The organism is Kytococcus schroeteri (assembly GCF_002847825.1).
Taxonomy (GTDB): domain Bacteria; phylum Actinomycetota; class Actinomycetes; order Actinomycetales; family Dermatophilaceae; genus Kytococcus; species Kytococcus schroeteri.
Window position 1 is genome coordinate 187,158 of sequence record NZ_PKIZ01000001.1, and the last position, 50,653, is coordinate 237,810.

Annotated in this window: 43 protein-coding genes and 1 pseudogene; 18 read left to right on the forward strand and 26 right to left on the reverse strand. The window is 72.3% G+C overall.

Going from position 1 to position 50,653, the window contains the following annotated elements; genetic code table 11:
• From CYJ76_RS00925 to fabG, 3 genes are all read right to left on the reverse strand, one after another.
• Positions 1-842, reverse strand: an 842-nt coding sequence (locus CYJ76_RS00925) for a Mur ligase family protein (protein ID WP_269148596.1), incomplete at its 3' end; no start/stop codon positions are given.
• Positions 843-940: 98 nt separating this feature from the next.
• Positions 941-1,723: an enoyl-ACP reductase FabI gene (fabI, locus tag CYJ76_RS00930; protein WP_070705503.1), complete on the reverse strand. Its 783-nt coding sequence runs from the start codon at positions 1,721-1,723 to the stop codon at positions 941-943.
• 89 nt (positions 1,724-1,812) lie between these two features.
• Complete coding sequence (fabG, locus tag CYJ76_RS00935) at positions 1,813-2,526, reverse strand: 3-oxoacyl-ACP reductase FabG (protein WP_101848966.1); 714 nt, start codon at positions 2,524-2,526, stop codon at positions 1,813-1,815.
• 154 nt (positions 2,527-2,680) lie between these two features.
• Between fabG and CYJ76_RS00940 the strand changes: the two genes are divergently transcribed.
• The 3 genes from CYJ76_RS00940 to CYJ76_RS00950 are packed head-to-tail and all read left to right on the forward strand — an operon-like array spanning position 2,681 to position 4,117.
• On the forward strand, positions 2,681-3,073 hold the full coding sequence (locus tag CYJ76_RS00940) for a DUF3099 domain-containing protein (RefSeq protein WP_070705501.1): 393 nt from the start codon (positions 2,681-2,683) through the stop codon (positions 3,071-3,073).
• On the forward strand, positions 3,066-3,299 hold the full coding sequence (locus CYJ76_RS00945; RefSeq protein ID WP_070705500.1) for a hypothetical protein: 234 nt from the start codon (positions 3,066-3,068) through the stop codon (positions 3,297-3,299). The genes CYJ76_RS00940 and CYJ76_RS00945 overlap by 8 nt, the downstream gene beginning before the upstream one ends.
• The gene (locus tag CYJ76_RS00950; protein WP_070705499.1) at positions 3,299-4,117 is read left to right on the forward strand and encodes an SURF1 family cytochrome oxidase biogenesis protein; all 819 of its coding nucleotides are present in this window, start codon (positions 3,299-3,301) and stop codon (positions 4,115-4,117) included. Before CYJ76_RS00945 ends, CYJ76_RS00950 begins: the two co-directional genes overlap by 1 nt.
• A gap of 46 nt (positions 4,118-4,163) precedes the next feature.
• On the opposite strand, the gene CYJ76_RS00955 is transcribed toward CYJ76_RS00950, so the two are convergent.
• Positions 4,164-5,762 (reverse strand): ABC-F family ATP-binding cassette domain-containing protein, encoded by a 1,599-nt coding sequence (locus CYJ76_RS00955; RefSeq protein WP_101848967.1) that lies wholly within the window; start codon positions 5,760-5,762, stop codon positions 4,164-4,166.
• Between the two features lie 327 nt (positions 5,763-6,089).
• Here CYJ76_RS00955 and CYJ76_RS00960 point away from each other — a divergent pair, with 327 nt between their 5' ends.
• Positions 6,090-6,665 carry a toprim domain-containing protein gene (locus CYJ76_RS00960; protein WP_070705497.1) on the forward strand — a complete coding sequence of 192 codons (576 nt, stop codon included), beginning with the start codon at positions 6,090-6,092 and terminating at the stop codon, positions 6,663-6,665.
• Between the two features lie 58 nt (positions 6,666-6,723).
• On the opposite strand, the gene CYJ76_RS00965 is transcribed toward CYJ76_RS00960, so the two are convergent.
• Positions 6,724-8,259, reverse strand: coding sequence for an OFA family MFS transporter (locus CYJ76_RS00965; protein WP_180802163.1), 1,536 nt, complete (start codon positions 8,257-8,259; stop codon positions 6,724-6,726).
• Positions 8,260-8,422: 163 nt separating this feature from the next.
• Between CYJ76_RS00965 and ypfJ the strand changes: the two genes are divergently transcribed.
• Positions 8,423-9,388, forward strand: a complete 966-nt coding sequence (ypfJ, locus tag CYJ76_RS00970; RefSeq protein ID WP_070705806.1) for a KPN_02809 family neutral zinc metallopeptidase — start codon at positions 8,423-8,425, stop codon at positions 9,386-9,388.
• A 299-nt stretch (positions 9,389-9,687) separates the two neighbouring features.
• On the forward strand, positions 9,688-11,115 hold the full coding sequence (locus CYJ76_RS00975; protein WP_101848969.1) for a dicarboxylate/amino acid:cation symporter: 1,428 nt from the start codon (positions 9,688-9,690) through the stop codon (positions 11,113-11,115).
• Between the two features lie 791 nt (positions 11,116-11,906).
• Here CYJ76_RS00975 and CYJ76_RS00980 read toward each other — a convergent pair.
• The 8 genes from CYJ76_RS00980 to CYJ76_RS01015 form a co-directional block, all read right to left on the reverse strand.
• Complete coding sequence (locus tag CYJ76_RS00980) at positions 11,907-12,236, reverse strand: metal-sulfur cluster assembly factor (RefSeq protein ID WP_070705811.1); 330 nt, start codon at positions 12,234-12,236, stop codon at positions 11,907-11,909.
• Positions 12,233-12,721 carry a Fe-S cluster assembly sulfur transfer protein SufU gene (sufU, locus tag CYJ76_RS00985; protein ID WP_101848970.1) on the reverse strand — a complete coding sequence of 163 codons (489 nt, stop codon included), beginning with the start codon at positions 12,719-12,721 and terminating at the stop codon, positions 12,233-12,235. Before sufU ends, CYJ76_RS00980 begins: the two co-directional genes overlap by 4 nt.
• Positions 12,721-14,097 carry a SufS family cysteine desulfurase gene (locus tag CYJ76_RS00990; RefSeq protein ID WP_414467268.1) on the reverse strand — a complete coding sequence of 459 codons (1,377 nt, stop codon included), beginning with the start codon at positions 14,095-14,097 and terminating at the stop codon, positions 12,721-12,723. Before CYJ76_RS00990 ends, sufU begins: the two co-directional genes overlap by 1 nt.
• Entirely contained in the window at positions 14,094-14,855 is a 762-nt protein-coding gene (sufC, locus tag CYJ76_RS00995; protein WP_101848972.1) for a Fe-S cluster assembly ATPase SufC, read from the reverse strand. The genes CYJ76_RS00990 and sufC overlap by 4 nt, the downstream gene beginning before the upstream one ends.
• A 68-nt stretch (positions 14,856-14,923) precedes the next feature.
• Positions 14,924-15,289: a non-heme iron oxygenase ferredoxin subunit gene (locus CYJ76_RS01000; RefSeq protein ID WP_101848973.1), complete on the reverse strand. Its 366-nt coding sequence runs from the start codon at positions 15,287-15,289 to the stop codon at positions 14,924-14,926.
• Complete coding sequence (gene sufD / locus CYJ76_RS01005) at positions 15,289-16,554, reverse strand: Fe-S cluster assembly protein SufD (protein WP_101848974.1); 1,266 nt, start codon at positions 16,552-16,554, stop codon at positions 15,289-15,291. Before sufD ends, CYJ76_RS01000 begins: the two co-directional genes overlap by 1 nt.
• Complete coding sequence (sufB, locus tag CYJ76_RS01010) at positions 16,554-18,005, reverse strand: Fe-S cluster assembly protein SufB (protein ID WP_070705817.1); 1,452 nt, start codon at positions 18,003-18,005, stop codon at positions 16,554-16,556. The genes sufD and sufB overlap by 1 nt, the downstream gene beginning before the upstream one ends.
• Positions 18,002-18,718: a helix-turn-helix transcriptional regulator gene (locus tag CYJ76_RS01015; protein WP_070705818.1), complete on the reverse strand. Its 717-nt coding sequence runs from the start codon at positions 18,716-18,718 to the stop codon at positions 18,002-18,004. Before CYJ76_RS01015 ends, sufB begins: the two co-directional genes overlap by 4 nt.
• A 96-nt stretch (positions 18,719-18,814) precedes the next feature.
• Between CYJ76_RS01015 and CYJ76_RS01020 the strand changes: the two genes are divergently transcribed.
• The 3 genes from CYJ76_RS01020 to CYJ76_RS01030 all read left to right on the forward strand — a co-directional run bounded on the left by CYJ76_RS01020 (position 18,815) and on the right by CYJ76_RS01030 (position 21,395).
• Positions 18,815-19,546, forward strand: a complete 732-nt coding sequence (locus tag CYJ76_RS01020) for an ABC transporter ATP-binding protein (RefSeq protein WP_101848975.1) — start codon at positions 18,815-18,817, stop codon at positions 19,544-19,546.
• Positions 19,543-20,340, forward strand: coding sequence for an ABC-2 transporter permease (locus CYJ76_RS01025; RefSeq protein ID WP_238138101.1), 798 nt, complete (start codon positions 19,543-19,545; stop codon positions 20,338-20,340). Before CYJ76_RS01020 ends, CYJ76_RS01025 begins: the two co-directional genes overlap by 4 nt.
• An 86-nt stretch (positions 20,341-20,426) precedes the next feature.
• The gene (locus CYJ76_RS01030) at positions 20,427-21,395 is read left to right on the forward strand and encodes a COX15/CtaA family protein (RefSeq protein ID WP_237769854.1); all 969 of its coding nucleotides are present in this window, start codon (positions 20,427-20,429) and stop codon (positions 21,393-21,395) included.
• Positions 21,396-21,983: 588 nt separating this feature from the next.
• Here CYJ76_RS01030 and CYJ76_RS01035 read toward each other — a convergent pair.
• Positions 21,984-22,922, reverse strand: a complete 939-nt coding sequence (locus tag CYJ76_RS01035; protein ID WP_070706217.1) for a heme o synthase — start codon at positions 22,920-22,922, stop codon at positions 21,984-21,986.
• A 266-nt stretch (positions 22,923-23,188) separates the two neighbouring features.
• Here CYJ76_RS01035 and tkt point away from each other — a divergent pair, with 266 nt between their 5' ends.
• From tkt to pgl, 6 genes are read left to right on the forward strand one after another with little or no spacing between them, the layout of a single operon-like run.
• On the forward strand, positions 23,189-25,321 hold the full coding sequence (gene tkt / locus CYJ76_RS01040; RefSeq protein ID WP_101848976.1) for a transketolase: 2,133 nt from the start codon (positions 23,189-23,191) through the stop codon (positions 25,319-25,321).
• A 2-nt stretch (positions 25,322-25,323) separates the two neighbouring features.
• Positions 25,324-26,487, forward strand: a complete 1,164-nt coding sequence (gene tal / locus CYJ76_RS01045; protein ID WP_101848977.1) for a transaldolase — start codon at positions 25,324-25,326, stop codon at positions 26,485-26,487.
• Positions 26,488-26,525: 38 nt separating this feature from the next.
• Positions 26,526-28,250: a glucose-6-phosphate isomerase gene (locus tag CYJ76_RS01050; protein ID WP_101848978.1), complete on the forward strand. Its 1,725-nt coding sequence runs from the start codon at positions 26,526-26,528 to the stop codon at positions 28,248-28,250.
• Complete coding sequence (gene zwf, locus CYJ76_RS01055; RefSeq protein WP_101848979.1) at positions 28,247-29,794, forward strand: glucose-6-phosphate dehydrogenase; 1,548 nt, start codon at positions 28,247-28,249, stop codon at positions 29,792-29,794. The genes CYJ76_RS01050 and zwf overlap by 4 nt, the downstream gene beginning before the upstream one ends.
• Positions 29,791-30,810, forward strand: a complete 1,020-nt coding sequence (locus CYJ76_RS01060) for a glucose-6-phosphate dehydrogenase assembly protein OpcA (protein WP_101848980.1) — start codon at positions 29,791-29,793, stop codon at positions 30,808-30,810. The genes zwf and CYJ76_RS01060 overlap by 4 nt, the downstream gene beginning before the upstream one ends.
• On the forward strand, positions 30,807-31,583 hold the full coding sequence (pgl, locus tag CYJ76_RS01065; RefSeq protein ID WP_070706212.1) for a 6-phosphogluconolactonase: 777 nt from the start codon (positions 30,807-30,809) through the stop codon (positions 31,581-31,583). The genes CYJ76_RS01060 and pgl overlap by 4 nt, the downstream gene beginning before the upstream one ends.
• A gap of 17 nt (positions 31,584-31,600) precedes the next feature.
• On the opposite strand, the gene CYJ76_RS01070 is transcribed toward pgl, so the two are convergent.
• The 9 genes from CYJ76_RS01070 to uvrA all read right to left on the reverse strand — a co-directional run bounded on the left by CYJ76_RS01070 (position 31,601) and on the right by uvrA (position 42,356).
• The gene (locus CYJ76_RS01070) at positions 31,601-31,954 is read right to left on the reverse strand and encodes an RNA polymerase-binding protein RbpA (protein ID WP_101848981.1); all 354 of its coding nucleotides are present in this window, start codon (positions 31,952-31,954) and stop codon (positions 31,601-31,603) included.
• A 52-nt stretch (positions 31,955-32,006) separates the two neighbouring features.
• Positions 32,007-32,240: a preprotein translocase subunit SecG gene (secG, locus tag CYJ76_RS01075; RefSeq protein ID WP_070706210.1), complete on the reverse strand. Its 234-nt coding sequence runs from the start codon at positions 32,238-32,240 to the stop codon at positions 32,007-32,009.
• A gap of 26 nt (positions 32,241-32,266) precedes the next feature.
• Complete coding sequence (gene tpiA, locus CYJ76_RS01080) at positions 32,267-33,058, reverse strand: triose-phosphate isomerase (RefSeq protein WP_070706209.1); 792 nt, start codon at positions 33,056-33,058, stop codon at positions 32,267-32,269.
• On the reverse strand, positions 33,055-34,251 hold the full coding sequence (locus CYJ76_RS01085) for a phosphoglycerate kinase (protein WP_070706208.1): 1,197 nt from the start codon (positions 34,249-34,251) through the stop codon (positions 33,055-33,057). Before CYJ76_RS01085 ends, tpiA begins: the two co-directional genes overlap by 4 nt.
• Before the next feature lie 70 nt (positions 34,252-34,321).
• A complete protein-coding gene (gene whiA, locus CYJ76_RS01090) occupies positions 34,322-35,365 on the reverse strand; it encodes a DNA-binding protein WhiA (RefSeq protein WP_101849000.1) in 1,044 nt (347 codons plus the stop codon).
• Positions 35,366-35,414: 49 nt separating this feature from the next.
• The gene (locus CYJ76_RS01095) at positions 35,415-36,455 is read right to left on the reverse strand and encodes a gluconeogenesis factor YvcK family protein (RefSeq protein WP_101848982.1); all 1,041 of its coding nucleotides are present in this window, start codon (positions 36,453-36,455) and stop codon (positions 35,415-35,417) included.
• A gap of 48 nt (positions 36,456-36,503) precedes the next feature.
• Positions 36,504-37,475, reverse strand: a complete 972-nt coding sequence (gene rapZ / locus CYJ76_RS01100) for an RNase adapter RapZ (RefSeq protein ID WP_083323746.1) — start codon at positions 37,473-37,475, stop codon at positions 36,504-36,506.
• A 19-nt stretch (positions 37,476-37,494) separates the two neighbouring features.
• A complete protein-coding gene (uvrC, locus tag CYJ76_RS01105) occupies positions 37,495-39,453 on the reverse strand; it encodes an excinuclease ABC subunit UvrC (protein WP_070706206.1) in 1,959 nt (652 codons plus the stop codon).
• Positions 39,453-42,356, reverse strand: a complete 2,904-nt coding sequence (uvrA, locus tag CYJ76_RS01110; RefSeq protein WP_070706205.1) for an excinuclease ABC subunit UvrA — start codon at positions 42,354-42,356, stop codon at positions 39,453-39,455. The genes uvrC and uvrA overlap by 1 nt, the downstream gene beginning before the upstream one ends.
• Before the next feature lie 166 nt (positions 42,357-42,522).
• Between uvrA and CYJ76_RS01115 the strand changes: the two genes are divergently transcribed.
• Positions 42,523-43,431, forward strand: coding sequence for an EamA family transporter (locus CYJ76_RS01115; RefSeq protein ID WP_070706204.1), 909 nt, complete (start codon positions 42,523-42,525; stop codon positions 43,429-43,431).
• Between the two features lie 13 nt (positions 43,432-43,444).
• On the opposite strand, the gene CYJ76_RS01120 is transcribed toward CYJ76_RS01115, so the two are convergent.
• Together CYJ76_RS01120 and uvrB are read right to left on the reverse strand one after the other, a co-directional pair.
• Positions 43,445-44,497 (reverse strand): TerC family protein, encoded by a 1,053-nt coding sequence (locus tag CYJ76_RS01120; protein ID WP_083323745.1) that lies wholly within the window; start codon positions 44,495-44,497, stop codon positions 43,445-43,447.
• Positions 44,498-44,707: 210 nt separating this feature from the next.
• Positions 44,708-46,819: an excinuclease ABC subunit UvrB gene (gene uvrB, locus CYJ76_RS01125; protein WP_070706203.1), complete on the reverse strand. Its 2,112-nt coding sequence runs from the start codon at positions 46,817-46,819 to the stop codon at positions 44,708-44,710.
• 206 nt (positions 46,820-47,025) lie between these two features.
• On the opposite strand from uvrB, the gene CYJ76_RS01130 reads away from it, so the two are divergent.
• On the forward strand, positions 47,026-48,840 hold the full coding sequence (locus CYJ76_RS01130) for a BCCT family transporter (RefSeq protein WP_101848983.1): 1,815 nt from the start codon (positions 47,026-47,028) through the stop codon (positions 48,838-48,840).
• A gap of 102 nt (positions 48,841-48,942) precedes the next feature.
• Here CYJ76_RS01130 and coaE read toward each other — a convergent pair whose 3' ends face one another.
• Positions 48,943-49,548 (reverse strand): dephospho-CoA kinase, encoded by a 606-nt coding sequence (gene coaE / locus CYJ76_RS01135; protein WP_101849001.1) that lies wholly within the window; start codon positions 49,546-49,548, stop codon positions 48,943-48,945.
• A gap of 185 nt (positions 49,549-49,733) precedes the next feature.
• Between coaE and CYJ76_RS01140 the strand changes: the two are divergent.
• Positions 49,734-50,653: pseudogene (locus CYJ76_RS01140) on the forward strand (hypothetical protein); the annotation flags it as partial.

Consider the following 50,653-nt stretch of genomic DNA (forward strand, 5'->3'; position numbering starts at 1 on the left):
TGCGTGATGATCCCCTTGACCTCCGCCAGCTGGTCGAGGGTGTCGATGCCGTGCGTGCCCAGGTGGTCGGCTGAGACGTTGGTGACCACCGAGACGTCGTTGAAGGGCACCCCCATCCCCTTCTGCAGCAGGCCGCCGCGGGCGGTCTCCAGGATGCCGATCTCCACCCCGCCGGACTGCAGCGCGGTCCGGGCGCCCGAGGGGCCCGAGTAGTCGCCCTTGACCAGCCACTCGCCCTGGCGCAGCACGCCGTCGGTGGACGACCACGCCGTCACCTTGCCGGCCGTCATCGCGATGTGGGCCAGGATCCGCGTGGTGGTGGTCTTGCCGTTGGTGCCGGTGATCGAGGCGACCGGCACGGTCGGGCGCACGGTCTCCGGGCGGCGGCCCGGGTCGGCCTCGCGGACGGTGGTGGCGGCCTCCTCGAAGAGGCGGTCCCGCTCGCCCGGCTCCTCCCACAGGGCCTCCAGCAGAGGGCCCAGGGCCTCCCCCATCGCCCGGCCGGTCCCGGCGCGCCCCCAGCGGAAGGCGACCGTCACGTCGCCCCACTCCTTGCCGTCGCGCCCCCGCGCGGTGATGGCCCCCAGCCCTGCCCGCTGGCCCAGGGTGCGCAGCACGTGGCGCACCAGGCGGATGAGGAAGCGCTGGCGCTGCTCGCCGTGCGGCTGCCCCGGCGCGGTGCGCGTCATGCCCAGCGCGGCAGCCACCTCGAGGCACTGCTCGCGCGGCGCCTCGCTGATCACCGGCGCGGACAGCATCACCTTCACGGCAGCCCGCGTGTAGTACAGGTTGGGACCCTCGAGGAGCCGCACCTCGGACACCCGGACGTGGGGGGAAGTCATTGCGCCAGCCTACGGCCCGCCGCAGCCGCCGGCGACGGCACGAGAGGGCCCGGGCCGCGTGGGTTTCCTCACGCGACCCGGGCCCGGGTGTCAGCGGCTCACTGGCCGGTGGCGTGCACGCCACCGTCGACGTGGACGATCTCGCCGGTGGTGGCCGGGAACCAGTCGGAGAACAGGGCCACGCACGCGCGGGCGGCGGGCTCGGAGAGCTGGATGGACCAGCCGAGCGGGGCGCGGCCGTCCCAGCTCTCCTCGAACTGCGAGAAGCCGGGGATGGACTTGGCGGCCGTGGTGCGGATGGGGCCGGCCGAGACGAGGTTGCAGCGGATGCCGTCCGGGCCCAGGTCGCGGGCCAGGTAGCGGTTGACGGACTCGAAGGCGGCCTTGGCCACGCCCATCCAGTCGTAGACCGGCCAGGCGTAGCGGCCGTCGAAGGTCAGGCCCACCACGGCCGAGCCCTCCACCATGAGCGGCTTCGCGGCCAGCGCCAGGGACTTCAGCGAGTAGGAGGAGACGTGCACCGCGGTGGAGACGTCCTCCCAGGTGGCCTCGAGGAAGTTGAAGGCGCCCTCGGGGGCGAAGCCGATGGAGTGCAGCACGCCGTGCAGCTCCGAGGTGTGCTCCTTGAGGCGCTCGGCCAGGGAGTCCAGCTGCTCGGGGTCGGTCACGTCGAGCTCCACCACGGGGGCCTCGGCCGGCAGGCGGCGCGACATGGCCTGGGTGAGCTTCAGCCCGCGGCCGAAGCCGGTGAGGATCACGGTGGCGCCCTGCTCCTGGGCCAGGCGGGCCACGTGGAAGGCGATGGAGGACTCCATCAGCACGCCGGTGACCAGCAGCGTCTTGCCCGCCAGCAGGCCGGTGCCGGTGGGCGACTGCTCCATGGCGCCGGTGGTCTTGCGCTCGGGGGTGGTCTCGCTCATCAAGGGGTCCTCTCGCAGGTGGGGGTGGTGCGTGCGTTCGGGGGGGGGGCTCAGTGACCCATGCCCAGGCCGCCGTCCACGGGCACGACGGCGCCCGAGACGTAGCCGGCGGCGTCGGAGGCCAGGAAGCCGACCACCTGGGCCACCTCGTCGGCCTCGGCGAAGCGGCCGGCCGGGATGCTGGCCAGGTAGGCGTCCTGACGCTCCTGCGGCAGGGCGTCGGTCATGTCGGTGCGGACGAAGCCCGGGGCCACCACGTTGGTGGTGATGCCGCGGGAGCCGAGCTCGCGCGTGAGCGCACGGGCAAGACCCACGAGGCCCGCCTTGGACGCGGCGTAGTTGGCCTGCCCGGGCGAGCCGTAGAGGCCCACCACGGAGCCGATGAGCAGCACCCGGCCGAACTTGCCGCGGATCATGCCCTTCTGGGCTGCGCGCACGCAGCGGAAGGCGCCGTGCAGGTTGGTGTCGAGCACCCCGGCGAAGTCCTCGTCCTTCATGCGCATGCTCAGGCCGTCGGCGGTGATGCCGGCGTTGGCCACGAGCACCTCGACGGTGCCGCCGAGGAGCTCCTCGGCCTGCTTGAAGGCGGCGTCCACCGAGGCGGTGTCGGTGACGTCGCAGGCGACGGCGCGCAGCCCCTCGGGGGCCTCGCCGCTGCGGGAGGTGACGGCCACCTCGTGCCCCTCCTGCTGGAGGTGGCGGGCGATCGCCTCGCCGATGCCGCGGTTGCCGCCGGTGACCAGGGTGCGTCGTGAGGTGCTCATCGGCTGCACCCTAGACCGTGGCCGGGGCACTGTCCCCTTTCACGGTGCGCTGCGTCACACGTTCTGATGGCGCCGCCCGGCGGTGCCTCCGGTGGCCCCACGCCTACGACGCCCTGTCGTGCTCGCGGGCCCGGTGCGTAGACTCGGAGGCCTCATGGCCACCCCCTCCCAGCACCCGCGCCCCGGTTCCGGCGACCGCCGTCCGGTGGCCTCCGTGACCACCGCCTCGCCCTCGGCCCAGGTCGAGCGAGACCACCGGCTCAAGGTGTACCTGTGGCAGATGGGCCTGCGCATCGTCACCTTCCCCATCGGGGCGTGGCTCATCATCCAGCGCATCAGCGTGCCGGTGGGGGTCCTGCTGCTGGCCTTCGCGGTGCTCATCCCGTACATCGCCGTGGTCAAGGCCAACGCGCGCACCGTGGAGGCGCCCGGCGCCGGGCCGGACCAGGTGGGGCCGCGGGTGCGTCCGCTCGAGGCGCCGACCGAGCAGCCCACCGGGGCCCACCGGGGTCCGGAGGTCGTCGTCGGCGACGTGGTCGATGACTGAGCGGCCCGGCTCCCCCGTCGGCGAGGTGGTGTGCAGCGCCACCGGCTGTCGCGCGGCCGGGGTGCACGCCATCGTGTGGAACAACCCCGCCCTGCACGCTCCCGACCGGCGCAAGGTGTGGACCGCGTGCGACGGACACCTGCAGCACCTGCAGGACTTCGTGGCCGTGCGCGGCTTCCACCGCGAGACCGTGGGCGTGCACGAGCTGACCGGGAAGGACGGATGATGCGCGACTGGCTGCGCATGGCCCTGAGGCCGAAGTGGATCGCGCTGCTGCTCGTGGCGCTGCTGGTGTGCGGCGTCTTCGTGCGCCTGGGGCTGTGGCAGTGGCACCGGCACGAGCACAAGCAGGCGGCCGTGCACCGCATCGAGACCCACCGCGACGCCGCCCCGCGCCCGTACACCGAACTGGTGCGCCCCGACGGGTCCTACGAGTACGACGACGAGTGGACGCCCGTGCGGCTGACCGGCCACTACCTGCCCGAGAAGCAGACGCTCGTGCGCAACCGCCCGCACTTCGGCACGGCCAGCAAGTCCACCTACGGGTACGAGGTGCTCGTGCCCTTCCAGCCCGACGAGGGCCCCGCCGTCGTGGTGAACCGGGGCTGGGTGGCCAACGCCAACGACGCGCAGACACTGCCCGAGGTGCCCGCCCCGCCGAAGGGCACCACCGAGCTCGTGGCCTGGCTGCGGCCCAGCGAGCCCGCCCGCGACCGCGACCTGCCGGCCGGCCAGGTCGACATGGTGAACACCGACGAGGTGGAGCGCTCCACCGGCGTACAGCTGGCCGACCCCTTCCTGCTGCTCAAGGAGGACGGCTCCTCGCAGCGCCCCGAGCCGCTCGACCCGCCGGAGACCGACCTCGGCCCGCACCAGGCGTACGCCTACCAGTGGTGGCTCGCCACGCTCTTCCCGGTGGGGCTGTGGGTGTTCTCGGTGCGCAACGCCGTGTTCACCGAGCTCTCGCCCGAGGAACAGCGCCGCCGCCGGGCCGAGAGGGCCGCGCGGAGGAAGACCCGCATCTGGGACGAGGAGGACGGCTGAGGGGCGCTCCCCCATCGGACCGGGGCGGGGCACCGGCCCCGCGCGGTCAGGCCAGGGTGACGAGCTCCAGGTAGCTGGCGTTCCACAGGTCCTCGATCCCGTCGGGCAGCAGGAGCACGCGCTCGGGGTTGAGCGCCTCCACGGCGCCCTCGTCGTGGCTCACGAGCACCACGGCGCCCTCGTAGTGCGCCAGCGCCTCGAGGATCTCCGCGCGGCTGGCGGGGTCGAGGTTGTTGGTGGGCTCATCCAGCAGCAGCAGGTTGGCGCCGGAGACCACGAGCATCGCCAGCGAGAGGCGCGTCTTCTCCCCACCGGAGAGCACCCCGGCGGGCTTGTCCACGTCATCGCCGCTGAACAGGAACGAGCCGAGCACCTTGCGGACGTTCGTCTCGTCGAGGTCCGGGGCGCTGGACTTCATGTTCTCCAGCACGGTGCGGTCGGTGTCGAGGTTCTCGTGCTCCTGGGCGTAGTAGCCCACGCGCAGGCCGTGGCCGGGGGTGATCTCGCCGGTGTCCGGGGCGTCGACGCCGGCCAGCATCCGCAGCAGCGTGGTCTTGCCGGCGCCGTTGAGGCCCAGGACGACCACCTTGGAGCCGCGGTCGATGGCGAGGTCCACGTCGGTGAAGATCTCCAGCGAGCCGTAGCTGCGCGACAGCCCGGAGGCCATGAGTGGCGTCCTGCCGCACGGTGCGGGGGTCGGGAAGCGCAGCGAGGCCACCTTGTCGGCCTGCCGCTCCCCCTCGAGGCCCTCCACGAGGCGGTCGGCGCGCTTGAGCATGTTCTGCGCGGCCGTGGCCTTGGTGGCCTTGGCGCGCATCTTGTCGGCCTGGGAGCGCAGCGCCTCGGCCTTCTTGGTGGCGTTGGCCAGCTCCCGCTTGCGGCGGTGCTCGTCGAGCTCGCGCTGCTTGAGGTAGGCCTTCCAGCCCAGCGAGTACTGGTCGAGCACGCTGCGGTTGGCGTCCAGGTGGAAGACCTTGTTCACCACGGCATCGAGCAGGTCCACGTCGTGGCTGATGACGATGAGGCCGCCCGCGTAGTTCCTCAGGTGGTCGCGCAGCCAGGCGATGGAGTCGGCGTCCAGGTGGTTGGTGGGCTCGTCGAGCAGGAGGGTCTCGGCGTCGCTGAACAGGATGCGGGCCAGCTCGATGCGGCGGCGCTGTCCACCGGAGAGGGTGGCGAGCTCCTGGTCGAGGATGCGCCCGGGCAGGCCGAGCGCGCTGGAGATGGTGGCGGCCTCGGACTCCGCGGCGTACCCGCCGGCGGCCTCGAACTCCACGGTGGCACGGTCGTAGCGGCGCATGGCCTTCTCGCGGACGGCCGGGTCGTCGCTGGCCATCTCGGCCTCGGCCTTCTCGCGGCGGCGCACGATGTCCTCCATGCCGCGTGCCGAGAGGATGCGGGCGCGGCCGGTGACCTGCAGGTCGCCGGTGCGGGGGTCCTGGGGCAGGTAGCCCACCGGGGCGGAGCTGTGGATGGTGCCGGCGGCCGGGAGGGTCTCCCCCGCGAGCGCCTTGGTCATGGTGGTCTTGCCCGCACCGTTGCGGCCGACCAGCCCGATGCGGTCCCCGGCGCCCACGCGGAAGTTGGTGGGCTCGAGCAGCAGACGGGGGCCGGCGCGCAGCTCGAGGCCGGACACGGTGATCACGGGGGTGCTCCTGGGGGTGGTGGGCGGTGCGGCAGCGCGCCAGTCTACGGGCCGCGGCGGATGGGGCCGACCGGTTTTCGTGGAGACTGCGGGCTCCTTCGCGGCCGGGGCGACTTCCGCACCGGTGCTGAACTCGGTATGGCACGGGCCGACTTCGGCACCGGTGCTGAACTCGACTGTCGAGAACCGCACCGGTGCGGACCTCACTGCACGTGTCAGTCCGAAACCGGCACCGGTGCTGAACTGGGCTGGGGTGTCAGGTCGAGAACCGCACCGGTGCGGAGGTCGCGGCGGGGACGCCGGGCCCCGGGTGCCTACGATGCGCGCATGGTCGACCTCACCGCATCGGATGCCCGCACCGTCGTGCTGCTCGAGGGGGTGAGCGACGTCGCCGCCGTCCGCGCCCTCATGGAGGCCCAGGGCATCGACGGTGCCGCGGTGCAGCTGGTCTCGCTCGACGGGGCGACCAACTGGAACCGCGTGCTCAAGGAGCTGCGCCTGCTGCGCGGCGACGTGGACGTGCTCGGCCTGGTGGACCAGAACGAGGCCCACCCCGCCGTCCGGGCCCTCACCGACGACGGTCTGCCGGTGCAGGACGCCACCGACCTCCCCGTCTACGGGGTCTTCGTCTGCGAGGCCGACCTGGAGGACGAGCTGATCCGCGCCCTGGGCCCCGAGGGTGCCCGCGCCGCGCTGGAGGCGGCCGGCCTCGGCGGCAAGTTCGAGGCCTTCCAGAGCCAGGGCGACTGGGGCGAGCGCACCCTGGCCGACCAGCTCCACCGCTTCTGCGGCGCCGCCTCGGGGCGCAAGGCCCAGGCGGCCGGGGTGCTGGCAGGCGCACTGGACGCCGACGAGGTGCCCGAGCCGCTGCAGATGCTCCTGGACCGCCTGCGCTGGGCATGAGCGGAGGCCCCGTCCGATGGTGGACGGGGCCTCGCGCCGGAGTGGGCGGTGGTGGCGTTCAGCCGAGGAAGAGCTTGCTCGCCTTCTCCACGGTGAACCACAGCCCATAGGCCAGCGGCAGCACCACCAGCGCCCAGGCCACGGCCACCAGCAGCGGCGAGGTGGTGGTGCGCGCCCCGGCGTCGACGGGGCCGCCCGCCGCCGCACCGGCCTGCTCGGCGGCAGTCCGCTCCCCGTGGCGCGGGCCGGCCACCTCGTCGGCGTGGCGCTCGGCCACCGGGCGCACCAGCAGGTTGGCCACGAAGCCGACGGCGAGCACGCCCACCATCGTGAAGAGGGCCGGGCGGTAGTCCGAGGCGGTCATGGTGCCCGGCTCGCCGGCGCGGTCGAGCACGGAGTTGACGATCAGCGGCCCGGCCACGCCGGCAGCAGCCCACGCGGTGAGCAGACGGCCGTGGATGGCGCCGACCTCGAGGGTGCCGAAGAGGTCCTTGAGGTAGGCCGGGACGGTGGCGAACCCGCCGCCGTAGAAGCTGATGATGAGCGCGGCCAGGGCCACGAACACCACCGGGCTCGTCCCCCCGAAGAGCGCCAGCAGTGCGAACGCCGCGAGGCCCACGCCGAGGTACATCGTGTACGTGGCGCGGCGGCCGATGTGGTCGCTCGTGGTGGACCACACGAACCGCCCGCCCATGTTGGCCAGGGACAGCAGACCCACGAACCCGCCGGCCGCGGCCGCGGTGACGGTGGACGACCCGCCCTCGGTGCGGAAGAAGTCCTGGATCATGGGCGCCGCCTGCTCGAGGATGCCGATGCCGGCGGTCACGTTGGTGAACAGCACCACCCACAGCAGCCAGAACTGCGGCGTGCGGATGGCGGTGCCGGCGCGCACGAGCACGCCGTTGGTGGCCGGCACGTGGTGGGCGGCGTCGTCGTCGCCGAAGCCCTGCGGCAGGCGCATGAGGGCCACGCCCACCATCATGAGCACGAGGTAGCCGGCGCCCAGGGTGAGGAAGGTGGAGCTCAGCGCGTGCCCGCTGGCGAAGGAACCCGGCGTGGTGGGGCTGTAGGCCGGGTCGAAGGCCGAGAGCAGGCGGTTGGACAGCGGCGAGGCGAGCAGCGCACCACCGCCGAAGCCCATGATGGCCATGCCGGTGGCCAGGCCCGGCCGGTCGGGGAACCACTTCATGAGCGTGGACACCGGCGAGATGTACCCGAAGCCCAGGCCGATGCCGCCGATGACGCCGTAGCCCAGGTACAGCAGCCACAGCTGGCCGGTGGAGATGCCGAACGACCCGACCACGAAGCCGGTGGCCCAGCACAGCGCCGCCACGAACATGGCGCGGCGTGGGCCGTTGCGCTCCACCCAGGTGCCGAAAGCGGCCGCGGAGAGGCCCAGCACCACGATGGCGATGCTGAACACCCACGCGACGGCCGTCTGGCTGGAGCCGAAGTGGTGCACGAGCGAGGACTTGAAGACCGAGAAGGCGTAGACCTGCCCGATGGACAGGTGCACCGCCAGTGCGGCGGGCGGGATGAGCCACTTGCTGTAGCCGGGTCCGGCGACGGACTCGGCCTTGCCGAGGAAGGCCAGGGGAACTCCTGGGGGCAGAGGGGACGGGCGTGCGACGGCCCGCGAGGGTGGCCCATGGTGACACGGCTCACGCCGTGGGGTCGATGCCGTGGAGCCGGGCGGGTGGGCCGCACCCGGGCTACGCTGAACCGACACCTCACCGGCACACAGGCAGGACCCCCACATGACCTTCAACGACAACGCGAACCTGGACACCTCGCAGGTCTCCGGCGGAGGGGGCGGCGGTGGCTTCGGCCGCGGCGCCGTCATCGGCGGTGGTGGCGGCATCGGCGGTCTCGTCCTGCTGCTGCTGGTGTACTTCCTGGGCGGTGGCGACATGCTCGGTGGCGGCGGTGGGGGTGGCTCCCAGAGCCAGGGTGGCAACTGGAACTTCGGCGGCGGGTCGGTGCAGGCCCAGCAGGACACGGGGTCGTTCGGCAAGGGCACGGGCGACTTCTCGCACTGCAAGACGGGCAAGGACGCCAACGACCACACCGACTGCCGCGTCATCGGCACGGTGAACTCCGTGCAGGACTACTGGTCCAAGGCCCTGCCGCAGGATGTCAACGAGCAATACCGCAAGGCCACCACGGTGATCTACAACGGCCGCACGCAGAGCCAGTGCGGCACCGCCTCCAACGAGGTGGGCCCGTTCTACTGCCCGGTGGACGAGAAGATCTACATCGACCCGGCCTTCTTCTCCGAGCTCGACAAGTTCGGCCTGGAGAACCCGGAGAACAAGAACCTGGCGCAGATGTACATCGTGGCCCACGAGTACGGCCACCACGTGCAGAACATTCTGGGCCTGCTGGGCGAGGCGCAGAAGGATGCGAAGGGTGCCGAGTCCGGAGCCGTGAAGGTGGAGCTCATGGCCGACTGCCTGGCCGGCGTGTGGGTGAAGAACGCCGACAGCACCCAGGACGCCGAGGGCAACACCCTCATCCAGAAGGTGACCCAGGAGCAGATCAACCAGGCCCTGGAGGCGGCGGCGGCCGTGGGTGACGACAACATCCAGCAGCGCAGCGGCCGCGGTGTGAACCCGGAGGGCTTCACGCACGGCACCTCCGAGCAGCGCCAGCGCTGGTTCATGGCCGGCTACGACGGTGGCACGGCCAACTCGTGCAACACCTTCAAGGCCGAGAACCTCTGAGCCACCCCGTATCCGGCGGCCCGTTCCAGAGGGGGGGACGGGCCGCCGTCGTGTGCCCACGGTCACCCGGCTGAAGGCGTTCCCCACCTTTGGTCACTGATAAGATGACGTCATGCCACTCCCCCTGACACGTCGTCTGCACGTGGACCTGGGGCGTTCCCCGGCGTTCCGATGTTGAGCCGCTGAGCTCCGTCGACCCCGCCGGTCCGCCCGGCTCCCCCTGTGCACTCCCCCATCGCCCGTCCCCGTCCGTCGGGGTCCGGGCCGATGCCGTGTGCGCGCCCTCGAAAGGATCCCTCGTGTCCACCTCCTCCCCCGCCGCCACCGCGGCAGCGCCCGCCCGCCGCGGCTGGCGCCCCTCCTTCGGCCAGCAGATCCTGCTGGGCCTGCTCGCCGGCCTGGTGCTCGGCGCCCTCGCCAAGAGCATGGGCGGCACCGCCGAGAACCCCAACTGGCTCACCGAGACCCTCACCATCGTGGGGTCCACCTTCGTGACCCTGCTCAAGACCCTCGTGCCGCCGCTGATCTTCCTGGCCGTCGTCGCCTCGGTGGCCAACCTGCGCGCCGTGGGCAACGCCGCCCGCCTGGCCGGTCAGACCCTGCTGTGGTTCGGCATCACCGCGCTGGCCTCGGTGACCATCGGCATCGTGCTCTCGCTGGTCACCCGCCCCGGCGCCCACACCACCGTCTCGCGTGACGCCGCGGCCGCCCCTGACAGCAGCGGCTCGTGGCTGGACTTCCTCACCGGTATCGTGCCCACCAACTTCCTGGGCATCTCCGCCAAGGCGGGCGAGGCCGGCGAGATCACCATGGGCTTCAACGCCCTGCAGATCGTGGTCATCGCGCTGGCCGTCGGCATCGCCGCGGTGAAGGTGGGCGAGGAGGCCGAGCCCTTTCTCGGCTTCGCCCGCTCGGCCCTGGCCATCGTGCAGAAGATCCTCTGGTGGGTCATCCTGCTCGCGCCCATCGGCACCGCCGGCCTCATCGGCAAGGCCGTGGCCACCTACGGCTGGGAGACCATGGGCAGCCTGGGCATCTTCGTGGCCACCCTCTACGTGGGCCTGGCGCTCGTGACCTTCGGCCTGTACCCGCTGCTGCTCAAGGCCCACGGGCTCTCGGTGCGCCAGTGGTTCTCCGGGGCGTGGCCGGCCATCCAGCTCGGCTTCGTCTCCCGCTCCTCGCTGGGCACGATGCCGCTCACCCAGCGCGTCACCGAGCGCAACCTGGGTGTCTCCCCCAGCTACGCCTCGTTCGCCATCCCGTTCGGCGCCACCACCAAGATGGACGGCTGCGCCTCGGTCTACCCGGCGGTCGCGGCGATCTTCGTGGCCCAGTTCTTCGGGGTGGAGCTCGGGCTGACGGACTACCTGCTCATCGTCGTGGTCTCCGTGCTGGGCTCCGCGGCCACCGCGGGCCTCACCGGCGCCACGGTGATGCTCACGCTGACCCTCTCCACCCTGGGCCTGCCGCTGGAGGGCGTGGGCCTGCTGCTGGCCATCGACCCGATCATCGACATGGGCCGCACCGCCACCAACGTGGCCGGCCAGACCGTGGTGGCCGCCATCGTGGCCCTGCGCGAGGGGCTGCTGGACCGCGACCTCTACGACGCCGAGCGCACCGGTGAGGCCTACGTGCCCGAGCACGACGAGGCCGGTGCCGAGGCCGCGCCGGCCGAGGTCCTCTCGGACGGCGGCGCCCGTCGCGCGGACGAGCTCGTGCCCGCCTGAGGCACGACTCCGCCCGCCGCGCCGACGAGCTCGTGCCCGTCTGAGGCCCGCTCCCCTGCGCTGCTGCGCACGTCCTGACGCCCGCGTCCCCACCAGGGGCCGTGGGCGTCGGCGTCTTCAGAGCCCGAGCCGGCGAGGCCGCTTCCGGGCGTGGCCACCCCCGACGGTGTACGTGGGTCGGGCCGGCCAGCCACGCGCGCCCGTTAGGGCATCCACGGCGCGCCCGGCAGGGCCAGCAACGGCGTATGGGGAACAGGGTGCTCGCGGGAGGGGTGTCCTATCACCTGATAGGTCGACCGAATCGCAGTCACCCGCCTGCGTATCGGTCGACCTATCGCGCGATAGGACACCCCTTCCGCCCGCGCCCCTTCCGCCCGCGCCCCTTTCGCCCGCGCCCCCCCCGGGCGGCGCTCCTGCCGGGAGGGCCCTCCGTCGAGAAGCAAGCCGGGCGTCGGGCAGCAGTTCGGGATCTGTCAACGCCGCGCCCGGCACTCGGCGCACGGGAAGGGCGGCGCGGCACGGGAAAGGTGTTGGCCGCACTGGATGGGTGGTGGCCGCACGGCAAAGGCGCTCGCCGCACGGGATGGTGCGCGTGCGGAGAGCACGCGTCGCGTGCGCGGCGAGGTTTCGCGTGCGCGCCGCCACGAACGCGCAGGACCCCCGCGCGGGATCAGGACGCCCGTGTCAGAGCACGGGGATGCTGACCTCACGCGGGGGTCCTGCGGCGAGGGTGGCGCGTGCCCACCTGGACGGCCAGGCAGCGCGGCCTCGCGTCCGCCCGGCAGTCCGCCTCAGATGTTGAAGCCCAGGGCGCGCAGCTGCTCGCGGCCGTCGTCGGTGATCTTGTCCGGGCCCCACGGCGGCATCCAGACCCAGTTGATGACGTGCGTGGACACGAGGCCCTCCAGCACGCCGGCCACCTGGTCCTCGATGACGTCGGTCAGCGGGCACGCCGGGGAGGTCAGCGTCATGTCGATGACGGCGTGCGTCTCCTCCACGGTGACCCCGTAGACGAGGCCGAGGTCCACGACGTTGATGCCCAGCTCGGGGTCCACCACGTCGCGCAGCGCCTCGGTGACGTCCTCGGTGCTGGCTGCTGCTGCGGTCTGCTGCTCGGTCATGCCTGTGCTCCGTTCGTCGGTGCGTCGGTGTCGTGCTCGCCGGTCACGTCCACCCCGGCGCGGGCCAGGGCGTCGGTGAGGGCGGTCCAGCCCAGCAGCGCGCACTTCACGCGCGCCGGGTACTGCGAGACGCCGGCGAAGGCCACGCCGTCGCCGATGAGCTCCTCGTCGCCCTCGTACTGGCCGCGCGAGGTGAGCATCTTCTTCATCTCCGCCAGCGAGGCGGCCACCTCGTCGGCGTCGTGGCCGATGGTCTCCTCGGTCATCACCGAGGTCGACGCGGTGGAGATGCTGCACCCCATCGCGTCGTAGGAGACGTCCACGATGCGGGGCGGCTCCACGGAGGTGTCCACGTGCACCCGCACGGTGACCTCGTCGCCGCAGGAGGTGTTCACGTGGTGCACCTCGGCCTCGTACGGCTCCCTCAGCCCGGCGTTCTGCGGGTTCTTGGAGTGGTCGAGGATGATCTCCTGGTACAGGTCCATCAGGCTCCTGCCTCCTGGTCGGTGCGGCCCGCGGGGGTGCCGCCGGTGGGGGTCCCCACGTCGATGCCGAAGACGCCCGGCACGCGGTCCAGCGCCTCGAGGAAGGCGTCCACGTCGGCCCGCGTGGAGTACACCGCGAAGCTGGCCCGCGTGGTGGCGGGCACGCGCAGCGCGCGGTGCAGCGGCCACGCGCAGTGGTGCCCGGTGCGCACGGCGACGCCGGAGTCGTCCAGCACCTGCCCCACGTCGTGCGGGTGCACGCCCTCGACGGTGAAGGACACCGCCCCCACCCGCTCGGCCACGGGGCCGACGCCGGTGGAGGTGGGCCCGATGACGGTGACCCACGGGCGCTGCACCAGGCCGTCGAGCGCGTACTGCACCAGCTCACGGTCGTGGGCGGCCACCCGCTCCATGCCGATCTCGTCGAGGAACTCCACGGCCGCGCCCAGGCCCACGGCCTGGCTGGTCATGGGCACCCCGGCCTCGAAGCGGGCCGGTGGAGGGGCGTAGGTGGAGCCCTCCATGCGCACCAGCTCGATCATGGAGCCACCGGTGATGAACGGCGGCATCGCGGCCAGCAGCTCGTGGCGGCCCCAGAGCACACCGATGCCGGACGGGCCCAGCACCTTGTGGCCGGTGAAGGCGAGGAAGTCCACGCCCAGGGCAGCGACGTCCACCGGCAGGTGCGGCACGGACTGCGCGCCGTCCACCACGGTGAGCGCACCCACCTCGCGGGCACGGGCCACCAGCGCCGGCACGTCGGCCACGGCCCCGGTCACGTTGGAGACGTGGCTGAAGGCCAGCACCTTGGTGGTGTCGTCCACGACCTCGCCGAGGCCGGAGAGGTCGACCCGGCCGTCGGCCTGCAGCGGCAGCCAGCGCAGGGTGGCGCCGGTGCGGCGGGCCAGCTCCTGCCACGGCACGAGGTTCGCGTGGTGCTCGGCCTCGGTGACCACGATGCTGTCGCCCGGGCCCAGCCGGAAGCGCTCGGCGACGGCCGGGTCGGCCCCGTCCATCGCCCCGGCGGCGCCGGCGTTCGAGAACGCGTAGGCCACGAGGTTCAGCGCCTCGGTGGCGTTCTTGGTGAACACCACCTCCTCGGTGCGCGGGGCACCCATGAAGCGGGCGATCCTCTCGCGCGCCCCCTCGAAGGCGTCCGTGGCCTCCTCGGCCAGCTGGTGGGCGCCGCGGTGCACGGCGGAGCGGTGCTGGGTGAGGTACTCGCGCTCGGCCTCCAGCACGGCCAGCGGCTGCTGGCTGGTGGCGCCGGAGTCGAGGTACACCAGCGGCCGCTCGTCGCGGACGGTGCGTGCGAGCACCGGGAACTGCGCACGCAGCTCCCGGAGCTCGTCCTCGGTGAAGGCGCTCACGCTCAGACCGCCGCCTGGGTGAAACGGTCGTAGCCCTCGGCCTCGAGGCGGTCGGCCAGCTCCGGACCGCCCTCCTCGGCCACCGTGCCGTCCACGAAGACGTGCACGAAGTCGGGCTTGATGTAGTTGAGGATGCGCGTGTAGTGCGTGATGAGGAGCACGCCCATGCCGGTCTTCTCCTTGGACCGGTTCACGCCCTCGGAGACGATGCGCAGCGCGTCCACGTCGAGGCCGGAGTCCGTCTCGTCGAGCACGGCGATCTTCGGCTGCAGCAGCTCGAGCTGCAGGATCTCGTGGCGCTTCTTCTCGCCGCCGGAGAAGCCGGCGTTGACGTCGCGCTCGGCGAACTCGGGCTTCATGCGCAGGTCGGCCATCGTGTTCTTGACGTCCTTGACCCAGTGGCGCAGCTTCGGGGCCTCGCCGTCCACGGCGGTCTTGGCGGTGCGCAGGAAGTTGCTCACCGTCACGCCGGGCACCTCGACGGGGTACTGCATCGCCAGGAAGAGACCGGCGCGGGCGCGCTCGTCCACGCTCATCGCCAGCACGTCCTCGCCGTCCAGGGTGATGGAGCCGGAGGTCACCGTGTACTTGGGGTGACCGGCGATGGAGTAGGCCAGCGTGGACTTGCCGGAGCCGTTCGGGCCCATGATGGCGTGGGTCTCGCCGGAGTTGATGGTCAGGGTGACGCCCTTGAGGATCTCCTTGTCCTCGCCGTCGTCCGTGCTGACCGAGACGTGCAGGTCCTTGATCTCCAGGGTGCTCATGTGTCCTCTTTCGTCGCAGGTGGTGCCAGGGGGAACCAGCGGTTCCGGTGTCGGGGGTGCGGCGGCCTTCAGGAGGCGATCGCCACGTAGATCGAGCTGCCGTCGATGCGCACGGTGTGCACGGCCACCGGCTGGGTGGCCGGCAGGCTCAGCGGGTGCCCGTCGTTGAGGTCGAACTCCGAGCCGTGCAGCCAGCACTCGATGGTGTCGCCGTGCACCTCTCCCTCGGCGAGGGAGACGTTGGCGTGGCTGCACGTGTCGTCGATGGCGTGGACGGCGCCCTTCGAGTCGCGCACCACGGCCACCCGGCGTCCGCCGAGCTCCACCACGGCGCCGCCGACCTCGGGCAGCTCGTCCAGGGTGCCCACCAGGTACTCCTCGACCTGGCCGACCGGCAGCGCGCCGGTGTGCGGACCCTCGTCGCGGGCGGCCATCAGGCGGTCGCCTCCGCGTCGTCGTCGAGCAGCTCGTCGGCCTCGGTGGGGGCGAACCCGAGCTCCACCTCGATGGCGCGCATGATGCGCTCGGTCACCTCGGGCACACCGATGCGGCCCACGATGTCGGCGAAGAAGCCCCGCACCACCAGGCGGCGGGCCTCGGCCTCGGGGATGCCGCGTGCCATGAGGTAGAAGAGCTGCTCGTCGTCGAAGCGGCCGGTGGCGCTGGCGTGGCCGGCCCCCTCGATCTCGCCGGTCTCGATCTCCAGGTTGGGCACCGAGTCGGCGCGCGCCCCGTCGGTGAGCACCAGGTTACGGTTCATCTCGTAGGTGTCGGTGCCCTCGGCCTCGGCGCGGATGAGCACGTCACCCACCCACACGGTGCGCGCGGTCTCGCCCTGCAGGGCGCCCTTGTAGAGCACGTCGGAGTGGCACCTCGGGGCGTTGTGGTCCACGAACACGCGGTGCTCCTGGTGCTGGCCGGAGTCGGCGAAGTACACGCCGTACAGGTTGGCCGAGCCGCCGGGGCCCTCGTAGGACACGTTGGTGTTGAGGCGCACCAGGTCGCCGCCCAGGGTCACCACGATGTGGCGGAAGGTGGCGTCGCGACCGATGCGGGCCTCGTGCTGGCCGGTGTGCACGGCCTCGTCGTCCCACTCCTGCAGGCTCACCACGGTGAGCTGCGAGCCGTCGCCGGCCACGACCTCGACGTTCTCGCCGTGCTCGGCCGCACCGGTGTGGTGGAGGATCACCATGGCCTTGCTGTGGCGCCCGGCGTCGATGACGACGTGCCCGTTCGAGCGGCGGCCGGCGCCCTGGCCGGTCACGCGGACCACGATCGGCTCGGTGAGCTCGGTGTCGGCCGGGACGGCCACGTGCAGCGCCTGCTCGCTGCCGGCGGAGGCCACGACCGCGGCGCGGTCCTCTGGCACCAGCACGGTGCCGCGGGGCGCCTGGCCCGGGGCCAGCGGGGAGGCCACGTGGGTCTCGCCGCTGACCTCCCAGGTGGTGGCCGGGGTGCCGTTGGTGTCGGTGGCCTTCTCCTGCAGCAGGGAGCCCAGGCGGTCCAGCGGCGTGAAGCGCCACTCCTCCTCGCGCCCGGTGGGCACCGGGAAGTCCGCCGGCTCGTGCGAGCGGCGGCGCTTGGCGCGCGACTCGTCGGCGGCCGGGGTGCCCAGCTGGGCGGCCGGGTCGGTGTGCGTGGCGGCCGGGGTGAGTCCGCCGGCGGCCTGGTCGTTCTTCGTCTCGCTGAGCAGCGACATCAGCCGACGGCTCCTTCCATCTGCAGCTCGATCAGGCGGTTCAGCTCGAGGGCGTACTCCATCGGCAGCTCACGGGCGATCGGCTCCACGAAGCCGCGCACGATCATGGCCATGGCCTCGGTCTCGGAGACACCGCGGGACATCAGGTAGAACATCTGGTCCTCGGACACCTTGGAGACGGTGGCCTCGTGGCCCATCTGCACGTCGTCCTCGCGGATGTCGACGTAGGGGTAGGTGTCGGACCGGGAGATCTGGTCCACCAGCAGGGCGTCGCAGACCACGGACGACTTCGAGCCGTACGCGCCCTCGGCCACCTGCACCAGGCCGCGGTAGGAGGTGCGGCCACCACCGCGGGCCACCGACTTGCTCACGATGGAGCTGGTGGTGTGCGGGGCGTTGTGCACCATCTTGGCGCCGGCGTCCTGGTGCTGGCCCTCGCCGGCGAAGGCCACGGACAGGGTCTCGCCGTTAGCGTGCTCGCCCATGAGGAAGACGGCCGGGTACTTCATCGTCACCTTGGAGCCGATGTTGCCGTCGATCCACTCCATGGTGGCGCCCTCGGCGCAGGTGGCGCGCTTGGTGACCAGGTTGTACACGTTGTTCGACCAGTTCTGGATGGTCGTGTAGCGCACCTTGGCGTTCTTCTTGACGATGATCTCCACCACCGCGCTGTGCAGCGAGTCGGACTGGTAGATCGGCGCCGTGCAGCCCTCCACGTAGTGCACCGAGGAGCCCTCGTCGGCGATGATCAGCGTCCGCTCGAACTGGCCCATGTTCTCGGTGTTGATGCGGAAGTAGGCCTGCAGCGGGATGTCCACGTGCACGCCCGGCGGCACGTAGATGAAGGAGCCACCGGACCACACGGCGGTGTTCAGCGCGGAGAACTTGTTGTCACCGGCGGGGATGACGCTGGCGAAGTGCTCGCGGAACAGGTCCTCGTGCTCGCGCAGGGCGGTGTCGGTGTCGACGAAGATGACGCCCTTCTCCTCCAGGTCCTCGCGGATCTGGTGGTACACCACCTCGGACTCGTACTGGGCGGCCACACCGGCGATGAGGCGCTGCTTCTCCGCCTCCGGGATGCCGAGCTTGTCGTAGGTCTTCTTGATGTCCTCGGGCAGCTCGTCCCAGGTGGTGGCCTGCTTCTCGGTGGACTTCACGAAGTACTTGATGTTCTGGAAGTCGATGTCCGAGAGGTCCGAGCCCCAGTGCGGCATCGGCTTGCGGTCGAACAGGCGCAGGGCCTTGAGACGCATGGTGCGCATCCACTCCGGCTCACCCTTGCGCGTGGTGATGTCCTCCACCACGGCCTCGGACAGGCCGCGCTGGGCGGCCTCACCGGCGGCGTCGCTGTCGCGCCATCCGTACTCGTAGCGGCCCAGGTCCTTGAGACCGGGGTTCAGCTCCTCGATGTGGGAGGCGCCGCTGGGGGTGCCATCGGCCGTCGTGGTCATCGTGACCTCTCCTCGTGGTGGTGGGTGGTGGACGTGTCGGGACCCGGCCGCACGGTGACCGCGGAGGCCGGGACGAAGGTGGTGCAGACGTGGCCGCCGACCGGCAGCGTCTGCAGGCGCTGGACGTGCACGCCCAGCAGCTCGGAGAACGCCTCGGCCTCGGCCTCGCACAGGGCGGGGAAGGCCTCGGCGGCCTGCTGCACGGGGCAGTGGCCCTGGCAGAGCTGGACGCCGTGGACCTGCGGCACCTGCCGCACCGAGGGGGCGTAGCCGTCCCCGGCGAGCTCGGCCGAGAGGGCATGGGCGCGGTCGACCGGGTCCTCCCCCGCCTCGCGCACGGCATCGGCGTAGCGCGAGACGAGCTGCTCGGCGCGGCGGCGAGCGTACTCGGCCACCGCCTCGGTGCCGCCGGTGGCCTGCAGGAACTCCAGCAGCTCCACGGCCATCTCGTCGTAGGCGGTGGGCAGGGTTGTGTGACCCGCGTCGGAGAGCACCCAGGCGCGGGCGGGGCGTCCGCGGCCACGCGTGCCCGCGGCGGCCAGCTCGTGCTCGTGCTCGGCGATGACGCCCTCGGCGGCCAGTGCGTCGAGGTGGCGGCGCACCGCGGCGGCGGTGAGGTCGAGCTGGTCGGAGAGCTCGCGGGCGGTGATGGGGCCATCCTGGGAGACGGCAGCACGGACCCGCTCACGGGTGCTCGTCGCCGGCTCGCTCATAAACACAACAACAGTGTGCGCTAAATCTTTGTTCCCCTCCAAGAGAGGTGAACCTCACCCGGTGCTCCAGCGCGGCCGCGACGTAGGGTTCTCCCCGTGCCGACCACCTCCCCCGCCGCCGTGCTGTTCGACGACGTCGCCCTCACCCGGGAGGGCGTGCGGGCGCTGGAAGGCCTGTCCTTCACCGCCCCCGCGGGCGCGGTGACCTGCGTGCTCGGACGCAACGGTGCGGGCAAGTCCACCATGGTGCAGACCGCCACCGGGCTGCTCCGGGCGGACTCCGGCGTCGTGCGGGTGCTCGGCACCGACCCGTGGGGTGCCACCCCGGAGCACCGCGGTCGGGTCTCGGTGGCCCTGCAGGACGGTGGGCTGCCCACGGGTGTGCGGCCCTCGGTGCTGCTGGCCCACCTCTCGCGCCTCTACCCCGACCCGCGTCCGTGGCAGGACCTGTGGCGCCGACTCGGCATCCACGGCTACGACAGGCGGATCATCCGCCGCCTCTCCGGCGGGCAGCGCCAGCGCGTTGCCCTCGCCGCGGCGCTCGTGGGCCGCCCGCAGGTGACCTTCCTCGACGAGCCGACCGCCGGCCTCGACCCGCACAGCCGGCTCGACGTCTGGGACGTGGTGCGCCGCATCGCCCAGGAGGGGGTGGCCGTGGTGGTGACCACGCACTCCTTCGAGGAGGCCGAGCGCCTGGCCGACCGCGTCGTCGTCATCGACGCCGGGCGGTGCGTGGCGCAGGGACCCGTGGCCGAGGTCGCGGACGGCAGCACGCTGGAGGAGCGCTTCTTCGCGCTCACCGGACGCACGGAGACGGAGGCCGCATGAGCGCCCACGACGCGACGACCCCTGCCGGCGCGACCGGCGGTGAGGCGGCCTCCGCGCGCGCGGTCCCGGCCGCCCGACGCGTGCTGGCGCAGGCCCGCTACGAGGCGGGCGTGCTGCTGCGCAACGGCGAGCAGCTGCTCGTCTCGATCGTGCTGCCGCTGCTGGCCCTGGTGACGCTGCACCTCACGAGCTCCCCCTCCCTCGGCGAGGGGCGCCGCATCGACCTGGCCGTGCCCGGCGTGCTGGCGCTGGCGATCATGTCCACGGCCTTCACCGGGCAGGCCATCGCGCTGGCCTTCGACCGCCGGTACGGGGTGCTGCGCCTCTTCGGCACCACACCGCTGGGGGCCAGCGGGCTGGTGTGGGGACGCATCGTGGCCGTGCTCGGCGTCATCGCGCTGCAGGTGGCGGTGCTCGGTGGAATGGGCCTGACGCTCGGCTGGCAGCCCACCTGGTCCGGCGTGCCCGCGGCGCTGCTGGTGGGGGTGCTCGGCGCCGCGGCCTTCGTGGTGCTGGCGGTGCTCGTGGGCGGGCGCCTGCGGGCCGAGGCCGTGCTGGCCGTGGCCAACCTGCTGTGGGTGGTCTTCCTCGCGCTGGGCAGCCTGCTCCCCTCGCACCGCTTCGGTGCCCCGTGGGAGATGCTCGTGCGGCTCACCCCGTCGGGTGCCCTCGGTGACGGGCTGCGCGCGGCGCTGGGTGACGGGCACCTGGACGGGGTGGCCGTCCTCGTGCTGCTGGCCTGGACCGTGCTGGGTGGGCTGCTGGCCACGCGCGTGTTCCGCTGGTCGGACTGAGGCGGGCCCCGGTGCCGGGCGCAGTCGCCGGCACCACGCGACGCCTGCCGCGGCGCGATCCACGACGCATCGTAGGATTTGCCCCCGTGAACACCCCCGCACCCGCAGCCCCCCGCACCACTCCTCCGTCGGCCGAGGACTCCCTGGACACCGGCACCCCGGCCCTCACCGGCTGGCGCCGCATCGGACGGTGGGTGCGTCCGCTGCTGTGGCTCAACCTGGCCGTGGAGATCGGCATCGTGCTCACCGGCGGCCTGGTGCGGCTCACCGGGTCCGGGCTGGGCTGCCCCACCTGGCCGCACTGCGACCCCGGCTCGTTCACCCCGGTGATCGAGGAGGCCGACGGCATCCACCCGTACATCGAGTTCGGCAACCGCACGCTCACCGGTGTGGTGGGCATCGTGGCGATGCTGCTCGTGCTGGCCGTGGTGGCCCGGGGCGGGGAGCGTCGCCGCAAGCAGCTGCCATGGGCGCTGGCCGTCGTGGGCGGCATCGTGGCGCAGATCGTGCTCGGGGGCATCACGGTGCGCACCCACCTCAACCCGGTCACTGTGAGCGCGCACTTCCTCGTCTCGATGCTGCTGGTCACCGCCTCGGCCGCCGTGCTGTGGTTCGACCGCTCGGCCGACGAGGTGCAGCACCCGCCGCTCCCCCGCCCCCTGCACCTGGTGGCCGGGCTGGCCGCCGTCACCGCGGCCGTGGTGCTCACCCTCGGCACCGTGGTGACCGGCTCGGGCCCGCACTCCGGTGACGCCGACGCCCCTGCGCGCTACCTGCTCGACGTGAAGACCATGAGCTGGCTCCACGCGGACTCGGTGATGCTCTTCTGCGGCCTGGTCGCTGCCATGCTGCTGGGCCTGCACCTGCTGCCGCAGGCGACCACCCACGCCAAGCGCGTGTGGTGGGCGGTGCTCGCGGTGACCCTGGCCCAGGGCCTGCTGGGCTACGTGCAGTACGCGCTGGCCGTGCCAGCGCCCCTGGTGGCGCTGCACATGCTCGGCGCCTGCCTGCTGGTCTGGGCGCTCACCTGGGGCGTGCTGGCCGTCCGCCGCTGAGCGGGCCGAGCCTCTCCCAGCCGAGGGGGGGTCCGGGCCTCCGCGCACGGGAAAGCCCATGCCGCACGGGAAAGGTGCTGGCGGCACGCGGACCATCGCGTGCGACCAGCACCTTTCCGGTGCTTGGTGACACTGGCCGTGCGGTGGGCCGCCGGGCGCCCTCTGGCCCCTGTTCGGGGCGCCGAGCCTGGGGCTGACCGGGTCCGTGCTGGGCCTGTCAGGCGCCCTCCCATCCTCCTGACCTGCCGACGTGCTTGGTCGACCCACCCTCGGGGGGACGGTCAGGCAGCTGTTGCGTGGGTCAGGAGCAGTTGAGCCTGTCAGGAGCCGGGCGGAGCCGTCGTGACGCCCCTCGTCGCGGGGGCCTCTACGAGCGACAGGGGGTCCCGGCCCCCGGGCACGCGGAAAGCCCACGCCGCACGGGAAAGGTGCTGGCCCCACGCGCACCATCGCGGGCGACCAGCACCTTTCGCGTGCCCAGTGACACCTCCCGTGCGGGCCGGCCGCCGAGGCTCGCCCGAGTCAGCCGTGGCCAGTGGACGTCATGGCCCATCGGCGCCTGGGCCGTCACGCGGCCCCGGAGCCAGCTCAGCCCAGGCCGGGCAGCGCCCAGTAGAGGAGCGGGTCCACGGCCACGGCCATGAACAGCACGCTCACGTAGCTGATGGAGTAGTGGAAGAGCCGCATCGGCTTGATCTCGGCCTCGCTCAGACCGGCGCGCGCCCCACGCAGCAGGGTGTGCGACTCCATGAGGAACAGGCCGCCGGAGAGCACCGCCACCACGGTGTAGAGCCACCCCATCGGCGCCACGGGGATGAGCACCAGCGAGGTGAGCACGGTGGCCCAGGCGTAGAGCACGATCTTCTTGCCGACCGCCACGTTGTCCTCGATGACGGGCAGCATGGGCACGCCGGCGTTGGCGTAGTCGTCGCGGAACTTCATGGACAGCGGCCAGTAGTGCGGCGGGGTCCAGAAGAAGACGAACAGGAAGAGCACGAAGGGCGCCCAGGCCAGCGAGTTGGTGACGGCCGACCAGCCGATGAGCACCGGGATGCAGCCGGCCACCCCGCCCCAGACAATGTTCTGGCTGGTCCGGCGCTTGAGCACGATCGTGTAGAACCACGCGTACAGCACGATGGCGGCGAAGGACAGCGCGGCCGAGAGCCAGTTGACCAGCAGCCCCAGCCACAGCACGGACGCGATGCCGAGCACGGCGCCGAACACAAGGGCCGCCCGGGGGCTGATCTGCCCGGTGACCAGCGGCCGGTTGCTGGTGCGGTGCATCTTGGCGTCGATGTCGCGGTCCAGGTAGCAGTTCAGGACGTTCGCGCTCGAGGCCGACAGGGTGCCGCCGATGAGCGTGGCCACCACCAGCCACCAGCTCGGCACGCCCCGCTCGGCCAGGAACATCACCGGGAAGGTGGTGATGAGCAGCAGCTCGATGATGCGGGGCTTGCAGAGGGAGACGTACGCCCGGACGGTGGACCACGCGCCGGAGTCCGACGGGCTGGCGGGGGTCGCCGCCACCTGATCTGCCCCTGAAGTCACGGTGTCCTCTCGAGCGTCGGTGCTGGGTGCACGCACACCGAGCCGTCCCGGCCCGTGAGTGCGGTGGCCCATCGTATCCGTCGCCCCCGACGATCTGCGACGCAGCGTCGTTGACCTCCCGCCGCGCCCTCCCGGCGACGGCCGCCCTTCCGTGGGCGGACCCCGCGGGGTGCCCCCTCCACCCCGGGACGCATAGGGTGGAGACCCGCCCGTCCGTGCGTTTCCCCCATCCCAAGGAGTGCAGCGTGACCGAGTCCAGCAAGCCCACCCGCGACAGCCAGCTCGCCGACCCCGTGGCGCAGCAGGTGGGGTGGACCGACACCGACCTGCGCGCCGTGGACACCGCCCGCCTCCTGGCCGCCGACGCCGTGGAGAAGTGCGGCAGCGGCCACCCGGGCACGGCGATGTCGCTGGCGCCCGCGGCCTACCTGCTGTTCCAGAAGGTCATGCGCCACGACCCGAACGACGCGCACTGGCTGGGCCGTGACCGCTTCGTGCTCTCGGCGGGGCACTCCTGCCTGACGCAGTACGTGCAGCTCTACTACTCCGGCTACGGCCTGGAGATGGACGACCTCAAGGCCCTGCGCACCTGGGGCTCGCAGACCCCCGGCCACCCGGAGGTGCACCACACCACCGGCGTGGAGGCCACCACCGGCCCGCTCGGCTCCGGCCTGGCCACCGCAGTGGGCATGGCGATGGCGCAGCGCCGCCAGCGCGGGTTGCTCGACCCCGACGCCGCCCCCGGGGAGTCCCCCTTCGACCACCACGTGTGGGTCATCGCCTCCGACGGCGACATCATGGAGGGCGTCACCGCCGAGGCCTCCTCGTTGGCCGGGCACCAGGAGCTCGACAACCTCACGGTCATCTACGACGACAACGAGATCTCCATCGAGGACGACACCGACATCTCGTTCTCCGAGGACGTGGCGAAGCGCTACGAGGCCTACGGCTGGAACACCGTGACCGTCGACTGGCGCGCCACCGACCCCTACACCGAGGACGTGGACGCCCTGTGGCGTGCGCTCGAGGAGTCGAAGAAGGCCGACGGGCGCCCCACCCTCATCAAGCTGCGCACCGTCATCGGCTGGCCGGCGCCCACCAAGCGCGACACCGGCTCGGCGCACGGTGCGGCCCTGGGGGCCGAGGAGATCGCCGGCACCAAGGAGCTGCTCGGCTTCGACCCCGAGGTCGCCTTCCCCATGGACGACGAGGTTCTGGCGCACGTCCGCCAGGTGGCCGACCGCGGCGCCGCCGCCCACGCCGAGTGGGACACCCGGCTGGCCGCCTGGCGCGAGGCCAACCCCGAGAACGCGGCCCTGCTGGACCGCCTGGTCGCCCAGCAGCTGCCCGAGGGGTTCGCCGAGGCCTTCCCGACCTGGACCGCCGACGACAAGCCGCTGGCCACGCGTGCCGCCTCCGGCCAGGTGCTCAACGCCCTGGCCGAGGTGATGCCGGAGCTGTGGGGTGGCTCCGCCGACCTCGCCGGCTCCAACAACACCACCATGGACGGCGTGCCGAGCTTCGTGCCGGAGTCCAAGGCCACCACGATGTTCAGCGGCCACCGCTACGGCCGCACCCTGCACTTCGGCATCCGGGAGAACGCCATGGGCATGGCGCTCACCGGCATCGCGCTGGAGGGCCTCACCCGCCCCTACGGCGGCACCTTCCTGACCTTCAGCGACTACATGCGCCCCGCGGTGCGCCTGGCCGCCATCCAGCAGGCACCGGTGACCTACGTGTGGACGCACGACTCCATCGGCCTGGGCGAGGACGGCCCCACGCACCAGCCGGTGGAGCACCTGGCCTCGCTGCGTGCCATCCCCGGCCTGGACGTGGTGCGCCCCGCCGACGCCAACGAGACCGCCGTGGCCTGGCGCACGGTGCTGGGCCACGTGGACCACCCGGCCGCGCTGATCCTGACCCGGCAGGCGGTGCCGCACCTGGACCGCGAGCAGTACGCCTCGGCCGAGGGCGTGGCCAAGGGCGGCTACGTGCTGGCCGACGCCGAGGGCGAGCTCCGGGTGCTCCTCATCGCCACCGGGTCGGAGGTGCAGCTCGCGCTGGAGGCCCGCAGGACGCTGCAGGCCGAGGGCATCGGCACCCGCGTCGTCTCGATGCCGTGCCGCGAGTGGTTCGACGCCCAGGACCAGGCCTACCGCGACGAGGTGCTCCCGCCGTCGGTGCGCGCACGCGTGAGCGTGGAGGCCGGCCTGGCGATGTCCTGGTGGGACCTGCTGGGCGACGCCGGTCAGGCCGTCTCCCTGGAGCACTTCGGGGCCTCCGCCCCCGCCGAGGTGCTGTTCGAGGAGTTCGGCATCACCGCCGAGGCCACCGTGGCCGCGGCCCGGAAGTCCCTGTCGATCGTGGAAGGCCAGTGAGCATGTCGCACACCACCCCCGAGGCCAGCGCCGTCACCCGCCTGGAGTTCCCCGACGCCCCACAGCCGGTGCGGGACCTCTCCGCGCAGGGCGTCTCCATCTGGCTGGACGACCTCTCCCGCCCTATGGTCCGCGAGGGCCGGCTGCAGGAGTACGTGGACACCCGCGCCGTCGTCGGCGTGACCACCAACCCGTCCATCTTCGCCAAGGCGCTGGCCGAGGCCGCCGACTACGACGAGCAGGTGCGCGAGATCGCCGCCGAGGGCGTGGACGTGGACGAGGCCGTGTACCGCCTCACCACCACCGACGTGGCCGACGCCTGCGACGTGCTCCTCCCCCTGTACGAACGGACCGGCGGGCAGGACGGCCGCGTCTCCATCGAGGTTGACCCGCGCCTGGCCGCCGACACCCAGGGCACCGTGGAGATGGCCCGCCGCCTGTGGCAGACCATCGACCGGCCGAACCTGCTCATCAAGATCCCGGCCACGGTGGAGGGCCTGCCGGCCATCACCCACGTGATCGCCGAGGGCATCAGCGTCAACGTGACGCTCATCTTCTCCCTCGACCGCTACCGCGGTGTGATGAACGCCTACCTCACCGGCCTGGAGCAGGCCCGCGAGGCCGGCCGCGACCTGTCCACCATCCACTCGGTGGCGAGCTTCTTCGTCTCCCGCGTGGACGCCGAGGTGGACAAGCGCCTGGCCGCCCTGGGCGACCCGGCCGCGGCCGATCTCAGGGGGAGGGCCGCCCTGGCCAACGCCCGCCTGGCCTACCAGGCCTTCGACGAGGTGTTCTCCACCCCGCGCTGGCAGACCCTCGCCGACGACGGCGCGACCGTGCAGCGCCCGCTGTGGGCCTCCACCTCGGTGAAGGACGAGTCCCTGCCGGACACGCTGTACGTCACCGGCCTGGTGGCCCCCAACACCGTCAACACGATGCCGGCCGCCACCCTGGAGGCCACCGCTGACCACGCGGAGGTCACCGGTGACACGGTGCAGTCCACCTACGCGGAGTCCTCCGCGGTGCTGGACCGCCTCGAGGCCCTGGGCATCCGCTACCAGGAGGTGGTGGACCAGCTGGAGCGCGAGGGCGTGCAGAAGTTCGCCGACGCCTGGGACGAGCTGCTCGGCTCGGTGCAGCAACAGCTCGACGCCGCGACGTCCTGACCCACCTGCAGCCACCCGCCCGAGAAGGGGAACCACCCGTGTTGGAACGCTCCAGCGAGATCATCGTCGACGCCACCGGACCGGCCGCGGACGCCATCGCCGCGCACGTGGAGCGCCTGGTGACCGAGAAGGTGGCCAGCCGCATCGCCGCGCAGGACGCCACCGTGTGGGGCGAGGCCGCGCGCGAGGAGGCCGCCCAGCGGCTCGGATGGGTGGACCTGCACCGCACCAGCCGGTCGCTGGTGGGCGAGGTGGAGACCCTCGCCGACCGCCACCGCGGGCACGACCGGGTGGTGCTGTGCGGCATGGGCGGCTCCTCGCTGGCACCGGAGGTGGTCACCGCCACCGCCGGCCGGGAGCTCGTGGTGTGCGACTCCTCCGACCCGCAGATGGTGCGCACGGCCCTGGGCACGCCGGAGGATCTCGCCCGCACCGTGGTGGTGGTGAGCTCCAAGAGCGGCTCCACCGCCGAGACCGACTCGCAGCGCCGGGCCTTCGTGGCCGCCCTCGAGGCCGCCGGGCTCGACCCCGCCGACCACGTGGTGGTCGTGACCGACCCCGGTTCCCCCCTCGACGAGGAGGCACGGGCCTCGGGGTGGGCCGTGGTGAACGCCGACCCCGAGGTGGGTGGTCGCTACAGCGCGCTCACCGCCTTCGGGCTGGTGCCCAGCGGGCTGGCCGGCGTGGACGTGGAGGCCCTGCTCGACGAGGCCGAGGCCGTGGCCGACGTGCTGGCCGAGGACGAGGCAGGCAACCCCGCGCTGCGCCTGGGGGCGGTGCTCGCCGGCCTCGAGGGCACACGCCGGGACGTGCTCGTGGTGAGCGACGCCGGCACGTCCATCCGTGGGCTGGGTGACTGGGCCGAGCAGCTCGTCGCCGAGTCCACCGGCAAGCAGGGCACCGGCGTGCTGCCGGTGGTGGACCTTCTCTCCACGCAGGGTGGCGAGCCCCTCTCCCACCGCCTGGCCGATCTGCCGGACGTGACCGTGGCGCGCGTCATCGGCGACGAGGTGGACGAGCGCGACGACTGGTTCGCCGGCGACGACCTGCAGCCGGTGGACGCCGAGAACCCCGCCGCCGTGGTGAACGTGGGCGGCTCGCTCGGCGGGCAGTTCCTGCTCTGGGAGACCGCCACGGCCGTGGCCGGGTACCTCCTGGGCATCAACCCCTTCGACCAGCCGGACGTGGAGAGTGCCAAGAAGGCCGCCCGCCAGCAGATGTCCGGTGGGGCCGGCGGCTCCTCCGAGCCCGCTCTCGTCGCCTCGGAGGTGGAGGTCCGCGCCGAGGGCGGTTTCCTCGGGGACGCCGCCTCGGTGCAGCAGGCGGTCGACGCCCTGCTGGCACAGGTGGGGCCCTCGGGCTACCTCGCGGTGATGGCCTACGTGGACCGCTGGCAGCACGGGGACGAGGCGGCCGCGGTGCAGGCCGCCCTCACCGCGGCCACGGGGCGTCCGGTGACCGTCGGGTTCGGCCCGCGCTTCCTGCACTCCACCGGCCAGTTCCACAAGGGCGGCCCCGCCGACGGGGTGTACCTGCAGGTCACCCGGGCCGTCCCCGAGGGCGCCGACCTGGAGGTCCCCGGCCGGGACTTCACCTTCGGTGAGCTCATCGCCGCCCAGGCGGCCGGCGACGCACAGGTGCTCGCCGAGCACGGCCGGCCCGTGCTGCGCCTGCACGCCCTGTCCGATGCCGGGTACACCGCCGTGCTGCAGGCCCTCACCGCAGGCTGCGGGCAGGACGGGCGCCGGGGGAACGAGGCATGAGCCCTGCGCGCGTGGCCGCCGACCACAACCCGCTGCGGGTCGACGACGACAAGCGCCTGCCCCGCATCGCCGGGCCGAGCGCGTTGGTGCTCTTCGGCGTCACCGGCGACCTGGCCCGCAAGAAGCTGCTGCCGGCGATCTACGACCTCGCCAACCGCGGCCTGCTCCCCTCGGGCTTCTCCCTGGTAGGCTTCGCCCGCCGCGACTGGGACGGGCAGGACTTCGCCGCCGAGGTGAAGGCCGCGGTCAAGGAGCACTCCCGCACCCCCTTCGACGAGGACGTGTGGAACACCCTGGCCCAGGGCACCCGCTTCGTGGCCGGGACCTTCGACGACCCCGACGCCTACGCCGAGCTGGCCACCGTTCTCGAGGAGCTCGACGCCCTGCGCGGCACCGGGGGCAACCGGGCTTTCTACCTCTCCATCCCGCCCCGCTTCTTCGCCGAGGTGTGCCAGCAGCTGCAGGCCGCCGGGCTCTCCACCCCGCACGAGGGCTCCTGGCGCCGCGTCGTCATCGAGAAGCCCTTCGGCCACGACGAGGAGTCGGCCCGAGAGCTCAACGCGATCGTGGAGGAGGTGTTCCCCGCCGACGCGATCTTCCGCATCGACCACTACCTGGGCAAGGAGACGGTGCAGAACATCCTGGCGCTGCGCTTCGCCAACCAGATGTTCGAGCCGATCTGGAACTCCCACTACGTGGACCACGTGCAGATCACGATGGCCGAGGACATCGGCATCGCCGGACGCGCCGGCTACTACGACGGCGTCGGCGCCGCCCGCGACGTCATCCAGAACCACCTGCTGCAGCTCATGGCCCTCACGGCCATGGAGGAGCCGGTGAGCTTCGAGGCCAAGGACCTGCGCACCGAGAAGGAGAAGGTGCTGGCCTCCACCTCCCTGGCCGGGCCGGTGGAGGAGTCCGCTGTGCGCGGCCAGTACTCCGCGGGCTGGCAGGGCAACGAGAAGGTGGGCGGCTACCTGCAGGAGGAGGGCGTGGCGCGCGGCTCGGTGACCGAGACCTACGCCGCGCTCAAGCTGGCCGTGGACACCCGTCGCTGGGCCGGCGTGCCGTTCTACCTGCGCGCCGGCAAGCGCCTGGGCAAGCGGGTCAGCGAGATCGCCGTGGTGTTCAAGCGGGCCCCGCACCTGCCGTTCACGGACACCGCCACCGAGGAGCTGGGGCAGAACGCCATCGTCGTGCGCGTGCAGCCGGACGAGGGTGTCACCATGCGCTTCGGCTCCAAGGTGCCCGGGCCGCAGATGGAGGTGCGCGACGTGACCATGGACTTCGGCTACGGCAACGCGTTCACCGAGTCCTCCCCCGAGGCCTACGAGCGGCTCATCCTGGACGTGCTGCTCGGCGAGCCGCCGCTCTTCCCCCGCCACGAGGAGGTCGAGCTGTCCTGGCGCATCCTCGACCCCGTGACCGCCCACTGGGACTCCCCCGAGGCCCCGGCCCCCGACCAGTACCCGGCCGGCACCTGGGGTCCCCGGTCCAGCGACGCGATGATGGCCGCCGACGGACGCGCCTGGAGGCTCCCGTGATCCTCGACTACCCCGACGTCTCGGCCCGCACCCTGGCCCGTGAGCTGGTGCGGATCCGCACCGACCAGGGCGCGATGGCGCTGGGCCGCGTGCTCAGCCTGGCCGTCGTGACGCACTCCGACCGGATCGACGAGGTGCTGGAGATCGCCACCGCCGCCACCCGCCAGCACCCGAGCCGCATCATCGTGCTGGTGAAGAGCTCCCCCGAGGGCGCCGCGCGGCTGGACGCCCAGGTGCGCCTGGGCGGCGACGCCGGCGCCAGCGAGATCGTGGTGCTGCACCTGCACGGCGAGCTGGTGGATCACGAGCACGCGGTGCTGCTGCCGCTGCTGCTGCCGGACTCCCCCGTGGTGGCCTGGTGGCCCGGTGCCCCGCCGGCCTCCTTCCACGACTCCCCCGTGGCCCAGGTGGCCAGCCGGCGCATCACCACCATGGCCGAGGCCGGGGACCCCGGCCCCACGCTGGCCCGCATGGCCGCCAGCTACGCCCCGGGCGACACCGACATCGCGTGGACGCGCATCACCCGGTGGCGGGCGTTGCTGGCCGCCGCGCTGGACGAGCCGCCCTTCGAGCAGGTGATCTCGGTGACGGTCACCGGCGGCTCGGACAGCCCCCGGGTGGACCTGCTGGGCCTGTGGCTCGGCATGAGCCTGGACTGCCCGGTGACGCGCGCCCGCTCGCGCCCCGGTGAGGGCGTGATGTCGGTACGTCTGCAGCGGGAGTCCGGCCCCATCGACCTGGTGCGCGTGGACGGCGACACCGCCGTGCTGCTGGCGCCCGGCAAGCTGCCCCGCCGGGTGACCCTGCCCCACAGCACGATGGCGCAGAGCCTGGCCGCCGAGCTGCACCGCCTGGACGTGGACTCTGTGTACGAGCGCGTGCTGCGCGCCGTGGGCCGGGTGCACGTGGACAGCACCACCGCCAGCGAGGCCTACCGCGCGCGGAAGGCCCTGGACACCGCATCGGCCCTGGCCGCAGAGGCCGCGGCCCTCGCCCCGCAGAAGGAGGACGCATGACCACTCCGCAGCTGACCGTCTCGCAGACCCCCGAGCAGACCGCGTCCGCGCTCGTGGATGCCCTCGTGGCGCTGCTGGCCGAGCGCCCCGCCGCGCACGTGGGCCTCACCGGTGGCTCCATGGGCGTGGCCGTGGCCCAGGAGGTGGGCCGCCGCTGGACCACCGGCGAGGCCGACTTCTCCGGCGTGGACTGGTGGTTCAGCGACGAGCGCTTCCTGCCCGCCGGCGATGCCGAGCGCAATGCCCTGCAGGTGCGCCGCGCCCTGGGTGACGCCCCGTTGGCTGACGACCGCCTGCACGTGGTGGGCGCGGTCGCCCCGGACGCCGAGCCCGACCGCCTGGGGGCCGAGGACGCCGCCCAGGAGTACGCCGTGGCCATGGAGGAGGTGCCCCAGGCCGACGGGTTGCCGGTGTTCGACCTGCTGGTGCTGGGTGTGGGCCCGGACGCCCACGTGGCCTCCCTGTTCCCCGGCCACCCGGACTCCGGCCACACCGACCGGTGGACCACCGCCGTGGAGGACTCCCCCAAGCCCCCGCCGCTGCGTGTGTCGTTCACGATGCCGGTGCTCCGCGCCGCCGACGAGGTGTGGCTCGTGGCCACCGGCGAGGGCAAGGCCGCGGCCCTGGCGAGTGCGTCCGAGGCCTTCGCCGGGCCGGAGGTCCCCCTGCCGGGCGACGGGGCACCGCTGGAGGTGCCGGCCGCGTGGGCCGTGGGGCGGCACGGCACGCGCTGGTTCCTGGACCGCGCGGCGGCCTCCCGACTGGAGGGCTGAGCGCCGGGGCGCGCCCCTCAGACGGTGCCGCGCTGCTCCCGCAGGCGGGCCAGCGCCTCGTCGAGCAGGGCCGCCCCGGCCTTCTCGTCACGACGCTCCTGCACGTAGGCCAGATGCGTCTTGTACGGCTGGATGCTGGGCGGGGGCGGCGGGTTCTCCGGGTCGCGACCAGCCGGCACGCCGCAGCGCACGCAGTCCCACTCCTCGGGGAGCTCCTCGGCCGCCTCGGCGGAGAAGGGCACGGTCGTGGTGTGCCCGTTGCAGCAGTGGTAGAGCACCTCGGTGGAGGCGGCGTCCTCGCCGCGCTCCATCTCCCCCATCGGCCCCGACCCGACGCGCGTGCCGCGGATCGCCTGTCCTCCGGTGACCATGCCCAGCTCCTGTCGTCCGGCCCGGGCGGTCAGGGCCGCCGGGCGACCTGCCTTACTTGATGACGCCCAGCGCCACGATGGCGGCGAACCACGTGAGCGCCATGCCGATGGTGATGCGGTTGAGGTTGCGCTCGGCCACCGTGGACGACCCACCGGTGGCCGAGACCCCTCCGCCGAACATGTCGGACAGACCGCCGCCCTTGCCCTTGTGCATGAGGATGAGCAGCACCAGGAAGAGGCTCGTCAGCACGAGCACCGCATCGAGGATCCAGCGGATGATGTCCATGGGGCGAAGGGTAACAACCGGTGCCGTCAGCGCCCGTGGTGGGACCGGTAGCGCACGATGGCGGCGAACTCCTCGGCGTCGAGGGAGGCGCCGCCCACCAGGGCGCCGTCCACGTCCGGCTGCTCCATGAGCTCGGCGATGGTGGCGGCCTTCACCGACCCGCCGTAGAGCACCCGCATCGAGGCGGCCAGCGCGTCGCCGTGGGTGGAGGCCACCTGCGCGCGCACCGCGGCGCAGACCTCCTGGGCGTCCTCGCTGGAGGCGACCTCCCCGGTTCCGATGGCCCACACCGGCTCGTAGGCGATGACCGTGGTGGCCAGCTCCTCGGCGGTCAGGCCGTCCAGCGCGGCGGCCACCTGCGCGGTGACGAAGGGCAGGTGCTCCCCGGCGGCGCGGACCTCGGAGGACTCCCCCACGCACACCACCGGCGACAGCCCGGCCTCGAGCGCGGCACCGACCTTGGCGCGCACGATCTCGTCGGTCTCGCCGTGGTCGGCGCGGCGCTCGGAGTGGCCCACGATGACGTAGGTGCAGCCGAGCTTGGCCAGCATCGAGCCCGAGACGTCACCGGTGTGCGCGCCCGAGGCGTGCTGGGAGAGGTCCTGGGCGCCCAGGCGCAGGTCCATGCGGTCGGCCTGGATGAGGGTGTCCACGCTGCGCAGGTGGGTGAACGGCGGGAAGAGCGCCACCTCCACGGACTCGTGGTCGTGCCGCGCGTCCTTGAGCACCCAGTCCAGCTTCTGCACCAGGTGGGTGCCCTGCAGGTGGTCGGTGTTCATCTTCCAGTTGCCGGCGATGAACGGCAGGCGGTCGGTCATGCGAGCACCGTGAGGCCCGGGAGCTCCTTGCCCTCCAGGTACTCCAGCGAGGCGCCGCCACCGGTGGAGATGTGGCCGAAGTCCTCGTCGGCGAAGCCCAGCTGGCGCACGGCCGCGGCGGAGTCGCCACCGCCGACGACGGTGAGCGCGCCGTCCTTCGTGATGTCGGCCAGGGCCTGCGCGACGGCCTTCGTGCCGGCGGCGTAGGGCTCCATCTCGAAGGCGCCCATGGGGCCGTTCCAGAACACGGTGCGACAGTCGGCGAGCTTCTCGGCGAACAGGCGCGCGGACTCCGGACCGATGTCCAGGCCCATGCGGTCGGCCGGGATGGCGTCGGCGGCCACGACCTCGTGGTCGGCCTCGGCGGAGAACTCGGTGGCGGCCACCACGTCGGTGGGCAGCACGATCTCCACGCCCTTCTCGCGGGCCTGCTCCAGGTAGCCCTTGCAGGTCTCCACCTGGTCGGCCTCGAGCAGGCTCCTGCCCACCTCGTGGCCCTGGGCCTTGAGGAAGGTGAACACCATGCCGCCACCGATGAGCAGGCGGTCCGCGGTCTTGATGAGATTGTCGATGACGCCGAGCTTGTCGCTCACCTTGGCGCCACCGAGCACGACGGCGTAGGGACGCTCGGGGTCGGTGGTGAGGCGCTGGGCGACCTCCACCTCGGCCTGCACCAGGCCGCCGGCGGCGGAGGGGAGCTGCTGGGCGATCTCGTGCACGGAGGCCTGGGCACGGTGCACCACACCAAAACCGTCGGAGACGTAGGCGTCGGCGAACTGGGCCAGCTGGCCGGCGAAGGCCCCACGCTCGGCGACGTCCTTGCTCGTCTCGCCGGCGTTGAAGCGCAGGTTCTCCAGCAGGGCGATGTCGCCCTCGCCCAGGCCGTCGACGGTGGCCTGCGCGGACTCGCCGACCGTGTCGGTGGCGAAGGCGACCTCACGGCCGACCAGCTCCGAGAGGCGGCCGACGACCGGCTGCAGGGAGTACTGCGGGTCCGGCTCGCCCTTGGGGCGGCCCAGGTGCGCCACGACGACGACCCTGGCGCCGGCCTCGGAGAGCTTCTTCAGCGTGGGCGCCGACGCCACCAGGCGACCGTCGTCGGTGATGGTGGTGCCGTCCAGCGGGACGTTGAGGTCGGAGCGGACGAGGACGCGCTTGCCGCGCAGGTCGCCCAGGTCGTCGATGGTGCGCACGATGAGGCCTTTCCGGGGTCGTCGGAGGTCAGCGGTCGGTGCCGCCGCAGGGCACGGTACCCCGTGCGGGTCAGGTCTCGCGGGACGCCTCGGGCCCGGCCGCGGTGGCGGCGGCGGGCGGGTGCTCGGTGAGCAGGGCGTCCACCTCTGCCTCGCTCACCGTCACGCGGGTGTCGTCCACGCCCAGCTCGGCGGCCCGGCGGTCGGCCATCGCCAGCAGGCGGCGGATGCGCCCGGCCACCGCGTCCTTGGTGAGTGGCGGGTCCGCCAGCTGGCCGAGCTCCTCCAGCGAGGCCTGCTTGTGCTGCATGCGCAGCTGGCCGGCCACGCGCAGGTGGTCGGGCACCTCCTCGCCGAGCAGCTCCATCGCCCGGGCCACGCGGGCGCTGGCGGCCACCGCGGCGCGGGCCGAGCGGCGCAGGTTGGCGTCGTCGAAGTTGGCCAGGCGGTTGGCAGTGCCGCGCACCTCGCGGCGCAGGCGGCCCTCCTCCCAGGCCAGCACCGCGTCGTGCGCCCCCATGCGCGTCAGCAGCGCGCTGATGCCGTCGCCGTCGCGCACCACCACCCGGTCCACGCCGCGCACCTCGCGCGACTTGGCCGTGATGTCCAGGCGGCGGGCGGCGCCCACCAGGGCCAGGGCCGCCTCCGGGCCGGGGCAGGTGACCTCGAGGCTGGAGGAACGCCCGGGGCCCACGAGGGAGCCGCGCGCCAGGAAGGCGCCCCGCCAGGCGGCCTCGGCCGAGCTGATGGGGCCACGAACCACCCGGGCCGGCAGGCCGCGCACGGGCCGACCCTGGGTGTCGAGCAGGCCGGTCTGGCGGGCGAGCGACTGGCCCCCCTCGACCACCCGGACCACGTAGCGGTTGGTCTTGCGCAGCCCCCCGGCGGTGAGCACGAGCAGCTCGCTGTCGTGCCCGTAGAGCTCGCTGATGGTGGCGCGCGTGCGCCGGGCGGCGCTGGCGGTGTCGACCTCGGCCTCGATGACGATGCGGCCACCCACCAGGTGCAGGGCACCGGCGAAGCGCAGCAGCGAGGAGACCTCTGCCTTGCGCGCCTCGGCGGTCGGCACGGCGACGCGCGACAGTTCGTCCTTGAGGGATGAGGTCATGGCCATGACCGCCATGATCCCACGCAGCCTGACGTGACCCGTCCCACACCGTGGGTCAGCCCAGGTGCAGCACGTCCTGGTAGGCGGTGGCCAGGCGCATCACGTCGTGCACGCCGGGGCGGGTGCGGCTCACGAGGTCGGCCACGTGGAGGTCGCCGTCGGACTCCCGCACGAGGGCCTCCAGGGCGGACCGGTCCTCGGGGTCGGCCACCTGGTGGTGGTCCACGAGCACCACATTGGGCACGAAGCCCGGGGCGTTCTCCAGCACGGCGGCCAGCTGCTCGGCCGGCGAGCGGCCCTGGTTCTCCCCGGTGCTGTCGATGTTCATGGTGAGCACGCGCCGGGCCGGGGTGGCCACGATGGCGTCGCGCAGGTCCGGCACGAGCAGGTGCGGCATCACCGAGGTGTACCAGGAGCCCGGGCCCAGCACGACCCAGTCGGCGGCCATCACCTCCTGGACAGCCTGCGGCTCGGCGCTGGCGTCCTGCGGGGAGAGGCGCACCTGCTCCACGTAGCCGGCGCTGCGGGCCACCTCCTTCTGGCCCACCACCACGTCCCGACGGTGCGGGTCGGCGGGGTCGGCACCACGGACGGTGGCCTCGATGCCCAGCGGGCGGGAGCACATCGGCAGCACGCGGCCGCGGGCACCGATGAGGCGGCCCAGGGCGGCGAGCCCCTCCACCGGGCCGCCGAGGCGGCTCCACGCGGTGAGGATCATGAGGTTGCCCATGGCGTGGCCCTCGAGCTCGCCGACGAGCTTCTCGGGCCCCACCTCGCCGTCCCCGTGGCGGCGGGAGCGCGGGAAGCGGTGCTGCAGCAGCTCGCGCCAGGCCTGGCCCTTCTCGGTGTCGTCGCACAGGGCCGCCAGCGCCATGCGCAGGTCGCCGGGCGGGATGGTGTCGTAGTCGTCGCGCAGCCGGCCGCTGGAGCCGCCGTTGTCGGCCACCGTGACCACTGCCGTGAGGTCACGGGTCAGGTGGCGCAGGGCAGTGAGGGACGCGTAGAGCCCGTGGCCGCCCCCCATCGCGACGACGCGTGGGGGCAGCTGCAACGACCCGGTGAGGGCCGGCTGGCGTCCGGAGCTGAGTTCGGCCATTCGCTCAGTTTCCCCTGCCGCGGGCCGCCGCACAAACACCCACGGCGCTCACTCGCGCCCCAGGTCCCGGTGCAGGGAGCGCACGGCCACCTCGCGCTCGGCCAGACGCCGCGCCAGCTCCTCGGTGATCGCCACCGAGCGGTGCTTGCCGCCGGTGCAGCCCACGGCCAGCGTGACGAAGCGGCGGTGCTCGCGGCGATAGCCCGCCACCATCGGCTCCAGCATGTCCAGCGCGCGCTCCACGAAGTCCAGCGCACCCTCCTGGGCCAGGACGAAGTCGCGCACCGGGGCCTCGGTGCCGTTGTGGGCGCGCAGCTCGGGCACCCAGTAGGGGTTGGGCAGGAAGCGCAGGTCCAGCACGATGTCGGCGTCCAGTGGCAGGCCGTACTTGAAGCCGAAGCTCATCACCGACACCCGGGGCAGGTCCTCGCCGGGCTCGACCATGCGGCCGATCTGTGCGGAGAGCTGGTGCACGTTGAGGCCGCTGGTGTCCACCACCACGTCGGCGGTGGCGCGCAGGCTGCCCAGCAGGCGGCGCTCGGCGCGGATGCCGTCGAGCAGGCGCCCCTGGCCCTGCAGCGGGTGCGGGCGGCGCACCGCCTCGTAGCGGCGCACGAGCTCGGCCTCGCTGGCGTCCAGGTAGAGCACCCACGGCTTCCAGCCGGCGGCCCGCAGCTCCTTGAGCGCCTCGGCCAGGTCCTCCACCACGGCTTCGGACGGCACCGTGCAGGCCACCGCGAGGCGGGGCGCACGGTCGGCCTCCACGCGAAGGCGGTCGGACATCGCGGCGAGGTTCCCGATGAGGGAGGGCGGCAGGTTGTCCACCACGTACCAGCCGGTGTCCTCCAGCACGTTGGTGACGGTGGTGCGCCCGGCCCCGGAGAGGCCCGTCACCACCGCGATCTCCCCCGCCTCCCCGAGGTGGGGTCCGGAGGGGGACTGCTCGGCCTGGCGCAGGAGCTCGGTCACCACGGCGGTGCGGGGGGCCTGCCACACCCCGCCGGTCGAGGAGGTCGTCATGGGGCCATCCTCGCAGGGTTCAGTCCAGCACCTCGCCGGTGGTGACGTTGACCGCCGGGGCGGCCTGCGACCCGGCCAGGTGCTCGTGCACGGTGCGCGCCAGGGCGGGCCCGATGCCGGGCACCTCCCCCAGCTCCTCGACGGTGGCGGCGCGGATCCCGCGGACGGTGCCGAAGGCCTCCAGGAGCGCCTTGCGGCGGGCCGGGCCGAGGCCGGGGACGGTGTCGAGCTCACTGGCGGTCATGGCCTTGGAGCGGCGCTGGCGGTGGAAGGTGATGGCGAAGCGGTGCGCCTCGTCGCGCAGGCGTTGGAGGAGGAAGAGCGCGTCCCCGCCGCGGGGCAGCACGAGGGGGAACTCGTCGCCCGGCACCCACACCTCCTCGAGGCGCTTGGCCAGCCCCACGACGGCCACGTCCCCGGCCCCCGCGGCGTCCAGGGCCGCCCGGGCCGCGTTCACCTGCGGCAGGCCGCCGTCCACGACGACCAGCTGCGGCGGGTAGGCGAAGCGCTTGGCGGGTCGGCCGGGGCGGCTGGTGCCGGACTGGCTGCCGCTGCTCCGGGCGTCCGGGGAGTCGGCCAGCGCGTCCCCCTCGGGGGTGGCGGTGCCGTGGCGGAAGCGGCGGGTGAGCACCTCCCCCATCGCGCGGGTGTCGTCGGCCGGCTCGCGGACGATGAAGCGGCGGTACTCGGCCTTGCGCGGCAGGCCGTCCTCGAAGACCACCATCGAGCCCACGGAGTTCTCCCCCTGCGTGTGGGAGATGTCGTAGCACTCGATGCGCAGCGGGGCCTCGGGCAGGCCGAGGGCCTCCTCGAGCTCCGCCAGCGCCGCCGACCGGGCCGTGAGGTCCCCGGCGCGGGTCATCTTGTGGCGGGCCAGGGACTCCTCGGCGTTGCGGATGACGGTGCGCAGCAGAGTGGCCTTGTCGCCCCGTTCGGGGGTGCGGATGGTGACCGCGGACCCCCGCATGCCTGACAGCCACTCGGTGAGCACCTCGTGGTCGGTCGGGTCGGTGGAGACGAGCACCTCCCGGGGGATGTCCTCCTCGCCCGTGCCGTAGAACTGGCGCAGCAGGTGCTCGATGGCCTCGGCGGTGGGGTGCTCCTCCTTGTCCACGACCCACCCGCGCTGGCCCCGGATGCGCCCGCCGCGCACGTGGAAGACCTGGACGGCGGCCTCGAGCTCGTCGTCGGCGATGCCGAACAGGTCGGCGTCCACGGACTCGTTGAAGACCACCGCGGACTTCTCGAGCACCTTCTCCAGGGCGCCGAGGTCGTCGCGGAGCCGGGCGGCGTTCTCGAAGTCCAGGTCGGCGGCGGCCTGCTGCATGCGCTCGGTGATCTGCCGGACGAAGCCGGCGGTCTCGCCGTTCATGAAGCGGCAGAAGTCGTCCACGAGGGCACGGTGGTCCTCGGGGCTGATGGCCCCGGTGCACGGCGCCGAGCACTTGTCGATGTAGCCGAGGAGGCAGGGGCGCCCCGACACCTGCGCCCGGTGGTAGACGCCCTTGCTGCAGGTGCGGATGGGGAACACACGGGTGGCCAGGTCCAGCACCTCGCGGATGGCCCAGGCCTGCGCGAACGGGCCGTAGTAGCGGTTGCCCTTCCGCTTGGCGCCGCGCATCACCATGGCGCGCGGCACCTCCTCGGACCAGGTGACCGCCAGGTAGGGGTACGACTTGTCGTCGCGGTACTTGACGTTGAAGCGCGGGTCGAACTCCTTGATCCAGGCGTACTCCAGCTGGAGCGCCTCGACCTCGGTGTTCACCACCGTCCACTCGACCGACGCGCCGGTGCGCACCATCTGCCGGGTGCGGGGGTGGAGCTGGGCTGGGTTCTGGAAGTACGAGCTGAGCCGCGGGCGCAGCGACTTGGCCTTGCCCACGTAGATGACCCGCCCGTGGACGTCGCGGAAGCGGTACACCCCCGGGGAGGTGGGGATCTCCCCGGGGCGGGGACGGTAGCTGGCGGGGTCCGCCATCAGTGCGCGGCGGCCTGCAGGGCCTCGGCGAGGTATCGGCCGGTGTGGCTGGCCTCCACCTGAGCCACCTCCTCGGGGGTGCCGGTGGCCACCACGGTGCCGCCGCCGTCGCCGCCCTCGGGCCCCATGTCGATGACGTGGTCGGCGCTGCGGATGACGTCGAGGTTGTGCTCGATGACCAGCACCGTGTTGCCCTTGTCCGCCAGCGACTGCAGCACCCCCAACAGCTTGCGCACGTCCTCGAAGTGCAGGCCCGTAGTCGGCTCGTCGAGCACGTAGACGGTGCGACCGCTGGAGCGCTTCTGCAGCTCGGCGGCCAGCTTGACGCGCTGGGCCTCACCACCGGAGAGGGTGGTGGCCGGCTGGCCGAGGCGCACGTAGCCCAGGCCCACGTCCACGAGCGTCTGCAGGTGGCGGGAGATGGACCCGATGGCGCCGAAGAACTCCAGCCCCTCCTCGATGGACATCTCCAGCACCTCGGCGATGGTGCGGCCCTTGAACTTCACCTCGAGGGTGTCGCGGTTGTAGCGCTTGCCCTTGCACACCTCGCACGGCACGTAGACGTCCGGCAGGAAGTTCATCTCGATGCGCAGGGTGCCGTCGCCGGAGCAGGCCTCGCAGCGACCGCCTTTGACGTTGAAGCTGAAGCGCCCCGGGCCGTAGCCGCGCACGCGGGCGTCCTCGGTCTCGGCGAAGAGCTTGCGCACCTTGTCGAACACGCCGGTGTAGGTGGCCGGGTTGGACCGGGGCGTGCGCCCGATGGGGCTCTGGTCGACGTGGACCACCTTGTCGAGATGCTCCAGCCCCTTGACGGTGCGGTGGCGGCCCGGGATGCGGCGCGCCCCGTTGAGGCGGTTGGCCAGGGTCGTGTACAGGATGTCGTTGACCAGGGTGGACTTGCCGGAGCCGGAGACGCCGGTGACGCAGGTGAACGTGCCCAGCGGGAAGGTGACGTCCACCTTCTGCAGGTTGTTCTCCGAGGCGCCTTTGACCTCCAGGGCGTTGCCGTTGCCCGGTCGGCGCTCCGTCGGCGTGGGGATGGATCGGCGCCCGGCCAGGTAGTCGCCGGTGATCGAGTCGCTGGACAGCAGGCCGTCGACCTCGCCGGAGTAGACGACCTCTCCCCCGTGCTCGCCGGCCCCGGGGCCGATGTCGATGACCCAGTCGGCGGTGCGGATGGTGTCCTCGTCGTGCTCCACCACCACGAGCGTGTTGCCGAGGTCCCGCAGGCGGGTCAGCGTGTCGATGAGGCGCTGGTTGTCCCGCTGGTGCAGGCCGATGGAGGGCTCGTCGAGCACGTAGAGCACGCCCACCAGGCCCGCACCGATCTGCGTGGCCAGGCGAATGCGCTGCGCCTCTCCACCGGAGAGCGAGCCGGCGGCGCGGTCGAGCGTGAGGTAGTCGAGCCCCACGTCGAGGAGGAAGCCCAGACGGGCCTGGATCTCCTTGAGCACCTGCTGGGCGATGCGTGCCTGCTGGGTGCTGAGCGTCATCCCCTCGAGGAAGGCGGACGCCTCGGCGATGGACAGGCGCGAGAGCTCGGCGATGTTGATGCCGTCGATGCGCACCGCGAGCACCTCCGGGCGCAGGCGGGCGCCCTTGCAGGACGGGCACGGGATCTGTCGCATGAGCTGCTGGTAGCGCTCCCGCATCTGGTCGGACTCGGTGTCGGCGTGCAGGCGCTTGACCTGGGTGACGGCCCCCTCGAACCCGGTGGAGTACGAGCGCTCCCGGCCGAAGCGGTTGCGGTAGCGCACGTGCACCTTGTGTTCGTGGCCGTACAGCACGGCCTTGCGGGCACGCTGCGGCAGCGCGCGCCACGGGGTGTCCATGTCGAAGGACAGCTCCTGGGCGAGGGCCTCCACGAGGCGCCGGTGGTAGTCGGCCATCTTCTTGCCCTGCGCCCACAGGGTCACCGCGCCCTGGTTGAGGCTGAGCTCCTCGTCGGGCACGAGCAGGTCGGGGTCGACCTCGAGCTCGGTGCCGATGCCGTGGCAGGTGGGGCAGGCGCCGAAGGGGGCGTTGAACGAGAAGGTCCGCGGCTCGATCTCCTCGATGCCGATGGGGTGCTCGTTGGGGCACGCGAGGTGCTCGGAGAGCACGCGCTCCGGCGGCAGGCCGCTGGGGTCGCCCTCCTCGGAGACGTCCACGTAGTCGATGACGACGCGTCCCTCGGCCAGGCGGAGCGCGGTCTCCACCGAGTCGGTGAGGCGGGTGACGAAGGAGCGCTCGGGCTCCCCCTCGACGTGCTTGGCGCGCAGTCGGTCCACGACCACCTCGATGGTGTGCTTGCGCGTCTTGGCCAGCTGGGGCGGGCTGCTCAGCTGCACGGTCTCGCCGTCCACGCGGGCGCGGGCGTATCCGCTGGTCTGCAGCTCCTTGAAGAGCTCCACGTGCTCGCCCTTGCGCTCCCGCACCACCGGGGCCAGCACCTGGAAGCGCGTGCCCTCCGGGGCCGCGGCCACCTGGTCGACGATCTGCTGCGGGGTCTGCTGCGAGACCTCCTCGCCGCACACCGGGCAGTGCAGAACGCCGGCTCGGGCGAAGAGCAGGCGCAGGTAGTCGTGCACCTCGGTGATGGTGCCCACCGTGGAGCGCGGGTTGCGGCTGGTGGACTTCTGGTCGATGGCCACGGCCGGGGAGAGACCCTCGATGAACTCCACCTGCGGCTTGTCCATCTGCCCCAGGAACTGGCGGGCGTAGGAGCTGAGGGACTCCATGTAGCGGCGCTGGCCCTCGGCGAAGATCGTGTCGAAGGCCAGGGACGACTTGCCGGAGCCGGACAGGCCGGTGAACGCCACGAGGGCGTCGCGCGGGAAGTCCACGGAGACGTCCTTGAGGTTGTTCTCCTGGGCCCCCCGCACCACGATGCGGTCTCGGGCCGGTGCCTTCTCGGTGCTCACGCGCTGGTCCTCACTCGGTCGACACGGGGTCTGGGGGCGCCGCGCACCGCAGGGGTCGGTGGGGCGCACGACCGGCGCCGCCGGTCACGGCCGCCAGTCTAGGAACGACCACCGACAACCTCCCCACGCGCGCCACCATTCCCCTGGCGCTCCCTAGACTCCCGCCATGTCCCTCCCCCGTACGGCCCGCACCGGGTCCGACCTCGGCCCGGTGGGGATGGTGCTGGCGGCCGTGGTGAGCGTGCAGGTCGGTGGGGCGTTCGCGGCCACCCTGCTGCCCACCGTCGGCGTCGTCGGCACCACCGCCCTGCGGCTCACCCTCGCCGGGTTGCTGCTCGTGGCCGCGGCCCGTCCCACGCTGCGTGGCCGCTCGGCCGCGGACTGGCGGGCCGTGGCCGCCTTCGCCGTGGCCATGACGGCGATGAACCTCTTCTTCTACGCCTCGCTGGACCGCCTGCCCATCGGCGTGGCCGTCACCATCGAGTTCACCGGTCCGCTGGTGATGTCCGCCGTGCTCTCCCGCACCCGCCGGGACCTGCTCGCCGTCGCCGCCGCGGCCACGGGCGTTGTCCTCGTGAGCGGCGCGTGGGCGGTCGTCGCAGGTGGGCAGGGGGTGGACCCCCTCGGTGCCCTGCTGGCGGCGCTGGCCGGCGCCTGCTGGTGCGGCTACATCCTCACCAGCGCGCGCGTGGGCCGACACTTCACCGGGCTCGACGGGGTCGCCCTGGCGATGGTGCTGGGCGCCCTGGTGCTCGCCCCGGCCGGCATCGCGACCGCCGGGAGCACCCTGCTCGACCCCCACGTGCTCCTCGTGGGGCTGGGGGTGTCGCTGGCATCCTCGGCCGTCCCCTACAGCCTCGAGCTGGTGGCCCTGCGCCGGTTGGCCCCCGGCGTGTTCGGCGTGCTCCTGAGCCTGGAGCCGGCCGCCGCGGCCGCAGCCGGTGCGGTCGTGCTCGGCCAGGGGCTCCGCGGGCCGCAGCTGCTCGGCATCGCGCTGGTGGTGGCGGCCAGCATCATCGTGATGTCCCGGCCACGACGAGGCGCCCGGCCCGCCGGAGCGGAACCGGGCGCCTGAGGCGACCAGCGGATCAGTTGTCGCGGTTGATCGGCACCTTCTTGCCGTCCAGGATCATGTACTCCTGATCCGGTTCCTCCGCCTTGCGGCGGTCCTTGCTGGACTTGATGAGGCTGGCGATCGTCGTCACGCCGAGGATGAGCACGATGGCGCCCAGCGACACGAGGATCGGGATGTCCGGGGCCCAGGCGATGTGCTCCCCACCGTTGATGAAGGGCAGCTCGTTCTCGTGCATCGCGTGGAGGATGAGCTTGACACCGATGAAGGCCAGCAGCACCGAGAGGCCGATGCCCAGGTAGACCAGGCGCTGCAGCAGGTCACCGAGCAGGAAGAACAGCTGGCGCAGACCCATCAGCGCGAAGATGTTGGCCATGAGCACCAGGTAGGGCTCCTGGGTGAGGCCGAAGATGGCCGGGATGGAGTCCAGCGCGAACAGCAGGTCGGTGGAGCCCAGCGCGATGACGGTGATGAACATCGGCGTGATGAGCTTCTTGCCGTCGATCCGGGCGAGGAAGTGGGTGCCGTGCTCCCACGAGTCGGTGGCCGGGAAACGGTTCTTGACGAAGGTGATGAACGCGTTCTCCTCGAACTCGTCCTCGTCCTCGTCGTTGATCGACTCCAGGAAGAGCTTGACGGCGGTGTAGATGAGGAAGGCACCGAAGAGGTAGAAGATCCACGAGAACGCGTTGATCGCGGTGGCCCCCACGGCGATGAAGATCGCGCGCAGCACCAGGGCGATGATGATGCCCCACAGCAGGGCGTCCTGCTGGTACTTCCGCGGCACCCCAAACTTGCTCATGATGATGAGGAAGATGAAGAGGTTGTCGATGCTCAGCGAGTACTCGGTGAGCCAGCCGGCGAAGAACTCGGTGCCGTACTGGTGGCCGGCGAGCACCCAGACGCCGATGCCGAAGAGGACGGCGGCGCTGACGTAGACGGTCAGGAACCCGGTGGTCTCCTTGCGGGAGGGCACGTGGGGGTTGCGCATCGCCCACCAGACGTCGAAGGCGAGGACGCCCAGGGTGACGACGAGGCTGACGATCCAGACCCAGAGGGGAACTGTCATGGGAGGGGAACCTTCCGTTGCGGCCACCGGGGTGGCACGTGGTCACGGGCCGGAGGTCTCTCCCACCTCGGGTGGGCCGAACTCCCGGAAGCGCCGGTCGTTGGGGCCTGGCGGCCGCACCCGGGCTTCGTGATGACGAGAGCTCACGCGGGGATACTCCCCTCCGTCGAGGGGTCATCTTACGGGGTGGCCGCCTCGGTGGGGGTGAGGTCAGCCGGTGGCGCGCTCCATCTGCCGCAGCTCCTTGCGCAGCTCGGCGATCTCGTCACGCAGCCGCCCTGCCAGCTCGAACTGCAGCTGCTCGGCCGCCGAGTGCATCTGGTCGGTGAGCTGGGCGATGAGTTCGGCCAGTTCGGCCTTGGGCATGTCCGTGGGGCGCTCCCCGGTGGCCACCGAGAGGTCCGCGGTCACGTCGGCGTCGGCCGCGGCACCCCGCCGGCCCGTGGGGCGGCCGGGATCGGTGACGCCCTCGTAGGTGCTGGCCACGCCCTGCATCTCGGCGAGCATCTCGGTGATGTCGCCGATCTTCTTGCGCAGCGGGGTGGGGTCGATGCCGTGCTCGGTGTTGTGCGCGATCTGCTTGGCGCGGCGCCGGTTGGTCTCGTCGATGGCGTACTGCATCGACTCGGTGATGGTGTCGGCGTACATGTGCACCTGGCCCGACACGTTGCGGGCCGCACGGCCGATGGTCTGGATGAGCGACCGGTTGGACCGCAGGAAGCCCTGCTTGTCGGCATCGAGGATGCTCACGAGAGACACCTCGGGGAGGTCGAGGCCCTCGCGCAGCAGGTTGATACCCACCAGGACGTCGTACTCGCCCAGGCGCAGCTCCTTGAGCAGCTCGATGCGCCGCAGCGTGTCCACTTCGCTGTGCAGGTAGCGCACCCGCACCTGGCGCTCCAGCAGGTAGTCGGTGAGGTCCTCGGCCATCTTCTTGGTGAGGGTCGTGACCAGGACGCGCTCGTCGCGCTCGGCCCGCTCGCGGATCTCGGCCAGCAGGTCGTCGATCTGCCCCTTGGTGGGCTTCACCACGATCTCCGGGTCCACCAGACCGGTGGGGCGGATGATCTGCTCCACGTAGCCGTCGGACTTGGCGAGCTCGTAGTCGCCCGGCGTCGCCGAGAGGTACACCGTCTGCCCGATGCGCTCGAGGAACTCCTCCCACTTCAGCGGGCGGTTGTCCATGGCGCTGGGCAGGCGGAAGCCGTGGTCCACCAGCGTGCGCTTGCGCGACATGTCCCCCTCGAACATGGCGCCGATCTGCGGCACGGTCACGTGGGACTCGTCGAGCACCAGGAGGAAGTCCTCCGGGAAGTAGTCGAGCAGGCAGTTCGGCGCCGATCCGGGCTCGCGGCCGTCGATGTGCAGCGAGTAGTTCTCGATGCCGTTGCAGCTGCCCATCTCGCGCATCATCTCGACGTCGTAGGTGGTGCGCATGCGCAGGCGCTGGGCCTCCAGGAGCTTGCCCTGCTGCTCGAAGCGCGCCAGCTGCCCCTCCAGCTCGTGCTCGATGCCGGAGATGGCCCGCTCCATGCGCTCCGGCCCGGCCACGTAGTGGGTGGCCGGGAAGATGTACATCTCCTCCTCGTCGCGCACCACCTCGCCGGTGAGCGGGTTGAGGGTGGCGATGGCGTCGATCTCGTCACCGAAGAACTCGATGCGCACGGCGAGCTCCTCGTACATCGGGATGATCTCCACCGTGTCCCCCCGCACCCGGAAGGTGCCGCGCTGGAAGGCCATGTCGTTGCGCGAGTACTGCATGGTGACGAACTTGCGCAGCAGCTCCTCGCGGTCCATCTCCTGGCCCACCGTGAGGCGCACCATGCGGTCCACGTACTCCTGCGGCGTGCCCAGGCCGTAGATGCAGGACACCGAGGCCACCACCACCACGTCACGCCGGGTGAGCAGCGAGTTGGTGGCGCTGTGGCGCAGCCGCTCCACCTCCTCGTTGATGGAGGAGTCCTTCTCGATGTAGGTGTCCGTCTGCGGGACGTACGCCTCCGGCTGGTAGTAGTCGTAGTAGGAGACGAAGTACTCCACCGCGTTGTGCGGGAGCAGCTCGCGGAACTCGTTGGCCAGCTGCGCGGCGAGCGTCTTGTTGGGCGCCATCACCAGCGTGGGCCGCTGCAGCTTCTCGATCATCCACGCGGTGGTGGCCGACTTGCCGGTACCGGTGGCACCCAGGAGCACCACGTCCTTCTCCCCCGCCTGGATGCGGCGCGTGAGGTCCGCGATGGCGGTCGGCTGGTCGCCGGCGGGCTGGTACTCCGAGACCACCTCGAAGGGGGCGACGCTGCGTTGGAGGTCCGTGACGGGGCGCATGGTTCAACGGTAGACGGGGCCACCGACAACCTCCCGCCGAGCCGTGAGACCCATCACCCGACGCCCCGAGGATTTGGCTGGTCCATCACCGTGTGTTTCCCTCGAGGGCTGCCGATACGGTCGGGAGCGGCCATGGGCCGGCGTCGAGCCCCGGCCCCGCCCCCCCCCATCGGCCACCGATCGCACACCCCGTCGAGAGGACACCCATGACCTTCGCACCGCCCGGTGTGAGCGCCGAGAAGCAGCGACGGCGCGAGCACATCAAGACCGCCAGCGACGTCCCCGAGCCCGACGGGTCGATGGACAAGGGCGTGTTCTGGCCCGCCGCCCTGCTCGCCGTCGGCTTCGTGGCCGCCACCGCCCTCTTCCCCGACACCGTCAGCGAGACCATCTCGAAGGCCAACACCTGGGTGACGGGCAGCTTCGGCTGGTTCTACATCCTGTCGGCCACCGCCCTGGTCTTCTTCGCCATCTGGATCAGCGTCTCGCGCCTCGGATCCACCACCCTGGGCCCGGACGACGAGGAGCCCGAGTTCAGCCTCGTCTCCTGGTTCGCGATGCTGTTCAGTGCCGGCATGGGCATCGGCCTGATGTTCTTCGGCGTGGCCGAGCCGCTCTTCCACTTCGCGACCCCGCGCCCCGAGGTGGCCCCGCCGGACCTCGGTGAGCACGGTGGCGCGGTGGCCCCGGAGACCGCCGAGGCCGCCCGTGAGGCCATGACCACGACCTTCCTGCACTGGGGCCTGCACCCCTGGGCCGTCTACGCGGTGATGGGTCTGGGCATCGCCTACGCCATCCACCGCCGCAACCGCCCGGTGTCCGTCCGCTGGGCGCTGGAGCCGCTGCTGGGCGACAAGGTCAAGGGCTCGGCCGGCGACCTCATCGACATGGTGGCCATCATCGGCACGCTGTTCGGTGTGGCCACCTCGCTGGGTCTGGGCGTGGCGCAGGTCGCCGCCGGCATGGAGCACCTGGGCCTGGTGGACGACGCCGACGACAAGGCGCTGCAGGTCGGCATCATCGCCGTGGTGACCGCCCTGGCCACACTCTCGGTGGCCTCCGGCATCGGCAAGGGCATCCGCTATCTGAGCAATCTCAACCTCGGCCTGGCCGTGCTGCTGCTCTTCTGCGTGCTCTTCCTCGGCCCGACGCTGTTCATCATGCGGGACTTCGTGTTCTCCATCGGGCAGTACCTCAACGACTTCTTCCACCTGTCGACGCTGACCATGCCCTTCCGCGGCGAGGCCACCGACACCTGGCTCGGCTCCTGGACCCTCTTCTACTGGGGCTGGTGGATCAGCTGGTCGCCCTTCGTGGGCATCTTCATCGCCCGCATCTCCCGCGGCCGCACCGTCTCGGAGTTCATGGCCGGCGTGCTGCTGGTGCCTGCCCTCCTGAGCTTCTTCTGGTTCTCGGTCATGGGTGGCACGGCACTGCACCGCGAGATCTTCGGCGCCGGCGGCCTCATCGGCAAGGAGGGGGCGGTGGACACCAACACCGCGCTGTTCCAGATGCTGGAGGCCCTGCCCGGCGGCGCGATCCTGGCGGGTATCGCCCTCCTCATGGTGGTCATCTTCTTCGTGACCAGCTCTGACTCGGGCTCCTTCGTCATGGACATGCTGGCCACGGGTGGTTCGGCCACCCCGCCGGTGTGGAGCCGCGTGTTCTGGTCGGTGGCCACCGGCGCCATCGCCGCCATCCTCATCCTGTCCACGGCGGTCCCGGCCGACGCGCTGACCGCCTTGCAGACGCTGTCCATCCTCAGCGCCCTGCCGGTGGTCTTCCTGCTCATGGCCATCGCGTGGGCGGTGACCCGGGCCCTCTCGGCCGAATACCACCGCGACCGTCGCCTTGAGCACCAGCTGCTCCACGAGGCGCTGGTGCGCGACTCCGTGGAGGCCACCGTGGAGACCCTGGCCAGCGGCGAGCCGCGGCCGCGCACCGAGGCGTCCCTGGTGGGCCGGGGCGGTCCCTGGCGGGTGACGCGCGAGGACCGCGGGGACGGCGCGACGGGCGCCTGACCTCCCCCGGTCGCACGAGGCCCCCGGCACCTGCTGGTGCCGGGGGCCTCGTCGTGCGCCCGGCATCGGGCAGACGGAGCCGGACGGTCGGTGCCGGGCGCCTCAGCCGCCCTGGACCAGCGGCAGCACGCGCTCGGACCAGGCGCGGTCCACCTGGCCCAGGAGGGCGGCCCGGTCACCGGAGTTGTCCAGGAGCACGTCGGCGACGGCGCGGCGCTGGGCGTCGGTGGCCTGGGCGGCGATGCGGGAGCGGGCCTCCTCGGGGGTCATGCCGCGGTCGCGGACCATGCGCTCGACGCGCAGCTCCTGGGGTGTCTCCACGACGAGGACGAGGTCGAAGTCGTCCGCCTGACCGGTCTCCACGAGGAGCGGGATGTCGTGCACCACTGGGGTGCCGGCGGGGGCCTGCGCCTCGAGCTCGGCGGCGCGGGCGCGGACGCGGGGGTGGATGATCGCCTCGAGGTCGCGGCGGGCGGCGTCGTCGGAGAAGACGACGGCGCCCAGGGCGGGGCGATCCAGGGAGCCGTCGGGGGCCAGGACGGACTCGCCGAAGCGGGCGGTGACCTCGGCGAGCCCCGGCGTGCCCGGCTCGACGACCTCGCGGCTCAGCCGGTCGGAGTCGATGACGACCGCGCCCAGCTCCGCGAGGCGGCGGGCGACGGTGGACTTTCCGGCGGCGATGCCCCCGGTGAGCGCGATGCGGTGCATGGCGGCCATGCTAGGAGGCTCGGTCGGGGTGGGCATGGGGCCGGTGTGGTGGGTGTCCACAGGTGGGGTGGGTCGCGGTCGGGCGGGTGTCGTTTCGTCCACATGTTCGATGATGGGGGTTGCGGGGCGGGTGTGGTGCTGCCATGATTGGAACATGTGAACGACCCGGTGGGTGGGTGTGTTCGATGTCGTGGTGTGCATCCGGGCAGGGGGTGGTGGTCGTGCGGCGGGAGTCCGATGGCCCGGTCGGTGGCGGTGGGGTGGTGCCCACCGCGGTGGGCGCGTTGGGTGCGGCGGTGGCCGCCCTGGAGGCGATGCGGGCCGCGGAGGTGGCCTTCCTCGACGCGGTCGGCCGGGTCCACGCCGAGGTCACCCGGGCGTGCGGGCAGATCACCGATGGCGGGTTGGGGGCCGCGTGGCGCCGTGTGGACGTGGACGCCACGGTGGCTGACGAGCTGGTGTGTGCCACCGGCGAGTCGGGCCTGTTCGTGCGCGCGGTGGTCGACCTGGTCACCAGCGACCCCGCCCGGCTGGACTGCGGCAGGTCACCGGTCATCCAGGGCCGGGCGTCGTTGCGCAGGGTGCTGGACTGGCACGCCGCCACCGACCACCTGCCCCAGGACGTGGCCGTCACGATCGGCCAGGAGGTGTTGACCCGGGGGTCGGACGGGTCCCCGCGCAGCGGGTCGTCGTTCCGACGGTTGCTGGGCCGCAGGGTGCGGCAGGCCGAGACCGCTGACCGGGCCGCGGCCCGTGCCAGGCGGACCACGGCGATCGCAGGCCGGGGCAGCTGGGCCCGGGCCGGTCAGGACGGGACCGGGTCGCTCACGGTGGTCGGTGAGGCCACCCGGGTGGCCGGTGCCTGGTCCCGGTTGGACAACGCGGCCCGCCGCGCGAAGGCCGCCGGCGACGCCCGTACCCTGGGCCAGCTCCGCTCGGACCTGCACCTGGACCTGCTGTTGGTCGGCCAGCTCCCCGACCACCCCAACACCGGCGCCAACACGACCCCGGTCCCGCCCCCGAGCGCGGGTGCGGCTGGGGGTGCGGGGAGTGGGCGGGCACCCCACGAGGACCCCGACCCGGCCGACTGGACTGTCGAGACTCC

Excerpts from the sequence above, each read along its gene's own strand:
- fabI (WP_070705503.1), bottom strand. The coding sequence starts at position 1,723 with ATGGAGCAGTCGCCCACCGGCACCGGCCTGCTGGCGGGCAAGACGCTG.
- fabG (WP_101848966.1), bottom strand. The coding sequence starts at position 2,526 with ATGAGCACCTCACGACGCACCCTGGTCACCGGCGGCAACCGCGGCATC.
- CYJ76_RS00940 (WP_070705501.1), top strand. The coding sequence starts at position 2,681 with ATGGCCACCCCCTCCCAGCACCCGCGCCCCGGTTCCGGCGACCGCCGT.
- CYJ76_RS00945 (WP_070705500.1), top strand. The coding sequence starts at position 3,066 with ATGACTGAGCGGCCCGGCTCCCCCGTCGGCGAGGTGGTGTGCAGCGCC.
- CYJ76_RS00950 (WP_070705499.1), top strand. The coding sequence starts at position 3,299 with ATGCGCGACTGGCTGCGCATGGCCCTGAGGCCGAAGTGGATCGCGCTG.
- CYJ76_RS00960 (WP_070705497.1), top strand. The coding sequence starts at position 6,090 with ATGGTCGACCTCACCGCATCGGATGCCCGCACCGTCGTGCTGCTCGAG.
- ypfJ (WP_070705806.1), top strand. The coding sequence starts at position 8,423 with ATGACCTTCAACGACAACGCGAACCTGGACACCTCGCAGGTCTCCGGC.
- CYJ76_RS00980 (WP_070705811.1), bottom strand. The coding sequence starts at position 12,236 with ATGACCGAGCAGCAGACCGCAGCAGCAGCCAGCACCGAGGACGTCACC.
- sufU (WP_101848970.1), bottom strand. The coding sequence starts at position 12,721 with ATGGACCTGTACCAGGAGATCATCCTCGACCACTCCAAGAACCCGCAG.
- sufC (WP_101848972.1), bottom strand. The coding sequence starts at position 14,855 with ATGAGCACCCTGGAGATCAAGGACCTGCACGTCTCGGTCAGCACGGAC.
- CYJ76_RS01000 (WP_101848973.1), bottom strand. The coding sequence starts at position 15,289 with ATGGCCGCCCGCGACGAGGGTCCGCACACCGGCGCGCTGCCGGTCGGC.
- sufD (WP_101848974.1), bottom strand. The coding sequence starts at position 16,554 with ATGTCGCTGCTCAGCGAGACGAAGAACGACCAGGCCGCCGGCGGACTC.
- sufB (WP_070705817.1), bottom strand. The coding sequence starts at position 18,005 with ATGACCACGACGGCCGATGGCACCCCCAGCGGCGCCTCCCACATCGAG.
- CYJ76_RS01015 (WP_070705818.1), bottom strand. The coding sequence starts at position 18,718 with ATGAGCGAGCCGGCGACGAGCACCCGTGAGCGGGTCCGTGCTGCCGTC.
- CYJ76_RS01025 (WP_238138101.1), top strand. The coding sequence starts at position 19,543 with ATGAGCGCCCACGACGCGACGACCCCTGCCGGCGCGACCGGCGGTGAG.
- tal (WP_101848977.1), top strand. The coding sequence starts at position 25,324 with ATGTCGCACACCACCCCCGAGGCCAGCGCCGTCACCCGCCTGGAGTTC.
- zwf (WP_101848979.1), top strand. The coding sequence starts at position 28,247 with ATGAGCCCTGCGCGCGTGGCCGCCGACCACAACCCGCTGCGGGTCGAC.
- pgl (WP_070706212.1), top strand. The coding sequence starts at position 30,807 with ATGACCACTCCGCAGCTGACCGTCTCGCAGACCCCCGAGCAGACCGCG.
- CYJ76_RS01070 (WP_101848981.1), bottom strand. The coding sequence starts at position 31,954 with ATGGTCACCGGAGGACAGGCGATCCGCGGCACGCGCGTCGGGTCGGGG.
- secG (WP_070706210.1), bottom strand. The coding sequence starts at position 32,240 with ATGGACATCATCCGCTGGATCCTCGATGCGGTGCTCGTGCTGACGAGC.
- tpiA (WP_070706209.1), bottom strand. The coding sequence starts at position 33,058 with ATGACCGACCGCCTGCCGTTCATCGCCGGCAACTGGAAGATGAACACC.
- whiA (WP_101849000.1), bottom strand. The coding sequence starts at position 35,365 with ATGGCCATGACCTCATCCCTCAAGGACGAACTGTCGCGCGTCGCCGTG.
- CYJ76_RS01095 (WP_101848982.1), bottom strand. The coding sequence starts at position 36,455 with ATGGCCGAACTCAGCTCCGGACGCCAGCCGGCCCTCACCGGGTCGTTG.
- rapZ (WP_083323746.1), bottom strand. The coding sequence starts at position 37,475 with ATGACGACCTCCTCGACCGGCGGGGTGTGGCAGGCCCCCCGCACCGCC.
- uvrC (WP_070706206.1), bottom strand. The coding sequence starts at position 39,453 with ATGGCGGACCCCGCCAGCTACCGTCCCCGCCCCGGGGAGATCCCCACC.
- CYJ76_RS01115 (WP_070706204.1), top strand. The coding sequence starts at position 42,523 with ATGTCCCTCCCCCGTACGGCCCGCACCGGGTCCGACCTCGGCCCGGTG.
- CYJ76_RS01120 (WP_083323745.1), bottom strand. The coding sequence starts at position 44,497 with ATGACAGTTCCCCTCTGGGTCTGGATCGTCAGCCTCGTCGTCACCCTG.
- uvrB (WP_070706203.1), bottom strand. The coding sequence starts at position 46,819 with ATGCGCCCCGTCACGGACCTCCAACGCAGCGTCGCCCCCTTCGAGGTG.
- CYJ76_RS01130 (WP_101848983.1), top strand. The coding sequence starts at position 47,026 with ATGACCTTCGCACCGCCCGGTGTGAGCGCCGAGAAGCAGCGACGGCGC.
- coaE (WP_101849001.1), bottom strand. The coding sequence starts at position 49,548 with ATGCACCGCATCGCGCTCACCGGGGGCATCGCCGCCGGAAAGTCCACC.